Consider the following 57,671-nt stretch of genomic DNA (forward strand, 5'->3'; position numbering starts at 1 on the left):
GCCCGTCGCGGGCCCCCCCCGTCGAAGCGCATGCGACGAAGTCGCGAGTCTCGACGGCTCGGACGCGAGACACCAGGGGGCCGCGAACCCGCAGCGCCGAAGGCGCTGCCATTAGACAGAGCCGGTAGCATAGGGGTTGCCGGTTTCCGGCTTCACGAACCCATTTGCCGAGAGGAACAAGTTGTCACCCGCGTCCGAGGGCGCCGCACAGGAGGGCTCCTCTACCGAGCCGGGTGACAAACCCGGCGCTCTCCGTCCCACAGCCGCCCGATCCGATTCAGCTCATCGTATGTTTCGCAGGTGGTGCTGACGATGTCCGTCGTGCTCACCGTGCTCAGCCTGATCGGGTTCATCGCCCTCACCGCCGGCACCGCATTGTTCGTTGCCGCCGAATTCTCACTCACCGCATTGGAACGCAGCACCGTCGAGTCGCATGCGCGCACGGTCGGGGATGCCCGCTCGCGCATGGTCCGGCAGGCGCACACCACGTTGTCGTTCCAGCTCTCCGGGGCCCAGCTCGGTATCACCATCACCACGCTGATCACGGGTTATATCGCCGAACCCGTGCTGGCCCGACTGTTATCGCCGCTGTTCACCGCGCTCGGTCTGAGCGAAGGTGCGTCGCAGGGCATCTCGCTCACCTTGGCGCTGCTGCTCGCCACCTCGCTGTCGATGATCTACGGCGAGCTGGTCCCGAAGAACATCGCGATATCGAAGCCGCTGCGCACCGCGCGGGTGACCGCCGGCCCGATGATCGCCTTCTCGGTGGTGTTCAAGTGGATGATTCACTTCCTCAACGGCACCGCCAACTGGGTGGTCCGCCGGCTGGGTGTGGAACCGGCCGAGGAGTTGCGTTCGGCGCGCTCCCCGCAGGAACTCGGCTCGCTGGTGCGTACTTCCGCGCTGCGCGGCGCGCTGGATCACCGCACCGCGCAGCTGGTCGACCGCTCACTGCAATTCGGTGAGCGCAGCGCCGAGGAGCTGATGACACCGCGGGTCAAGATCGAATCCCTGGACAAGTCCGACACCATCGCCGATCTGATCGCGGCCGCCAGCCGCACCGGTTACTCGCGCTTCCCGATAATCGACGGCGATCTGGACAACACCCTCGGCGTGGTGCACGTCAAACAGGCGTTCACCCATCCGGCGAATGTCCGCAACACCATCCCGCTGCATCTGCTCGCCCGGCCGGTGCCGATCGTGCCCGCCAGCCTCGACGGCGACGAGGTGCTCGAACGGGTACGCGCCGACGGCATGCAGGTCGCGCTGGTGGTGGACGAATACGGCGGCACCGCGGGCATCGTGACCATGGAGGATCTCATCGAGGAAATCCTCGGCGATGTCCGCGATGAGCACGATGAGGAAGAACGCGATGTCCGCCGGGTCGCCGACGGCTGGGACTGCTCGGGGCTGCTACGCATCGACGAGGTCTCCCGCGCCACCGGCTACGACGCGCCCGAGGGCGAATACGAAACCCTCGGCGGTCTGGTGCTCACCCGACTCGGCCGCATTCCGGTCATGGGCGATGAGGTGGTGCTGCCGAATCCACGGTCCACGCACCGCTATTCGAACGACGATGACGGCGGCTGGATCGCAAAGGTCGAACGGATGGACGGGCGGCGCATCGATCGGATCCGGCTGGTCCCGGTCGCGGCCGCCGCACTGAAGGAGAACAGCCATGGCTGATCTCCTCGGCGTCCTGTTCACGGTGGTACTGCTGGCCTGCAATGCTTTCTTCGTCGCCGCCGAATTCGCGCTCATCTCGGCCCGTCGGGACCGGCTCGAGGCGCTCGCCGCTCAGGGAAAGCGCAAGGCGCACACGGTGATCCGGGCCGGCGAGAACCTGTCCATGATGCTGGCCGCCGCGCAACTCGGCATCACCATCTGCTCGATCCTGCTCGGCCGGGTCGGCGAACCCGCGGTGGCGCATCTATTGGAGGGGCCGTTCGAGCTGGTCGGCCTGCCCGAACAGCTGCTGCATCCGGTGGCCTTCGCCATCGCGCTGGCGATCGTGGTGATCCTGCACATTCTGTTCGGCGAGATGATTCCGAAGAATATCGCGCTGGCCGGACCGGAACGCAGTGCGCTGCTGCTGGTTCCGGTGCATCTGATGTGGTTGCGGTTGGCGCGTCCGCTCATCGCCCTCTACAACCTGGCCGCGAATCTGTCGCTGCGCATGTTGCGGATCGAGCCGAAGGACGAGCTGCAGGCGACGGTCTCCAGTGTGGAGCTCGCCGAGATGATCGGTGAATCGCGTTCGGAGGGACTGCTCGACGAAGAGGAGCACCGCCGCCTCACCCAGGCGCTCGGTACCTCCGATCGGGTGGTCGGCGATGTGATGGTGCAGTTGGCGACGGCCCGCTCGGTTCCGCTGCGCGGCAATGGCACCACGCTCGGTGATATCGAAACCGCGGTCGCCGAAACCGGTTTCTCCCGGTATCCGGTGCGCGCGAGCGACGGTTCGCTGGTCGGGTATCTGCATGTGAAGGATGTGCTCGACAAGGTCGCCGACGAAAGCGCGGGACCGAATACGCCCATCCCGCGCACCGATATTCGCCCACTGCCGACGGTGAGCGCCGGTACTCCCCTGTACGAGGCGCTGGCCCGCTTGCGGCGCACGAACTCACATCTCGGCCGTGTCGTGGATACCCGCGGCAATACGGTGGGCATTGTGGCGCTGGAGGATCTGGTGGAAGAGTTCGTCGGCACCGTGCGCGACGGGACGCACCGGGTGATCGAATGATCGTGCTGGCCGAGTCCGAGTGGCGGGCCAGTGCCGCCGCGCACCGGGCTCGGCTGGACGAGCTCGTCGGACCGTATCTGGAACGGCGCGCGGCGGGCTCGTCACATCCGGTGATCGATTTTCTGTTCACGTATTACGGACATAAGCCTGCCCAATTGCGGCGCTGGCACCCGGGATTCGGTATCGCTTTGACAGGCGCGCGGGAGTACGACGGGGCTCGCGGGTATCACCAGCACGGCGCGGCTGTCTATACTGCCGACCCCGCATTCATCCAGCGGCGTCGCGGCACCATCGAATTCATCGCAAAACTGCTGCACGCCACCGCATCCCGGCCAGCACAGCTGTCCTGCTTCGGCCTGCACGAGTGGGCAATGGTGTACAAAACCGACGAGGTCCGCCACCAACAGGTGCCGCTGCGACTGGGCGGCACCGGCACCGACGCGGTCGTCGAATCTATGTCTTTGCGCTGCACACACTTCGACGCATTCCGCTTCTTCACCCCGGACGCCGTCGGCCGCAACGCGGAGCCATTGACGCGCGCCGACCAGGTCGCCCGCGAACAGCCCGGCTGCCTGCACGCCAATATGGACCTCTACAAATGGGGTTTCAAACTGACCCCGCTCCTCTCCTCCGACCTATTGCTCGACTACTTCGAATTCGCCTGCGCCGCACGCGAACTCGATATGTGCGCCAGCCCGTACGACCTCACCGACTACGGCTACGAGCCGGTCCGCATCGAAACACCGGCGGGGCGTGCCGAATACGTCCGGGCGCAATCGGAATTGGCCGAGCGGTCGTCGGGACTCAGACAGTCCCTGCTCGACGTCTGCACATCGCTACTGAGATACGACACCGAGCCACTCACCGCCAGCTAGCGTGGCGCCGAACCAGGCTGATTACCTGGCATTTTCGCCAAAACCCACCTTTAAGTTAGCGCCTGTTAATACCATTCAGTCAGTTAATGCTCCGTCTGAGTCGGCGCGGCCTGTGCCCATGATGAGGAAGTTGGGATGCAACGATGCACCCGAAGCTGACACTGCGCCGCGCGCGGCCCTTGGCCTTGTTCGCCACCACGATCGTGGCCGCGATGATGTTGCCGAGCAGCGCATCGGCCGATCTGCAAGACGATATCGCCACCGCGGTTCAGGAGTTCCTCGATGTCGGTCGGACGTCGGTGCCCCGGGCGGACTGCGGACCGGGGGCGATGCCGGAAACCGGGCTGCAGGGCGATGTTCCGGCCGCCGACCGCGATAGTCGGCGCAGCACCCAGGGCTACTCCTGCAATATGTCGATGGTCGGCAATTACGCCGGGCGCGGCGCGGGCATCACCTCCACCAGCTTCGACCATTGCGCGTATATGGGTTCGTTCTTCCCCGGCGACTTGATCAGCGAGGGCCGCGGCGTCCAGGTACTCGACGTCTCCGATCCGGCACACCCGCGCCCAACGGTCACCCTGACCGAACCCGCGATGCTCGCCGGCACCTGGGAGAGCCTCAAGGTCAATACCGAACGCAAACTGCTCGTCGGGACAGGTGTGCCGCTCGGCGAAGGCGTCGGCTACCTATCTGTCTACGACATCTCCGATTGTGCGTATCCGAAGCTGCTCAATCCGGGACCAGGCACGAATCTCGCGATGCCGCTGCCGATCACCACGCATGAGGGCGGCTGGTCTCCCGACGGCCGCACCTACTGGGCCTCGGGCGTCGCGCCCGGTTTCGTCAGCGCGGTCGATCTCACCGATCCGACCAATCCGCACGTCATCTGGCAGGGGTTGACCGGGATCGAGGCGCACGGATTCGGCATCAGTCCGGACGGCAACCGCATGTACCTATCCGCGCTGGGCGGATTCACCGTCCTCGATATCAGCTCCGTTCAGCGCCGCGACCCCGACCCGCAGGTCACCCATATCGGCCGCACCTTCTGGACCGACGGCTGGGCCACCCAGCACAGCATCCCAGTGACCTACGACGGCAAGCCCTACCTCTACACCGTCGACGAAGGCGGTTCGGGCGGTGTGAAACTCATCGATATCTCCAACGACACCGCACCGAAGGTCGCCGGGAAGGTAAAGCTGGAGATCAACCTGTTGCAGAACATCGACAGCAATATCGGTAGTTCGATGGGCGGTTCGGTCTTCGCCTACGAATCGCACTACTGTGCCGCCGACCGCCCGGACAATCCGACCGCACTCGCATGCGGCTGGATCTCCTCCGGCATCCGGGTTTTCGACGTCCGTGATCCGCACAATATCCGTGAGATCGCCTACTTCAATCCGCCCGCACGGACCGGCCAGAACCTGAGCCTGTGGAACTCACCGCACGCCCTCGCCTCGATCATCGGCGTGCCGTTGATGAGCACACCACCGGCCGCACGCGCGGTGTTGGAGGGGCAATTCGATCCGTTGGACGCGCTCACCCCGCGCACCGGCAAGCTCGCCTTCGGCGACGTCTCCACCGATTGGTGCTTATCGCCGCCGGAGTGGCGCGGCAACCAGTTGTATGTCGCCTGCTCCGATAACGGATTCATGGTGCTGCAACTGGAGAACGATGTGTACACGGCGCCCGAGAATCAGCAATCGACCGTCGGGTCGTAGCCGTGTCCCGTTGGTTCCGAGTCGGCGCGCTCGCCTCTGTCGCATTCGTCCTGGTGGTGCTCGGGGCGGCGCTGCGTCCACTCTTGCTGCCCGAAGAGCACACGGCCGCACCGGTTCTCAATGCGGTCGAGATCGGCTACGCGCAGGATATGACGGCACATCATCAGCAAGCGCTGATCATGGTGCAGCGCTTGGATCGTGGCGTGGACCCGACCGTGCTGCGGTTGGCGCAACAGCTTTCGGACGCGCAGCGCATCGAGATCGGGACCATGCTGGGGTGGCTGCGGTTGGCCGATGCGTCGCCACTGTCGTCGCATCCAATGGCGTGGATGCACACCGATGCCGCTGCCACGCAACATCATCCGAGTGCGAGCCAGGCGAATAGCGATGCGATGCCGGGCATGGCGACTACCGCCGAACTCGACGCGCTGGCCGCAGCGCGCGGTCACGACGCCGAAATCCTCTTTCTGCAACTGATGTTCCGTCATCACCAGGGCGGACTGGTGATGGCTCGTGCCGCCGACGAACTACTGGCCTCCGGACCTGTCAAGGAAACCGCCCGCTCGATGTTCCAGAGTCAGAGCCAGGAGGCCGGTGTGATCAGCGTGCTGCTCACCCAACTCGGTGGTCAGGCCCCGCATTAGCCGACCCGCGCCCGCTCACCGGATGCGGGTCGAACACACGGTGTCAACTCAGAGCTTTTTGCCAGAGTGCCTCGGTTTTCGGAGGGGTCCGGCCGGTCGTAGACGGTGTGCGCCTGTCGGCAGCTGCGGAGGTAAGGTCGATCCAGATCGACGGCACAGAAAGGCTCGAGCGACACGTGATCCGGACCGAGACAGTCACCGTCCCCGAACACGTTCACGGATATCCCGACGTCGCGTTCGGCGGATACGTCGCGGGTCTGGTGGCCGGGCCGTGCGAGGCCACCGAGATACGTGTCGACTTCCGCGCACGGGTGCCGCTCGAGACCCCGATGTCATTGCGCCCCACTAGATCAGGTGGATATGCGCTCACCGACACAGACGGTGCGTTACTCGCCGAATCGACTCCGGCGGTGCTCACCATCGATCCGCCGAGCGCACCGAGTTGGGCCGAGGCGAAATCCGTCACCGACGCGGCCATGGTGTCGCGCCGTGTCACCGATTGCTATGGCTGCGGCGCCGCATGTGCACCCGGCCGCGGCCTGCGCCTGCTCACATGGGACACAGCGGATCACGACCTCGTCCTCGCCGCGTGGACTCCCGATCCCGAGTTGGCCGACGAATCCGGCCGACTCCCACCGGAAGTCGTCTGGTCCGCCCTCGACTGCCCCGGTGGCTGGACCGCCATGCGCAAACAAGGCATGGGCTTCGGCGGTGTGACCGCGGCCCTCACCGCCACCCAACTTCAGCCCATCTACCCCGACTCCCCCTACATCTCCTACGCCTGGCCCGTCAGTCATCAGGGCCGCAAATACACTGTCGGCATAGCCCTCGCAACGACCTCGGGCGATCTCTGCGCCGTCGCCGAAGCCCTCTGGATTCAGCCCAAACCCTGAACCAACTCCGTCGCGGTGGGCGCTTACTTCATAGTGGCGAGGTTGTGCCAGAGGTTTCGCAGGCTGTCGGTGCCGCCGAATAGCGTGGTGAAGTTGGTGGAATCGATGAGCACGATATCGCCGGCTCGCCTGCCTGCGGGTGGCATCCAGATCAGCGCATTGAATTCCGTGTTGCCGGCGGCGGTGAAGGGATGGGGCCGCTTGGGATCGACACGCTGGCGGCCCAGGACACGAAGTGTATCGGTTTCCGGCGCGGTGAGCTCGTAGTGCGGTAGATGGGGGTGGAAGTTGAATGTCGTGACGTTGTCCAGTAACCGGGGCGCGTCCAGATCGCGGAACCCGGTCAAGGGTGCGATCTCATCGGTGCCGTCGACCACCGCGGGTCGCAGGCCCCATTTGTTGTGCACGGGCACATCGAGGGCCCGCATGAGCGAGCGTGTGTACTGGCCGAATCGTTGCTGCCGCGGCACCAACGGGTCGCCGTGATGCTCGAATTCCATTTGTCGCTGCGCATAGTCGTCGGTGCACCCGACGTCGTGGTGCGGTGCCAGCAGCAGACAGGTGCCTTCGCGTTGTAGCCAGTCGCGGATCGCATCGCACTCCTCCGGTGTGGCTTGCTGCTCGGAGAGCACGTGATCGAGCCCGAACACCAGCAGGGTGTCGGTGTCGGCCAGGATCCGCTCGTCGATCGGCAAGGGGTAGCCCGCCTGGTCGATACGCTGGAACACCGCGACGGGGTGACCGGTGGCCTCGCCGGCCAATTGCTGAAACGCCAGCGTCGAGCGATGAAACAGTTCCAACGTGCCTGCGATGCCCTGTAGGAAGTGCGCGGCGTCGTATTCCGGGGTCTCGTAGCTCGGCCACAGCACGTTGCGGACCTCGGTCATCGTCGAGAAGCGGTTGTACATCGCGGCGGGATCGCGTTGAGCCTCCCATGGATAGCTCCACGTCCAATAGATGGTCATCCGCCGCCGCCCGTCGTGGTTGCGCGGAATGTGGGTCTGGTTGTAGGTGCGTGCCGACGACAAGGTGCTGCTGCTCATGGTGTCACCTCTCGGCTGTCGAGCGTGGCCAGGTATCGCAGAGCGCTGATGCTCGGAAGGAAGAAGTACGCGCCGCCGGTGAGCGTGGTGAATGCAGGCAGGCCCGGGTGCACCTTGCGAATGGGCCGCTTGGGGATCGTGAAGTCGAAGGTGCCGTCCTGGGTACCGCAGATGGGGTCGTGTTCATTGCCGAGTTCGTGGAATGTCTTGTCGTTGATCCAGACGTTTTGAGCGAACTCGAACTGGCGTACCAGGCTGACGCAGATGATGAACGCGGCGATCCCGCGGTCCACCCCGTCGTCGGGGGCATCCTCGGGTAGCGCGGGCCCGTAGGTGGCGCCGCGGCGAATCATCCTGCGGCGGTTCATATTTGCTGCGGTGTCGCGAGGATTGAGGCGCCGTGCATGCGCGCCCAGTGGTACCGCGTAGCCGTGCGGATCCATCTCCTTGTAATTGAAGTCATTGTTGCGCATGGGATCCGCACCCAGCGCCGGATCATCCCGGTCCGGGGTCAGCACCAGGGGCGCACCGCTACGCCAGCGGCCCATGATCTTCGCGGCCAGCAACTCCTGCCCGTCCGGGGTGTCCGCATGCTCCCGCAGATAGTTCCGAAACGCGCCGACATGTTCTTGCAGCCGCCGGTAGGCCATATAGCTGCCGTTGCGGAACAACACCTCCGGCCGCGGCAGCGCTCGCGGTGGCCCTTCCTCGTCCGGATAGCCCAGGATGAATTCCCCGGGTTGCAGCGCTGCCCCCGACCCGGGGGTCGGCGCTTCACCGGATCCGTCGATCACCGGCTGGGACAAACGATCTCGGAACCCGAAATGGTCATGGGCGTAATCGAAGGGCGGCGTCGCGTTCAGATCCAGGAACGACAACACGCGCACACCGGGGCAGCGGGCCACCAGCTTGTCATGTTCGGTAGTGCAGCGCTGGTGCTCGGCGTCGGTGCGAGCGAACAGGATCGCGATCGCGTGCAGGTCCTCACCTGCCAGCCCGCCTACCCAGTTGTCGGGATGAGCAGCGCCCGTGTCGCCCAGGATGTCCGCGCGTGCGGCCATGCCTTCGCGGAACTCGTCCGGGAAGGTAGCGAGCACTTCCTCCGGCACGCCGAGCGCCCGCATCCCGTGCCAGGTGAAGGCCAGCGTGACCCAGCGGTCGGAACTGTCCATCGTGGCGCGCGCATCTGCCGCCGATTGCACGCGGTCTATCAGCGGCGTCAACCAAGCCCGAGCCCCCGCGGGATCGTCGAAGGACAGGAACTCATAGCGGCCGGTCATCGCCGGGGTCCGGGTCAGCAGGATGTGCTGAATATCGTCGAGTTCTAGCATGGGTCAAGGTACTTACTGCATCTGATCGAGCATTTCGGAGAACGCCGCCTTCAGTCGCAGCGCCTTTTTGATCTCGATGCCGGTGACGTAGGGGTACTCACCGTATTCGAGGAAGCTCGGGAATTGATGCTCGCGAACATATTTCACGAACGACGCCGGATTTTCCTTCCAATCCTCGGGGAATCCTTCGAGATTCGTGAAAACCGTTGTTATGCCGGTCTGCGAGAACAGAGTAACGGCATCCTCGGTGTATTTGTCGAAATCGGTATCGAAGATGCCTTGATATTGGAAATACAGACCCGATCCGACATCGAACAACAGCCACCGTAGATAGTGCAGTCGCAGCGGTGCCAGCACCTCTGGATCAGCGGCTACCGCGGCCTCGAGCTCCTTGCCGTGCGCGCGAATAGCTTCTTCCCGACCGGGTTTCACCTTGGCGATGATCGAGAACCCATAACACGAAGGCGTCCGGGGATAGATCGGACCGTATCTTCCCCGTTCCAGCTCGAAATAGCCCTCCGCCGGGATGGCCATCGCCGCCGGTTTACTCCAGTCACGCTCGGTTATCGACATACCTTCACCCACCTTCCGCGACAGTAAAGCTGGACTTTGCTCATGCTATGCCTTCGGCGCATTACCCCGAAACCCCGGATTGCCCGGTAATCGAGACAGCAGTAATCACCCATGTAGTTTCGGTGAAAGCGCCGGGTGACATCGTAGAAAATTGAACTTGATTGGAATTCCCACCGCTGACGCTCGGATTTGACAGAATCACTTCATGTCGACATCGCCGGAACACACCGAGTCGGAGCCGACCCCGCGCCGGTTATCGACACCGCGAGCCGCCGCGCTGGCCGGAGTGGTCTTCGCGGTGTTGTTCGGTACCACGCTGATCTTGATCCGTATCGACATGCCGGACGGCATCGAAGGCTCGACTCATTGGCTGAACAGCCAGCGGAGCGCGATCCGAATAGCGACGGTGCTCATGCCCTTCGCCGGAATCAGCTTCTTATGGTTCATCGGCGTCGTCCGTGACGGATTCGGGCGCTACGAGGACCGGTTCTTCCTATCGATATTCCTCGGCAGCGGACTGCTGTTCCTGGCGATGATGTTCGTCGGCACAGCCGTCGCGGCCGGTCTGGTGTCGAGCGACACCGACGTCACCGACCCGGCCGCCCGCGCCGAAGTGGTCGACTTCGGCAAGATGATCGTGGTTTCGGCGTGCCAGACCTACGCACTGCGGATGGCGGCCGTGTTCATGATCTCGCTCGCGACGATTTGGCTGAAGACCGGGCTGATGCCCCGCTGGCTCGCCGGTCTCAGTTATCTGGCGGCCGTGGCACTCCTGGTGGCCAGCGAAACGAGCAGATGGATGACGCTGGCTTTCCCGGCGTGGGTGCTCGTGGTCAGTGTCCTCATCCTGGTTCGCTCCCCATCCCGAACGTGACAAACACCCACCAGGTCTGCGCGACTGTGCGACAGTACCCCTTGTGGAGGAGCCAGTTCCTCGCCGTTCGGCCGATCTGGAGATGGTCTACCAGACCGTGGCGGATCGACGTCTGCAATACGAGAACCTGCTCTGGCAGGTTCCCACCGTCAGTCTGACTGCCCAGGCATTCTTGTTCAGCATCTCGATGGCAGCCGCCAACGATTCCATCGCTCGAATAGCCTCGTCGCTACTCGCACTGATCGTGTCGATCATTTCGATCATGCTGATGGCGAGCCATCGCCTTGCCGAGCGCAAGGACGCGTTGTGGCTGGAGCAGTTCGAACAGCAGCAGATCGGCGCGGGCAGCTGGGGTGCACACGGCACCGTCTTCGAGACGCGACAGCAGAACGTCGAGCTCGACGTCGGCTGGCTGAACAACCTGATACCGATGCGGCAGATGTTCACAGTATGGGTGGTCGGACTGGGCTGTTTCGGTGTGACCGCCATCTTCATGATCATCCGGACACTGGTTGGTGTCGGGCACTGAGTGGCACCTCGGCCGATATCCGTCAGGTGTTTTCGGTGAACCGGTACCAGGAGCCGTGGAAGGGTTCGTAGCCGATCCCGCCTTGTCCGGCGGAACCGGTGCTCGGGGCGCTGTCCGGGAAATAGGCGAAGCCTTCGGAATTGGTGGCTCCGCCACTGACGTAGAACAGGCAGGCGCCGTCGCGGCGGGTGATATAGGTGACGGTGTAGACGCCCAGACGGGTGCGATGGCCCGGGTTGGCGCAGGCGGCGGCCTGATCCTCGAGGATGGGGCGGGACAGGCGCCAACCGGTGGTTTCGGGGACTTCGTACCACACCAGCGCGGCGAGGGCGACGATCAGCAGCGGCGCGGTCAGGCTCACGAGGACGGCGTGATAGCGGATCAGGCCGAGGATGGCGAAGATGATCGCGACCAGACCGACAACCGAAAGTCCCACCCACAGCAGAACTTTGGCCGGAAAGCTGCCCTGAGCAGCCAATTCCCAGCACAGCGCGGCGCAAAGTAGCGCGATGACGGTGGTGATCGCGCCCATCCAGAGTTCGAACCACAACGGTGTCGGTCGGGTGGCGCTGCTCATGCCAAAGAAGATACGTCGACCTGCCCTGTCCCCGAAGGGAATCGGTTCACCATCTGGTGGAAATATCTCACTGGACGAAGGAAGGCCCCCGGCCTCGGCATCCCATCGAGGGGCCGTGACCGGGGGCCGTCGCACCAGACGTTCAGCTCGGTTATTACAGCGGCGGGAAACCGGCCGAACCGGTTGCCATCCAGTTCCAGAACTGTGCCGCGCGGTTCACAACCAGGGCGAATACATCAAGGACAACGCTTCCCATAAAACTTCCTCACATCCGAGTACCTCGTGCAGCGCCCAGGGTAACGGATCGTTATGCGGGTCGAAACCAGTCATCCACCCCGCCGACGGGCCGTCGCGTGATATCAGGAATCCCCCGCCCGGCAGGCTCCCGGGCGGGGGATTCACGAGTTACTCAGACGCGCAATGCCTTAGACGCAAGCCAGCGCCTTGGCCTCCCGGCGACGACGGTGCAGGATCGGCTCGGTGTAGCCGTTGGGCTGCTTGGCGCCTTCCAACACCAGCTCCCTCGCGGCCTGGAACGCGATGCTGCTCGCGAAGTCCGGCGCCATCGGCCGGTAGTTCGGATCGCCCGCATTCTGCTTGTCGACCACCGGCGCCATCCGCTGCAGACTGGCCACCACCTCATCGGCGGTGACCACCCCGTGGCGCAGCCAGTTCGCCATCAGCTGGCTCGAAATGCGCAGGGTTGCGCGGTCTTCCATGAGACCGACATCCCGGATGTCGGGCACCTTGGAGCAGCCGACACCCTGGTCGATCCAGCGCACCACATAACCGAGGATGCTCTGGGAGTTGTTGTCCAACTCCTGACGCTTCTGCTCATCGGTCCAGTTCGGATCGGCCGCGAGCGGGATCTCCAGGATCTGATCGACGGTGGCGCGACGACCACCGCCGGCGATCTCCTGCTGCCGCTCGAACACGTCGACCTGGTGGTAGTGCGTCGCATGCAGCGTGGCCGCGGTGGGCGAGGGCACCCAGGCGGTGTTGGCGCCCGCACGCGGGTGGCCGATCTTCTGCTCGAGCATGTCGTGCATCAGATCCGGCATGGCCCACATGCCCTTGCCGATCTGCGCCTTACCCGGCAGCCCGGCGGCCAGCCCCGTATCGACGTTCCAGTCCTCGTAGGACAGGATCCACTGCTGGGTCTTCATCTCGGCCTTGCGGACCATCGGTCCGGCCTCCATGGAGGTGTGGATCTCGTCGCCGGTGCGGTCCAGGAAGCCGGTGTTGATGAACACCACGCGCTCCGCGGCGGCCTGGATACAGGCCTTGAGGTTGACCGTGGTGCGGCGCTCCTCGTCCATGATGCCGACCTTGAGGGTGTTGCGGCTCAGGCCGAGCACGTCCTCGATCCGGCCGAACAGCTCGTTGGTGAAGGCGACCTCGTCCGGGCCGTGCATCTTCGGCTTCACGATGTACACCGAACCGGTGCGGCTGTTCTTCAGCTTCTTATCGCCGAGCAGGCTGTGCTTGGCGATGAGCGAGGTGATCAGGCCGTCCATGATGCCCTCGGGCACCTCGTTGCCCTCGGCATCAATGATCGCGTCCGAGGTCATCAGGTGACCGACATTGCGCACGAACAGCAGCGACCGGCCGTGCAGCACCAGCTCGCCACCGCCGAGCGCGGTGTAGACGCGGTCCGGGTTCATGGTGCGGGTGAAGGTCTTATCGCCCTTGGTCACCTTCTCCGCCAGCTCGCCCGTCATCAGGCCGAGCCAGTTGTGGTAGCAGAGCACCTTGTCCTCGGCGTCCACCGCGGCGACCGAATCCTCGAAGTCCATGATCGTGGTGACCGCGGACTCCAGCACTACATCCTTGACACCGGCCGGATCGGTCTTGCCGATCGGCGAGGCAGGGTCGATCTGGACGTCGATGTGCAAACCGTTGTGCTTCAACAGGATCGAGGTCGGCGAGGCCGGATCGCCCAGGTAGCCGACCAGTTCCGCGCCATCGGCGGCCAGCGTGGTGACCTCATCGTTGCTCAGCGTGACCGCCAGCTTGCCGCCGTCGATCGCGTAGTGCGTCGAGGAGCGGTGTGAGCCGTTGGCCAGCGGGGCGGCGGTATCGAGGAACTTGCGCGCGAATTCGATCACGCGGCCACCGCGGACCGGGTTGTAACCGGTGCCCTTCTCGCCGCCGTCGGCCTCGGAGATGGCGTCGGTGCCGTAGAGGGCATCGTAGAGTGAACCCCAGCGCGCATTCGCGGCATTGATCGCGAAGCGGGCGTTCATCACCGGCACCACCAGCTGCGGGCCCGCGGTGGTGGCGATTTCGTCGTCCACATTCTGGGTGGCGATCTCGAAATCGGCCGGTTCCGCGCGCAGGTAGCCGATATCCCCGAGGAAGCTCTTGTAGGCGGCCTTGTCATAGTTCGCGCCGGGGTGCTCGGCGTGCCAGGCATCGAGCTTGCCCTGGATCTCGTCGCGTTCGGCCAGCAGGGCGCGGTTGCGCGGAGCGAGGTCGTTGATGACCTGCTCGGCTCCGGCCCAGAACGCGGCGGAATCTACGCCGGTTCCGGGGAGCGCCTCGTTCTCGATGAACTCGTGGAGAACGCTGGCCACCTGGAGCCCGCCGACCTGAATCCGCTCTGTCATCTACTGCCTCACTTCTGAGAAAGCCGGGTGGGAAAAATCGCAACCAATGTTACCCATCGGTAGTGATGTGACGGTCTGTCGGGGCCTTGATTGTATCGTCCGGCGGAATTAATGTACTGATTGGAACATTACCGGCAGCCGAAGCTATGGAGCGCAATGCCAGGACAGTCATTAGCGGAGAAGGTCGCGCTGGTCACAGGTGGTAGCCGCGGGCTCGGTCGGGAGATGGTGCTGGCCTTCGCCGCGGCCGGCGCGGATGTGGTAATCGCCAGTCGCAAGCTCGACGGGTGCGTCGAACTCGCCGATGAGGTGAAGAACACCCATGGTCGGCGCGCATTGCCGGTGGCGTGCAATGTCAGCGATTGGGCGCAGTGCGATGCGCTGGCCGAGACGGCCTACGCGGAGTTCGGCAAGGTCGACGTGCTGGTCAACAATGCCGGGATGTCGCTGCTGTATCCGAGCCTGGATCAGGTGAGCGAGCAGATGTTCGACAAGGTGATCGCGGTCAATCTCAAGGGGCCGTTTCGATTGTCGACCTTGATCGGTACCCGGATGGCCGCTGCCGGTGGCGGGTCGATCATCAATATCTCCTCGATCGAGGCGACACGACCGGAACCGCTCGCGGTCCCCTATGCGGCCGCCAAGGCCGGATTGGCCAACCTCACCGGCGGACTCGCGCAGAGTTTCGCACCGGCGGTGCGGGTCAACACGATTCAATGCGGTCCGTTCGAGACGGATATTTCGAAGGCATGGCCCGATGAGTTGCGGACGGAGCTGACTCGACATATGGCCCTCGGGCGGGTCGGCCGCCCGGAGGAAATCGTCGGCGCGGCACTGTACTTCGCGACGGACGCCTCGGCCTACTGCACCGGCGCAACCCTGGCACTGGACGGCGGCTGGCGATGAAGGCTCTGACTTACCAAGGACCACAGCAGATCTCCTACACCGAGTTCCCCGATCCGGCACTGCCCGGCCGTGATGGGGCCATTGTTCGGGTGACCGCCTCCGGAATCTGCGGTAGCGATCTGCACATCTACGCCGGGCACGGCTTCACCGACGGCACCGGATACAGCGTCGGGCACGAGGCGGTCGGCGAGATCGTCGAACTGGGTTCGGATATCCGCGGGTTCGCGATCGGTGACCGGGTGCTGGTCTCCGCATCCGTCGGCTGTAACCGCTGCGCGAAGTGCAAGGCAGGCATCGTGGCGGCCTGCGAACGCCATCCAATCCCTGCGGACGCCTGCTACGGACTCGGCGGCTCGCTCGCGGGTGCGCAGGCCGAATATCTCGCCGTCCCCCATGCCGAGGGGAATCTGGTACGGCTGCCCGATACGGTCAGCGATGAGGCGGCGATCGTGCTCACCGATAATGCGCCGACCGCCTGGTACGGCGCGCGCCGCACCCGCATCGCGCCGGGTGAGACCGTAGTGGTGATCGGACTCGGACCGGTCGGGCTGATGGCCGTCCAGTCGGCATTCGCGATGGGCGCGTCGCGGGTGCTCGGGGTGGATCTGGTGGCCGAGCGCCGCAAGCGTGCCGCCGAATTGGGCGCGGAGATAGTCGAATCCGAGCAACCCAAGACCGTCATCCGAGAAATGCTCAGCGGCGGTGCGGATGTCGCGATCGAGGCGGTCGGCGCCGATGCGACCATCAGTCTCGCCATCAGCGCCGTCGGACATCGTGGCCGGGTCGGCGTGGTCGGCGTCAGTCATAACCGCGCCTTCCCATTTCATATGCAGTTGGCGCAGGTCAAGGAGCTCGAATTCCATATCGGACTCTGCTCGATCCAATACGAGCTGCCCGCACTGCTGCGGCTCACCGCGGCGGGGCGAATTCGACCCGAAGCCGTTGTCACACACCGATTCCCGATGTCGGAGGGCGCGAACGCCTACCGCATGTTCGCCGACCGTGCAGACGGGGTGTCCAAGGTCGTCCTGGATCCGCGCAAATGACGGCCGCATCGCGCAGCGATTCGATGAGTGGCGGTGGCCGAGTGACGGGTGGGCCCGAATTGGCCTCGCCTCGTCGTCGCGGTCGTCCACCGGCCGCGGAGACCACCGCCGAGGCGACCAGGGCGCGCATCGTGGCAGCCGCGGTGGAACTGTTCGCGGAGCAGGGCTTTCACGGCACCGGCGTCGCGGAAATCGGTGATCGAGCCGGGGTGCAGCGGGGCGCGCTGTACTACCACATCGGTTCCAAGGAAGAGCTGCTCTGGCAGATCCTGCGCGATTACATCCAGCTCATGCTCACCGACGCACGGCGGATCTCCCGCGGCACCGACGACCCGATCGTCAAGTTGCGCAAGCTGATCCACAGCCACGTGGGGCTGATCATCGAGCACCGCCGCGAGGTCGCCATCCAATTGCGCGATGTCACCGCGCTGACCGGTGAGCGCGGCGAAGAACTGCAGGAAATGCGGGACGAAATACAGTCCTGCTGGCAGCGCGTCATCGACGCCGGTCATGCGGCGGGCCTACTGCGCACCGACGATCACGTGGTCACCAACAGTGTGCTCGGCATGCTGAACATGGTGACCTTCTGGTACCGCCCGCACGGCGGCCGCTCCCCCGACGAAATCGCCGACATTGTGGCGTCCACCATTCTCGACGGCATCACCGACACGAAAGGCTGACCATGGCTTGGGATTTCGAAACCGACCCGGAGTACCAGCAGAAGTTGGACTGGGCGTCGGAGTTCGTCCGCACCGAGGTGGAACCCCTCGACCTGCTCTACCCGAATCCCTACGACCGCACCAATACCGAGGCAATGGCGCTGATGCGGCCGCTGAAGGAGAAGGTTAAGGAACAGGGCCTGTGGGCCTGCCATCTGGGACCGGAGCTGGGCGGACCCGGCTACGGGCAGCTCAGGCTCGGCCTACTCAACGAGGTACTCGGTACTTCGGTGTGGGCGCCGTCGGTATTCGGTTGCCAGGCACCGGATTCCGGCAATGCGGAAATCCTCGCGCACTACGGCACCCCGGAGCAGAAAGCCAAGTACCTGGAGCCGCTGCTGGCTGGTGAGATCGGCTCCTGCTACGTCATGACCGAACCGACCGGCGGCTCGGATCCGACACTGTTCAAGACCCACGCGGTGCGCGACGGCGACTCCTGGGTCATCAATGGCGAGAAGTGGTTCAACTCGAACGCGCAGTTCGCCAGCTTCCATATCGTCATGGTGATCACGAATCCGGATGTCAGTCCGTACCAGGGCATGTCGATGTTCATCGTGCCCGCCGACACACCCGGCCTGGAGATCGTGAAGAACTTCCACGTGCACGGTTTCAGCGAGCACGAGGGACATCTGCGCTTCACCGATGTCCGGGTGCCCGCCGATCACTTGCTCGGCCAGGAGGGGATGGGTTTCATCGTCGCGCAGACCCGCCTCGGCGGCGGGCGGGTGCACCATGCCATGCGCACAGTCGCGTTGGTGCGCAAGGCCTTCGACATGATGGCAGAACGCGCCGTCTCGCGGCCGATGCGCAAGGGGCCGCTCGCGAGTCTGCAGATGACCCAGGAACGCATCGCCGACAGCTGGATCGAGATGGAGCAGTTCCGCCTGCTCGTCCTGCGCACCGCCTGGCGCATCGATAAGGAGCAGGACTATCTGAAGGTGCGCAAGGATATTGCCGCCATCAAGGTGGCGATGCCGAAGGTGATGCACGACATCGCCCAGCGCGCACTGCATCTGCACGGCGCCATCGGCGTCAGCCAGGACCTCCCGTTCGTCGACATGATGAACTACGCGGAGGTCATGGCGATCGCCGACGGCCCCACCGAGGTCCACAAGATCACCCTCGCCAAGGAAGTGCTGAAGGATTACACCCCCGGCGACCCGGTCTACCCCAGCGGCTACCGCCCCGCCCTGCGCGAACAGGCCCGCGAACTGGTGGCCCGCCGCCTCGAACACATCGTCGGCAACCTCTGAAATCTCACAATTCGGCGGCCACGGGGTGGACGCTCAGCGTATGCGGACGCCACTTCCGGAACTCCCCATTCGCCACGCGGTCACCCCGGCGGACGAGCCTGTTGAGCTGGTTATCGGCCGCATCCGCCGAACGCTATCGGTGCACACCCGGATAAACCGGGTCTAACCTGGATGCCCGGAGGTAACCGAGTGATCGCATACGAGGTGCGGCGGGTGCACAGTTGCGAGTTCTGCGGCACCGACGACCAGGCCCTCGGTACCGACAGCTCGTTGGACCGGGCGAAGTCGATCGCCGAACACGACGCGGGCCTCGCTCTCGAATGGGCATGGTTCGCCGACGGCGAGTGGCCGCTGAACTCGGATCCCGGCGACGGCGTCTATCGCTACTACATCTACGCGCGGGAGACTACCGCGTAATGGTCACGAGGCGCGCACGACCGGATCCGTATATCCCGCAACAGGACTCAGTTGCAACACCGACGGCATCCGCCGGGTGAGGGCACTCGGCCCGGTGAATTCCACTCGGCCGCTTCGCATTGCGTGCGAGAGCGGAATGCGTCCCAGCCAAACCTGGTACAGCGATTCGACATCGGAGCTGATGGTGACATCGACCGGGTAGCCCGGATCGGCATCGCAGACCGAAGGCACACCCGATTCGATGACGATCCAATAGCGCCGAAAATCATCGGTGAACCGTACGCACAGCACATGGCGCTTACCCGGAAACGTGGACGTATCCAGCCGGGAGTGCATCCACCACACCAGCAACCCGGCATCCAACTCCTCGGGCTGCGGTTCACCGAAGGTCCAGCGCGCACCCCATTCGCCGAGGCCGAACAGGATCGGCTCCAATTCCTGACCGGCCGCGGTGAGCAGATATTCGCTGCCCACTTTGTCGATCAATCCGGCCCGCTCGAATTGGCGCAGCCGCTTGGCGAGCAGACTCCGCGAAAGCCCGGGCAGACCGCGGGCCAGATCGTTGAAGCGAGTTGTACCGATGAGCAGATCGCGCAGGATGAGCAGCGACCAACGCTCGCCGAGCACATCGAGTGCACGGGAGATCGGACAATATTGGCCATAGCTTGCGGTCGTGCTGGTCATGGTTACCTCGCGAACCGGGTCTATTTTCTGGACCATGGAAGTCCACTTTCTGGACTATTCGGTTATCGCTGCCGTTCCTAACTTCGAAACATGACGACTATTGCCCATGACATCACCACCACCGACTGGATCGCCCTGGCACGCCGGATCGGGGAAACCTTGCGCGCCGATGTGGCCGCCCGCGACCGCGGCGGCCAGATCTCCGTCGCCGCCTTCGACCTGCTGCGGACCACCGGATTGTCCGCCGCACTCGTACCCATCGAGTTCGGTGGCGGTGGTGTGTCGCACCGCGAGATGGGCGAGATCCTGCGCGAACTCGGCCGCCACGATCCGTCCACGGCCGTCGCGTTCGCCATGCACACCCATCTGGTCGCCGCACAGGTCTGGCGGCACAACCACGGCATCGACGCCACGGCGGTCTTCGGCAAGGTGGCCGCGGGCGCGATTCTGGTCAGCACCGGCGCTTCGGACTGGGTCGAATCCAACGGCCGGGCCGAGCGCGTCGACGGTGGCTTCCGGGTGAGTGCGCGCAAGGCGCCCGCCAGCGGCTGTGAGGTCGGCGATGTGGTGGTGACCAGCATCCGCCACGGCGATGCACCGGAGGGACCCCAGGTGCTGCACTTCGCGTCGCCATTGGACGCGCCCGGTATTCGCATCGAAAAGACTTGGGACACTCTCGGTTTACGGGCCAGCGGCTCTCATACGGTGGTCTTCGAAGATGTCTTCGTCCCCGATGCCGCGATCTCGCTGACCCGCCCTGCCGACGCATGGCCCCCGGTGCTGAATGTGGTGATCGGCGCGGCCATGCCACTGGTAATGGCGGCCTATCTCGGCATCGCCGACGCCGCGGTCGAATTGACCGCCGCACTGGTCGCCGACCGCTGCGAACCGCATACCTTCCAGCTCGCGGGGGAAATGATGAACGCATACACCACCGCCGCGGATCTGATCGCCGCCATGTTCACCGATTCGGACAATCTGCACTTCGACAATACCGACAGTTACGGCGCGCGCACCCTCAGCCGCAAGACCGTGGCCGCCGAAGCGCTCGTCGATGCCGTTCGACTGGCCATCGAAACCGTTGGCGGCGTGGGGTTTTCGCGCAGTTGTGAGCTGGAGATGTGGTATCGCGACATCCACGGTTGCCTGTTCCACCCGCTGCCCCGTGCCAAGCAGACACGATTCACCGGCCGAGTTCTGTTGGGCCGCCCGCCCATCGGTTGATCGACCTTCTCGAATGGCAATGCCCGAAGCCGGGACGCAGGCCTGCCGATCGGGGTTCAATGGATGGACACGATGATCCACGGGAGGGAGTCATTGGTGTCGGAGATCATCATCACAACCGTGGACGAGGCGGTGACTGCCCCTCGGACACGATGAAGGAGTCGCGCACCCCCTCGCCCGCGGCTCCTTCATCCCGCTGCACCGGGCAAATCCTCGGCATTGCACATTCTGTTAAGAAATGTTCGGCGTTTGTCACGGGGTGTTCCCGCATCAACCGCTGGTCAGACCGTACGGTTGTCTCCGACGCGACGACAGGAAGTCGCGTACGGCCCCCGGCCGCTTCGGAACTAGCAACACCGAGGTGTGGACCATGTTTATGCGCAAGATGATCGGCGCCGTGGCGGGAACCGTCATGGTAGGTGCCGTCGGCGCCGTCGGCGGCGCCGGCACCACAACCGCGGCCCCCGGTGGCTGCCCCGACCTCTATGTAGTGGCGATACCTGGAACGTGGGAGACCTCCGATGCCAAGCCTGGCGAGGGCATGCTCGCGAGTGTCACCGATAACCTGCCGCGAAATACCCGCACCGACTACGTGACCTACGCGGCGACCGCCTTCCCCTGGGAGACCGATGTTTACGGCCGGTCCAAGCGACAGGCCATCGATAATGCCCGCGGCCTGGTCACAGCCATGGCCCAGCAGTGCGCCGAGACCAAGATCGCGCTGATCGGCTACAGCCAGGGCGCGGATGCGGCGGGCGATCTCGCCGCCGAAATCGGCACCGGACTCAGTCCCGTTCGACCCGAACGCATCGCCGCGGTCGGTCTCATCTCGGATCCGCGTCGCTCGCCGGCCGACGCCCTCGTCGGTCCCCCGGTAAACGGCGCCGGTGCCGGCGGCTCGCGCATCGAAGGCTTCGGCTTCCTCACCCCGAAGACCCGAACCATCTGCGCCGTCGGTGACCTGTACTGCGCCGCTCCGCCCACCGACTTCGCGACCCGCTTCGCCGGATTCCTCGCTCAGGCCTCCGATGCCGACCCAGCTCAGCTGTGGCGCTATCAGCAGGAGGCGTTCGCCATCTTCAACGACCTGATGGCGACAGGAGTGTCCCCGCTCATCCAGAACCAGCTCGCCGATCCGGAAATGAACGAACGTAAGCAGGAATTCGAGCGGTTCTACAACTCGTTCGTCCATCAGAACTATCCGACCTACGTCGTGGATTCCAACGGTGCCACCGCCACCTCGTGGCTGCGGCAGTGGCTGGTCGGCCTGGTCTGAAAAACCCTTCGCCAGCGGTAGGTGCGCTGTGCCACCATGGATTTCGATGATGATCACCCCGATTGCGCGGGTGCTCACGAGCATGCGGAAGGAGGCGGCGGCCGTGACCATTGTCGTATCGAGCCCGCGTCGGTATGGCGTGCGCGTCGAGCAGGAACTGCGCCGCCTCCCGGCCGGTAACTGACCGACCCTCGCTTTCCGAATCCGCTCGCTCTCTCGAAACATGGTGACTCCCATGACGTTCCACCGTGCCACCGATCCGGTGGCGTCGACTGTCGACAACTGGATACACACCCGGGTACTGGTGTTGAACGCCAGCTACGAGGCGCTCACCGAGATCAACGCCGACCGGGCCGTGGTGCTGCTCATGGGCGGTGCTGCGGAGTCGATCGCGGATCGGGAGCCGCACTTCCCGATTCGGTCCAAGCACCTCGAGCTCGCGCTGCCGGAGACGATCCGGCTGCTGCGCTACGTGTACCTCGACCATGTGACGCGAATACACGACGGTAGTCGCGCGACGCTGGCCGGTGTGCTGCGCCGGGACAACCACCGGTGCGGGTACTGCGCGTCCTGGGCGCGCACCGTCGATCACATCCGGCCGCGTAGCCGGGGCGGTGCGAACACCTGGGACAACCTGATCGCCGCGTGCGCACTGTGCAACTCGAACAAGGCCGACCGGACGCCGGAGGAGGCGGGCATGCGGTTGCTGTGGCAGCCGAAAGCGCCCGCCCACCTGGCCCGAAGCCAGCGGCGGATCTGGAAGCAATTGGCCGCCACCTGAGCCGAGAGAGAAAGGAGAAGGCTCGAAATGACCGTCGAATTGGAGACCAGCGCACTTGTCGATCTGACCGACCTGCTCCCGCTCTCGGATTCCCGAGAGTGGCATCGGGCCGCCTGTCGAGGTGATCCGAATCACGAAGCCTGGTTCCCGTATCCGTCGCAGGACTTCGAGTACGCACGGGAAGTTTGCGCGGGCTGCCCGATCCGCGATGCCTGCGGTGAATTCGCCGCGCGCACCGGACAGTCCGGAGTTTGGGGCGGCCACGAGTTCGATCGCGGACGGATGATCCGACCCTGATCGGATGTTCGCGCCACGCCGTGCCGGTGCGCCGCACCGGACACACCGGCACGGCAAATCTCGCGTGAACATACACTGAGGATCGTGGGCACACATCGCAGCGGAACCAGATCCCGGGGCGTCAGCAAAGGTCCGGTTATCGCAGTGGTTGCCGTTTTGCTGCTAGTCGCGGCGGTCTTCGCGTTTTTTCAACTCAGTGATCGCGCCGCGAACCGGGACAAGTCGGCCGCGGCGGAATGTAAGCAGGGGCCGTCGACGCTGTTCGTGACGGTCGATCCGGACATCACCGATCCGGTGCGGGCCGCGGCCGAGCGCTACAACGCGACCAATCCGAAGGTGCGCGACCATTGCGCGAAAGTAGTGGTGACGGCCCAGCCGTCGGCGGCGATCGTCGCCGGGTTCACCGCGGGCACGCCGTGGAACGCTGCGCTGGGTCCGCAGCCGGGGCTGTGGATCGCCGACTCGATGCGGTCCATTGAATCGATGCGGGTGCCCGGCCTGATCGAGGGCACACCCGCACCGGTCGCGATGACTCCGATCGTGGTCGCTGTTCCCGAGGAGCTGCGCAACGCCCTCGAGCAGTCCAAGATCACCTGGGCGGATTTGCCACGGCTGCAACAGGGTTCGCTGAATGAGCTCGGGCTGTCCGGGTGGGGTGGGCTGCGGATGGCGCTGCCTGCTGGGGACTCGACCCTCGCGACGGCGGCAGCGGTCGGCTCCGCGGTGTCGGGGACCGATCCGCTCACCGATCAGGTCGCGAAGTCCGGTCAGGTTGTCGCCGCGATCTCCGGCCTCGCCGCGACGGGGCCGCAGGCGGCGGACACCACCGCGGCTTTGGCCGCGATCGGTGGGACCAATTCGCCCATTCACGCGGTCGCCGCTACTGAGCAGCAACTGAAAGCTGTTGGCGGTACGTCGGCATTTCGGCCTGCCGGGACCGCACCTGTCGCCGATCACCCCGCCGCGTTGATGTCCGGAGCGTGGGTGGACAAGACCCAGAATCTGATCGCGTCACTGTTCGCCGACTACCTGCGCGCACCTCAGCAGTCCTCGGCCTTCACCGCCGCCGGATTCGCCGCCGCACCGGCCACCGCCGCACCCGCAGCACCGCGAGCGGCACTGGACAAGGTCCGTGCCACACTCGCCAATCCTGTTCTCGGCGTGCAGGCTACGGTGCTGCTCGACGTATCGTCCTCGATGGGCAATAGCGACGGATCCGTCGCCCGGCTCGCGAATGCACTCGGCGCGATCCGCTCCACGATGAATGTGATGCCGCCGGACTTCGGACTCGGCATATGGACATTCGGCAAGAACCTCGACGGGACAACGCCGTACAAGATCCAAACTCCCACCGCGCCACTGAACGATCAGCAGCGCACCGCCTTGGATACGGCGCTGGAGGCACTGAAACCCACCGAATCTCGCACCGACCAGGCGTATCCGTCACTAATCGCCGCCTACCGCTCGGCTGTTCGCGGATACACCGCGGGGCTCACCAATTCGGTCCTGCTCATCACCGACGGCCCGGATGACGACTCCACCGTCACCGGAGCCAAACTGCTGACCGAGCTGACCTCCGCCGCCGATCCGGCCCACCCGGTTCGCATCGATGTGATCGTCATCGGCGGCAATGGCACGGAAACCCTCCAAACCGCCGCTCAGCGAACCGGAGGGACCTACACGCGGCTGGCAACGTCGGATGACATCAACTTCGGGACCGCGGTAATGCATGCGTTGACGACGCCGTGAGGACTGGCCGTTTACGATTCGGTCAGGGCACCTGCAATTTCACGCGATCGACAATCGTACGAGAGCGCCGGATTCCATTGCTACCCAGATGAAGCCGTCCGGGCTTGCCGTGCGACTGTGGGATTCGGTTAGACGGCCGGGCACGCCCAGTCCGCCGGGGTCATTCGCCGTGAGATCGCCCGCGGTGACCTCGCGGCACGGTCGAGTCGAGTAGGAAATTCACTTCGCCGTGGCGCCGAATTACCACCGCCTGTCATCACTTACGAACCGGTGACCATGCAAGACACCGTCCGCACGGCCGATGTCGCACTTGGTCGCAGCGCGCGCCAGCGCAGTCCGACGGCCGATCGGGGCGCAGCGGAGCACCTCGCAATGCAATGATGACCCGGTGACTTCCTGGCTTCCGCTTCTCAGCTCGCTCATCGTCGCCGCCGCGGCGCTCATCGGCGTCCTGATCAACAACCGGACGAACCGCAGCGCGATCACCGCGGCCGACGAGCGCAACCGGACCACACTCGATGCCGCTCAGCGCAATATCGAGACAACCCACGCCGCCGCGCAACGCAACATCGACAACGCGAATGCCGCCGCAGAACACCGCGAACAGGACAAATGGCGGCGCGAATCGATCTTGACCGCGATCTCCTCGGTACTGCTCTCCGCCGCCGACGTTCGCCAAACCCTGTGGGACACACTCGATTGGAAAGCCGAATCGGTCGAGGATGTGGACAGTTTCGGCAAGGAAGTACAGCAGAGCATCTCCGCATGCAATGGCTACATCACCCGACTCCGCGTCCTGTCGAACCTCAAGATCCCGCAGCGCTGCGAAGATCTGCTCCGCACCCTCTCCGCAGCTCAGAGCATCACCGTGCAGCGCCTCAAGGTCGAACTCGACGACGAAGCAACCATGGACGACGTGAACGCGATCCGCGCACTGTGGCATAAGGCAATTGCCAATACCGTCCAAGACGAACGCGCTGTCATCGACGCAACGCGCTCAGAACTTGGGATCGAAGCCCTCAGCGAGATCCCGGAACTCGAACCCGAGGCTCCTGCGGACCCGGCGTGATCAATTCGGCCTGAGTCCGAATCCGACACAACCGCCGCCTCGGTCCGGGGCGGTAACCTGCGAATCCGCAGCGCGCAGCGACCGCGGCGGACGCGGTCTGCCTGCGTCCCGGAATCGCCGAGTACACCGCGCTGTCTCGCGCCCCTGGTGATCCCCGCCGCGATCTACTGTTGACCAGAGTCGGCCACTTCGGCCGCCGCACTGGCGTTGCGTAACGTTCGCGGCCACGGCGGCAGCCTTCACGACGTCTTCCTTCGGCGTGTCCGACAGAAATTCATCACCCGGAGCAACCGGTCGCACATGTCCGGTAGTCCGACCAATCACGCTTCGAAAAGCACGCTGGGGTTGGGAATCCATGCGCGACTGCGTGCAGAGCGAGGGCTGCTGGCCGGATCTGGTCAAACCTACGCTAATGCGGCTGCCGCACAGTGAAGATGGCTGTCGAGCCGCACCTGCGACGGGTCGAGGCGCGGCTCGGTAGCCGTCAGTACGCGTCCAACGGCGGGCAGGAGCAGACGAGGTTGCGGTCACCGTAGGCGCCGTCGATGCGCCGCACCGCGGGCCACACCTTGCCCCGCGCCGGATCCAGACCCTGCGGATACACCGCGACCTCCCGGCTGTACGGGCGGTCCCACTCCCCGACCAGGCAGGCCGCGGTATGCGGCGCACCGCGCAACGGGTTGTCCGTCACCGGCCACACACCCGCGGCGACCTGATCGATCTCGCCCCGGATCGCCGTCATCGCGAGGATGAATTCGTCCAGTTCGGCGAGGTTTTCGCTCTCGGTGGGCTCCACCATCAGCGTGCCAGCCACCGGGAAGCTCATGGTCGGCGCATGGAATCCATAGTCCGCCAACCGCTTTGCCACATCATCTACGGTCACACCGGTCCGCTTGGTGATCTCGCGCAGATCCAGAATGCACTCGTGCGCGACCATCGAGTTCTCACCGGTGTACAGCACCGGGAAGTGCTCGTTCAACCGGCGCGCGATGTAGTTGGCCGAGGCGATCGCGGTCAATGTGGCCTTACGTAGACCATCCGCACCCATCATCCGGATATAGGCCCAGGTGATCGGCAGAATCGACGCCGAACCGTACTTCGCCGCCGACACCGCGTGCGAGCCGTGCTCGAGCGGGTCACCGGGCAGATACGGCGCGAGATGGGAGCGCACCGCCACCGGCCCGACGCCCGGACCGCCGCCGCCGTGCGGAATGCAGAAGGTCTTGTGCAGGTTCAAATGGCTGACGTCGCCGCCGAACCGGCCCGGACGAGCAAGGCCCACAAGCGCATTCAGATTCGCGCCGTCGACGTACACCTGACCGCCCGCATCGTGCACCAGCGCGCACAACTCGGCCACCTCGTGCTCGTACACGCCGTGCGTCGACGGATAGGTGATCATGATGCACGCCAACCGGTCGGCGTGGTCGGCGATCTTGGCACGCAGATCATCGAGATCCACATCGCCGTTCTCCCGGCACTTCACGACCTCCACGCGCAGGCCGGCCATGGTGGCCGAGGCGGCATTGGTGCCGTGCGCGCTGGACGGAATGAGGCACGTATCCCGGTGTGTGTCACCACGATCCAGGTGATAGCGCCGAATGGCCAGCAGTCCGGCGTACTCACCCTGACTGCCCGCATTCGGCTGCAGGCTCACCTGGTCGTACCCGGTGATGGCCGAGAGCCAGCCCTCCAGATCGGTGATCACCCGCAGCAGTCCGGGCGCATCCTCGACGGGCGCGTACGGATGGATCCGCGCGAAACCGGGCCAGGTGATGGCCTCCATCTCGGCGGTGGCATTGAGCTTCATGGTGCAGGATCCCAGCGGAATCATGCTGCGGTCCAGTGCGATGTCCTTATCGGAGAGCCTGCGCAGATAGCGCAGCATCGCGGTTTCGGTGTGGTAGCTGGTGAAGGCCCGATGGGTGAGGAATTCCGAGGTACGGGTCTCGATCGAACCGCCGGGCACGTTAGGCGCCCCGCTCGGATCGCTGACGCCCAACGGCAGCCCGGTGCTGAAGGATTCGAGCACCGCGGTGACATGCGCCTCGGTGGTGGCCTCGTCACAGGCGATGCCGACATGATCGGCATCCACCAACCGCAAATTGATCCCGCTCGACTTCGCCTTCGCGACAACGGATTCCGCGCCGCCGGGCACGCGCACCAGCAGGGTGTCGAAGAAATTCTCGTGCACTACAACACCATCGAGTCCGGCCGCGATGGCCGCGGCGCGGGCATGAACGCGGCGGGCGATCGCACGCAGCCCGTCGGCGCCGTGGTAACTCGCGTACATCGCGGCAACAATGGCGAGCAGCACCTGTGCGGTACAGATGTTGGAGGTTGCCTTCTCCCGGCGAATGTGCTGCTCCCGGGTCTGCAGTGCGAGCCGGTATGCCTTGTTGCCGTCCACGTCCACGGACACACCGACCAGCCGGCCGGGCAGCTGCCGCGCGTGCTTGGTGTGCACAGAAAGGTATCCGGCATGCGGACCGCCGAAACCCATCGGCACCCCGAAACGCTGTGTGGTGCCGAAACATACGTCGGCCCCCTGCTCCCCCGGCGGCGTAATCAACGTCAGCGCAAGCAGATCCGCGCCCACCGCAACCAACGCGCCACGCGCATGTGCCGCGTCGATCACCGGCCGCCAGTCCACGATCCGGCCCGACGCACCCGGAACCTGAACCAGCACGCCGAAGAACTCGCCCTCGGGCAACTCGCCACCGGACAGATCCGCCGAGACGATCTCGATGCCCAGCGGCTCGGCCCGGGTGTACAGCACGGTCTTGGTCTGCGGGAACAAATCATCATCGATCAGCAGACGTGCGGACTTGGACTTGCCCGCGCGGCGCAGCAGCGTCATCGCCTCGGCAGCGGCGGTGGCCTCATCCAGCATGGACGCATTGGCCACCTCCATGCCAGTCAGATCCGACACCATGGTCTGGAAGTTGAGCAGCGCTTCGAGCCGCCCCTGGCTGATCTCGGGCTGATATGGCGTGTAGGCGGTGTACCAGGCCGGATTCTCCAGCAGGCTGCGCACCAGCACCGGCGGGGTGAGCGTGTCGTAGTAGCCGAGCCCGATCATCGAGGTGGCCACGGAATTCGACTGCGCGAGCTCGGCGAGTTCGGTGAGCACCTCATGCTCGGTGCCCGCCGGCGGCAGCACGTCCAGGCCGGAGTCGTCCAGAATGCTCGCGGGCAGTGCCGCGGTGGCGAGCTCGTCCAGCGAACCGACGCCGACGACGTCCAGAATCCGGGCGAGTTCGTCCCGGTCGGGTCCGATATGGCGGTCGGCGAATGATCGAGTCACGGCAGCTCCAGGGTCGGGCGGGTCGGCCAACGGTGCCGACAGGTACCAGCCCTCCCCCTCTGTCGTGGAGCCTGAGAGATTCGGACGCCGCGACACCCTGCCTCGAACGGACAGGTTCCGGGCCCCTTTCCCCATGGGCGGGCGATCGCCGCGTTGTGCGCCGAACACCACTTTCCAGAGACGTCGAAGCCCGTACGGTCCTTTTGCCTGAGAGATTGACGGGGAGGTGCTGCTCCTTCGGCGCCCGAACTCTTGTGAAGTCCGGAACTCTCCCGCACGGCGGCGACGCATCGTCAGTTTATGTCGCGCACGCGACGAATGACGCCACTGGACCCCGGAATGGCGTGTAGCGCTCATCACTCCGGCGCATATGACAAGTGCCCGCCGCGGTAGCGACGGGCACCCGATACGATCTCTAGCCGGTCTTCGCGTTCATCCGAGCCTTACGACGGAAGGACAGTTCGTCCTCCGGACGTTCGCTCGCACTGCCGCTCACCGCCCGCTCGGCCGGGAAGTTGGCGATGGCTCCGGTCAGCTCCCGCATGGCGCCGCTGACCGCGATTCCGAAGACGCCCTGCCCACCCTGCAGTAAATCGACTACCTCCTCGGGCGAGGTGCATTCATACACCGAGGTGCCATCGGAGAACAGCGTGATGCCCGCCAGATCCTGTACGCCACGGCTGCGCAGGTGATCGACCGCGATGCGGATGTTCTGCAGCGAGATGCCGGCGTCCAATAGCCGCTTCACGATTTTCAGGACCAGAATGTCCTTGAACGAATACAGCCGCTGGCTGCCCGACCCCGCCGCGCCTCGAATGGAGGGCACGACCAGTCCGGTCCGCGCCCAGTAATCGAGCTGGCGGTAGGTGATCCCGGCCACCTGGCATGCGCTGGGAACGCGGTAGCCGACCAAATCGTCGGGTACCGAGTCATCCGGGAACAGGCCTGGCTGTACCACATCCTGCGATTGCTCTGCCACTGACCACTCCCTTGCTTCGCCGACGCCTTGCCTCATCGATGACCCGGCTCCGTAACGACCAACGACCGGCCATAACGGACGTGGTCCAACTATCGAGATTACTCCCCCTGATTGTCCCGGGAGCGGCATCATCCGACCAAACGCGACGCGCGGTGAGAGTCTCGACCTCTACTTTAGGGCCAGTGGAAATATGGGCGCGCCTAACCGACAATGCCAGTCCGCCAGGTCAACTCAGCTATCGGTGGCCTTGAAATCGTCCGGCGAGACGGACTCGAGGAACTCCTTGAACTTCTCCACCTCGTCCTCGCGCTCATCCGGCATAACCAGCCCCGCCTCCTCGAGCACCGGCTCCTCGGCATAGATGGGGCAACCGACCCGCAAGGCGATCGCTATCGAATCCGACGGCCGCGCCGAGACCCGCAGATCGTTCTCGAAAACCAGATCCGCGTAGAAGGTGCCCTCCTGCAGATCCACGATCCGCACTTCCTTGAGGGTGTGCCCGAGGTCAGCGATCAAGATCTTGATCAGATCGTGAGTCAGCGGACGGATCGGAGTCACCCCCTCTTGTTCGAGCACGATCGCGGTCGCCTCGGCCTGCCCGATCCAGATCGGCAAATACCTGTCTCCGGACGCCTCGCGGAGCAACAGCACGGGCTGGTTCTGTGGCTGCTCGACACGAATGCCGATTACGCGCATCTCACTCATCGCACTGCCTCCCAATGACTCGCCGGCCGCCCGGCATGACCGCTGCAGAGCTCGCCGTACCACGAGTCTAAGCGAAGCTCGAGGCGTGCAGCATTCCCTGTGCACAGCCGAAATCGGCGTGTTGTCCGTCTGGAACGCAAAGCGAACTTCCGATGTACCCGCCGAACTCAGCCGCCGAGTGAGGACCGCACCGACGCTTTCACCAGGCAGGTGTGCAGTGTCAGCGACAATGCGGCCAACTCGCGCACCGTTTCCTCCGCACGGGCCCGCGCACCGGCATCGCGGCTCTTGGCGATCGGGGCGGCGATTTGCGCTACCAGCGCGGCCTCGCGGTCCGCGGCCAGCTTGAAGGCGCGCAAATGCCGTGCCTCCAGGCCGAATTCGGCCATCGCCTTAGCGGTCTTGGCCAGCGTCACCGCATCCTCGTCGAAGAAACCGGCGACGCCCGGCGTGATCAGATTGGCCCGGATCAGATCGGCGAGGAACTTCTCATCGATCTCCGCCCTGGCCAATAGATCCGCCCGAGTGAGCCGAATTTCGTGATCGAATCGCAGCTCGTCGGGCGAGATTTCACCGGGCACGACGCCGAGTCTGCGCGGAGGCGCGGTGCGTGCAGAACTGTGCGCCACGGGTGTGGCGGTGAGCTCGGAGTCGGACATGGCATGCCCGGGCTCCGGCGCACCGTTGCGGCCGGAGTGCGCCCGGGCGCGGGCTTCCCGCACACCGAGCGTCGCCGCACCGCTGTCGATCGCTTCGAGCTGCTCCTTGATCACCTTCAAGGGCAGGTACTGATCGCGTTGTGCGGTCAGCACGAATCTGAGCCGCTCGCAGTCCGCGATCGAGAACCTGCGATAACCCGACGGGGTGCGCTCGGGTCGGATCAGCCCCTCGGCCTCGAGGAAACGGATCTTCGAGATGGTGATATCCGGAAAGTCCGGTCGCAGCAGGTCGAGCACGGAGCCGATCGACATACCTCCGCGAGCCCACTGCGCCGCGCCCGTCATAGCACCGAGTCTTTCATGACACAGCGTTCTTGCCTGTCAACAGCCCCGACACGCGAAATCCGTGCCGCTGATGTCACAGGCTGCCCGCACCCGCCGACGAATCGCTCGACTCGACCCGCGGTCCGGTGAGGAACACGAGGCGGAACTTGCCGATCTGTACCTCGTCACCGTTCTGCAACTCCGAGGAGTCCACCGGCTCCCGGTTGACGTAGGTGCCGTTGAGGCTGCCCACGTCGACCACCTGGAAGGAATCGTCGTCCTGCCGGAATTCGGCATGCCGACGGCTGACGGTGACGTCATCGAGAAAAATGTCACTGTCGGGATGGCGGCCCGCCGACGTGGTCGGCTGATCGAGCAGGAACCGCGAGCCCGCATTCGGGCCTCGCTTCACGACCAAGAGGGCAGCACCAACCGGCAGACCCTCGACCCCTTGGACCGGCTGTTCGCCGGTCGCCTCAGCGGAGCGCGACGCGTCGACCTCGTTCAGGAAATCCGCGCGGAAGACCGACGTCGTCTCGGCCGCGGTCTCCCCGTAACCCGGGTCTTTGTTCTCGCTCACCGTTTCTCTCCTCCTCGAACCTGATTATCCATGCAAGCAGGTGCTGCCTTCACCGCCACGACCTGGGGATCCTGGCGCTAGAACACCGGCTGCCAAGCACCGGCACATCTGTTGGCATTGACCGTACCCTGCCTGGGCGTACCCGTGCAGGTAGAACTGGGAAGGCTGGGTCAGCCCCCGATAACTCCTTGATAACCTGCGGCATCCAGCAGTTCACCGAGCGCGGCGTCCACGTCGGCCTCGTCGCTCAATTCGAGCTCGAAGATCCACCCCTCACCATAGGGATCGTTGTTCAGCGTTTCCGGCGCCGAGTCCAGAACACCGTTCACCGCAACGACTTTCGCGGCCAGCGGGGCGTAGATATCGGACACGCTCTTGGTCGACTCCACCTCGGCAATGCTGTCCGCGGCGGCCACCTCTTTGTCGACTTCAGGCAACTGCACGAACACAACGTCACCGAGTTGAGACTGGGCGTAGTCGGTGATTCCCACCCGAACCCGGGTCGGGCTGATCCGCTGCACCCATTCATGCTCTTCGGTGTAGCGCAGATCCTCGGGGGTCTGGGTCACAGGCCGTCCTTTCGTCGTCGACTCGACGCAACTCTAATCGCTACTCCCCGCGGTGTGGCACAGCCGGTATCGCTCGCGCGACGGCGAAAGCCTTCCAGATGTAGAGCACGCCGGTCCACACATACACCGCCGTGCCCCAGACCAGGAATGCCCCACCGAAGGCACGGCCGAAACCTGCCAGCGCCCAATCCATCTGACCGGCCAGCAACCACGGCAGCGCGGACATCAGCGCGAAGGTAGCCGCCTTACCCAGGTAGATGACCTCGGGCGGATCCAGTTCGCGGCGTTTGTACACCGAAAGCGTCAAGGCCAGGACGGCATCGCGGCTGATCAGGATCACCGCAACCCACCAGGGCAGCAAACCGCGGATCACGAATGCGGCCAGTGTGGTCACCAGGTACAGCCGATCCACGAACGGGTCGAGCAGTGCGCCCAGTCGTGAGGACTGGTCGAGCAGGCGGGCCAACTTGCCGTCCAGGAAGTCGGTGACGCCGCTGAGCACCAGCAGCGCGAATGCCCAGCCGTCGGCGCGCACCACCAGCAGCAACCACAGGAACAGCGGCACACCAGCCAGTCGCAACACGCTCAGGACATTGGGGACGGTGAAGATGCGGTCGGCGAAGACGCCGCCCGCGGCCGGATCGCCCGCATTTCCCGGGTTGTCCGCGCCGGAGCGTTCGCCCGGTTCCGTTTTCCCCGATTCGGTTGTCACAGCCCGTGCATACCGCACCGACCCCGGTTCACGCCATCCGGGCACGCCGTCGCGCATATATTCGGTACTTACCTGCTGTGCGGTACGCCGCACCGACCCGAGTGACAGAATGAGTGCAAAACCATCTCACACAGTTGTCGCACGGTTCAGAGAGGGAAAGCATGCCAGCATTCGACTACGACGTGGTAGTGATCGGCTCCGGATTCGGCGGCAGCGTCAGTGCGCTGCGCCTGACCGAGAAGGGCTACCGGGTCGGAGTGCTCGAGGCCGGACGGCGCTGGCCCACCGAGGATATTCCGAAGACGAATTGGAATGTGCGCAAATCGATCTGGGCGCCGCGACTCGGTTTGACCGGGCCGCAACGGATCAGTGTGCTCGGCAAATGCGCGGTCTTTTCCGGCGCGGGTGTGGGCGGCGGTTCGCTCATTTACGGCAATACCCTCTACGAGCCGCTGCCGAACTTCTACACCGATAAGCAGTGGGCCCATATCACCGATTGGAAGGCCGAACTGGCGCCGTATTACGACCAGGCGCAGCGCATGCTCGGCGTTGCCCCGAATCCGCGGATGACGCCCGCCGACGAGGTGATCAAGGAGATCGCCGACGATCTGGGCGTCGGCGATACCTTCCACCCGACCAATGTGGGCGTCTTCTTCAACGAGGCCGATCCGGGCACCGAGGTCGAGGATCCGTACTTCGGCGGCGCGGGTCCGCACCGGCGCGGCTGTGTGCATTGCGCGCAATGTTTCACCGGCTGCCCGAACAATGCCAAGAACACCACCACGACGAATTACCTCTACCTGGCCGAAAAGGCCGGAGCCGAGGTACATCCGCTGACCACCGCGACCGCTGTTCGGCCGCTGTCCGGCGGCGGATATGCGGTCGAGACCGAGCGTTCGGATCGCTGGATCCGCAAGCAGCGCAAGACCTTTACCACCGGACAGGTGGTATTCGCCGGTGCGGCGCTCGGCACGCAGAAGTTGCTGCACAAAATGCGCGATGAGGCGATACTGCCGAATCTGTCACCGCGCCTCGGTGAACTGACCCGCAGCAATTCCGAGGCGATCCTCAATGTGGTCAGCCGCTCGCGTAGCGATTTCGCCGAGGGCATCGCTATCACCTCCTCGATCCATCCGGAGGCCGATACCCACATCGAGGTCTGCCATTACGGGAAAGGCCAGAACGCGCTGTTCCCGATGTCGGTGCCGATCGTGGACGGCGGCGCGTTCCGATTCCTGCGCTTCCTGCTGGCAATCGTGTTGCACCCGTTGGTATTCCTGCGCAGCCTCAATGCCCACCGCGCCTCGGAGAAGTCGGTGATCCTGCTGGTGATGCAGTCACTGGACAATTCGCTGACCTCCTACCGCAAACGCGGGCAGTTGAAGACCAAACAGGGCACCGGCGAACCGAATCCGACCTGGATTCCGATGGCGCACGATATCGGACGCCGGTTCAGCGCCAAGGTGAACGGCGATACCCACGGCCTGATCATGGATGTGCTGAATATCCCGGCCACCGCGCACTACATCGGCGGTTGCGTGATCGGAGAGGGGCCGCAGGCCGGTGTGGTCGACCCATATCAGCGGGTATTCGGCCACCCTGGACTGCACGTCGCGGACGGTTCGGCGGTCACGGCCAACCTCGGTGTCAATCCGTCGCTGACAATCACCGCCCAGGCCGAGCGCGCAATGGCCTTCTGGCCCAATAAGGACGAGGCCGACCCGCGTCCGGAACTGGGTTCGGCGTACCGGCGGATCTCCCCCGTCGCCCCGAAGCATCCCACGGTGCCCGCCTCCGCCCCCGGCGCGCTGCGACTGCCGATCACGCCGGTCGATCCCGCGGTGCCCGCAACCTGACCGCGAACCCGGACTTCGGCGCTCCCGCACGCGTCTGACTAACCTGGACCGTTGTGCTGGACAGTGGTATCGATCTTCGCTCATATGTTCCTGCGGAGGACGTCCGTGCCCGCGGGCGGACGCTGCGTCAACGGGTTCCGGTCTCGGCCCGGGATCGAGCGGTCACCTCGTCGACGCGACCGGACGTGCTCGACTTCATCGCCGCGAGCAATGCTGGTCGGTTGCCGCATCTGATACCGCTGCGGATCGGTCGGATGCTCGCCTCGCCGTTCACTTTCTATCGCGGCGCTGCCGGGCTGATGGCCGCCGATCTCGCGGGCAGTCCGGACACCGGGGTGCCCGCGCAGATCTGCGGGGACGCGCACGCCGCGAATTTCGGCCTGTACGGCACGCCGCGCGGCGAAATCGTCATGGACATCAATGATTTCGACGAAACGATCGTCGGCCCGTGGGAGTGGGATCTGGAGCGCTTGGCGGCCAGTCTGGTGCTGGCGGGCCGCGAAGGCGGTGCGGCCGAAGACGATTGCCTGCGGGCCGCGCGGGATGCGGCCCGGTCCTATCGCCTCGCCATCGATCATCTGGCCGAGCAACCGTTCATGGAATCGTGGAGCGCGCTGCCGGACGAGTCGATCATCAGTAGGGCAAGGGCAGATGATCTGCTCGACGACTTCAAGAAGGCCGCGAAGAAGGCGCGCAAGAATACCAGCGCCAAGGTGGTCGAGAAGTGGACCGAACATCTGGAGGACCACGAGACCGGGATCAGCAAGCACCGATTCGTCAGTGACCCGCCGATTCTCACGACGGTCGACGCAAAGGTCGCCGAGGAGATCATCGACGGTCTGGAGCGCTACGGCGATACCCTGCGCGAGTCTCGGCGCAACCTGCTGGCCCGATTCGCGGTGTCCGACACCGCCTTCCGCATTGTCGGCACCGGAAGCGTCGGACTGCACAGCTATGTGGCGCTGCTGCACGGTAATGCGGGTGAGGCACTGGTGCTGCAGTTGAAACAGGCCAATCCGTCGGCCCTTGCACCGTTCCTGCCCGCGCCGCCGCCAGCGCACGAGGGCGAGCGAATCGTGCAGGGCGCCAGGCTGGTTCAGTCCGAGACCGATATTCTGCTCGGCTGGACCACACTGCGCTCGGAGACCGGCGAACTGCCGTTCACGGTGCGCCAGTTCCGCAATATGAAGGGCAGCATCGATCCGGCGGCGCTGTCCTCGGACGATCTCGACGACTACGGCAGGCTGGCCGGCGCGCTGCTGGCCCGCGCACATTCGCGTTCGCTCGATCCGCGCCTGCTCGCCGGGTATTTCGACGGTGACGAGTCGTTCGAGGATGCTGTCGCGCGCTTCGCGGTGCGCTATGCCGATCGGACCGAGGCCGACCACGCCGAATTGGCAGATGCGGTGCGGGCTGGAAAGATCGCCGCCGAACAACCGCAGTAACACGCCGCGTCTGGTCGTAGGCGCGGCGAATCGGGCCGTGTTGTCCGTATCCTTGCCACCATCGAGTGATGACGTGAAGGGCGGTCGCGAATGCTCGTGCGAGTACAGAACCCGGCAGGCACCAATGCCGAGCGGGCGCTGATCGACTGGCTGCGCACTTGGAAGGATCCGGCCAGCCCACACGGTGTCGCCACGGTGAATTGCAGTCTGTTCCATAATGATCGGCTGCATCAGTTCGACGCCGTGGTCTGGACCCCGACCAGTTGCGTGGTGATCGAGGCCGAGGCGCTGGTCGCGCGCCAGGACGGCGTACTGGAGGTACCGCTCAGCGGGCCGTGGACGATTTCCGGCGAACCGGTCGCCGTGGAGGGCCGCGATCGGCGCACGCCGCTGGACAAATCGCGCGAACATACACTCGCACTGCAGAATTGGCTGGCCGCGCGCGGTCTCGGCCAGCGCGCGGTGCATGGTGTCGCACTGATCGTGCCGCTGCGCGGGGCCGAACTATCGATCAAACAGGAGTGGAGCGATCCGAGTTTCGATGTGATCCTCGGCAGCGATCCGGAACGGCTGCGGCACTATTTCGAGACGCTGGCCGATTCCGAGAAGAATATCCACCTGTGGACGGCCAACGATGTCGCGGTGGCATTCCGCAGCCTGGGCATCCTGCCCTATCTGCCCGCCCCGCAGGAGCTGATCAACGAGGGCTTCCTCGGCCCGATCGATATCACGCTGTGGCACGGTGGCCCGAACCAGGCGCAGGCGGAGGCATATGCCGAGGAGTTGGCGCAGGCCGAAAGGGATGCCAACGCATCGGGGCTGGTCATCGAATCGCCCTGGTACAGCCCGTGGAAGCTGTATCCGCGGCAGGCGGGCGATATGGATCTCGGGCGGGCGTTCATGCGGATCACCCTGGCAGTGGGCATGCTGATCGCCTTCGCCTGGGTGATCTGGTTTGTGGTCATCGCGATATTGACTTACGGGCCGGGGTGACGACGGGGGTCGACTGCTCCGGACTGTGGGGCCGCGCTCGACCACGAGTGCGAGGTGTAATCGCGACCGACAGTGCAGTTTTTGCATCACCTGCCGGACGTGATCGACCACGGTCCATTCCGAGATCTGCAGCTGGGTCGCGATCATTCGGTTCGTCATGCCGGTCGCGACCAGTACCGCGGTTTCGCGCTGTCGGTTGGTGAGTGCGTCCAGCGGCGATTCGACGGGCTGCTGATCCGATCCGGCATCCGACCGTGCGCCAGCGACCGACGGGGTCTGTTCGCGAGTGCCCTATCGTCGAGCGGTGATCGTCAAATGGGAGGGGTGGCTCGGCCGGGTCCGGGCGAACCTCGTCGTGCTGTGCGTGGTGCTCGTCGGCCTCGGCGTCGCGGTCGCGCTGCCGCTGACCTTTCCCCGCGACGGCGCGGCCACCGATCTGGATCGCGCACTCGCCCGGCCGATCCACTCGGCGATGGACGACCATTCCGGTGGCTATGAAGTGCTGGTGATCCCGAGCAACGGCTACATCCTGATCCCGCTATTGCTCGCGGGCGCCGCCTGGTTCGGCTTTCGGCGGCAGTGGCGGCGGGCCGTGGCGATGGTGGTGATTCCCGAGGTCGTGGTCGGGCTCAACAGCTGGGTGCTCAAACCGCTGTGGGATCGACCGCTGCACGATTATCTCGCGTATCCGAGCGGACATACCGTGCATCTGGTCGCGATCGCCGCCGCGTTCGTCGTGCTGACCGACTCGATGCGGGCGCGTGTCGTCACCAGCTTGATCGCCACCGTCGCACTGGTCTGTGCCGCGGTCGGCATGATCGGCCTCGGCTATCATCTGCCGACCGACATTCTCGGCGGTACGGCGGTAGCGATCGCGCTGGTCGTCGTGTGCTGGAAGCTCACCGGACGATTTCTCACGCAGCGGTTGCGCGTCGACTCCTAGATCGACACCGTCGTATGACTGCCGACCCGATCGAACACGCTCGCATCATCCAGCAGCGCCGCACGCAGCATGTTCTCCGGCACCCCCAGGCCCTCGACCAGTGTCAGCGCATCCGGTCGCAGCCGGTCGACCAGTTCATTGACACCGCGACGCACCGCCTTCGCACGCTCGACCGACATGAACCGGTGCATGATGAACCACGCCTGGTTCTCCTCGAGCATCGAGTAGACGTACAGATCGCAGACGGTCTCGGCGAGCTCGCGAGCCGCCGGATCCGCAATCCCGGCAATGCCTTCGATGAACGCCTCGAGGACCAGCCGGTCGATATGCGCGGCGCCCGCGGCGAGGATATGGTCCTGCGCATTGTTGAACGCCTCGAACGGTGCGGTGTCCTTCGCGCGGGCCTGCAGCCGATGTCCGGCGGTGCGCACCAGATAGTCCTCGCGATCGGCGAACAGCTGCAGCTGCACCGAGCGGCGGGACAGGTCGCCGTCGTCGACCGTGTCATCACTGCGGTCGCGCAGCGTCTGAATAAGTTGGCGCACACCGGAGCGCTTGCGCACCACATCACCGGCCATGGTGGCGGCGAAGCGCACCCAGCCCAGCGCGTCCAGATCGCGGATCTCATCGGAGTAGGCGGTGAGCACTTCCTTGGCCACCAATTGCGTGAGCACGACATTGTCGCCCTCGAAGGTGGTGAACACGTCGGTATCGCCCTTGAGCGTGACGAGGCGGTTCTCGGTGAGATAGCCTGCGCCGCCGCAGGCTTCGCGACATTCCTGGATGGCGCGGGTGGCGAATCGGGTTTGTGCGACCTTGAGTCCCGCGGCCCGTTTCTCCAGGGCGCGCTGCGCACCCGGATCGAGGTCCTGACCGGTCTGCACCAGATGCATGCGACGGACCAGGTCGTTCTGTGCGAACGCGAGTGCGTACGACCGGGCGATCAAGGGCAGCAGCCGTCGCTGATGACTGCGGTAGTCCAGCAGCAGGGTCTCCTGGCCACTGTCCGGATCCGAGAATTGGCGACGCTTCAGCGCATATCGCGTGGCAATGCTCAACGCGACCCGGGCACCGGCCGCGGCGGCACCTCCGACGCTGACCCGCCCGCGCACCAAAGTGCCCAGGGTGGTGAAGAATCGGCGGCTCGGATTCTCGATATCGGAGCGGTAGGTGCCGTCCGGTGCGACATCGGCATACCGGTTGAGCAGGTTCTCCCGGGGAATGCGGACCTGATCGAAGGTGATCCGTCCGTTGTCGACACCGAGCAGACCGCCCTTGAGGCCGTCGTCGTAGGTGGTCACTCCCGGCAGATCGGCGCCGCTTTCATCCCGGATCGGCACCAGGAAGCAGTGCACGCCCTGACTCTTCCCCTCGGTGATCAACTGCGCGAAAACCGCTGCCATCCTGGCATGTTCGGCCGCACCGCCGATGTAGTCCTTGCGCGCCGACGGTGTCGGCGAATGGACGACGAACTCCTGGGTCTGCGGATCGTAGGTGGCGGTCGTCTCGAGATTCGCGACATCGCTGCCGTGTCCGGATTCGGTCATCGCGAAACAACCGAGCAGATCCAGTGATATCAGCCGCTTGACCACATCGCGATGCCGTTCGGTCCCCAGGTTTTCCACGGCGCCGCCGAACAACCCCCACTGCACACCCGATTTCACCCACAGCGACAGGTCGGCGTACGCCAACATCTCCAGTGCGACCACTGCCTCCCCCGGTTCCCCCGTGCCCCCGTTCTCGCGTCGGAAACCACGCTCCGCGTAGCCCATCGATGCGATCGCCCGCATCTGCTCGAGCACCCGTGCCCGTGCCGCGCGGTAGTCCAGAGACGGATCGCCGGTGAACTGATCTCCGGCCAGTTGCACCCTGGCCTCGGCGCGTACCGCGCGCCATGGGCCGTCGAGTGCGTCGCGGAGGTGGTCCGATGTCGAGACGTTCTCGGTGTCAGGCATACCCCGACAGTAGCGTTTCGCGGGCATCCGGCGGGCCGTTCGAACAGAGCGGATGCTCCGGACATCGACCGCTGCCGGAGGTTTGACCAGCGGATTCAGTCCGCAGAAACAGCATGACACGACATCTTCGTAAAGTTCTTGCTTTACCATTGAACGCGTGTTTAATATACTAAACATGTGTTCAACCAGAGAGCCGTATCGCAAGGACCCGCCGAACTAGGAGGCGCCGCGTGACGCCGGCCCCGAATTCGGATCTCAGCACCGCAGCCCGCATTCGCGACATCGCGATCGAGGTGTTCGGTGACAACGGATTCCAGGTCGGAGTGCGCGCGATCGCCGCAGCGGCCGGTGTATCCCCCGGACTGGTCAACCATCACTTCGGCTCCAAGGACGGCCTGCGGGCCGCCTGCGACGAGCGGGTGTTGGAGTTGATCCGGGACCAGAAGTGGAAGACCGCCACCGAGACGAACGTCGCGAAAAGCATGCTCGCGGCCATGTCCGAGATCGAGACATACGGCCCGCTGGTCGCCTACATGGTGCGCAGCCTGCAGGCGGGCGGGCCGTTGGCCGAGTCACTGCTCGAGCACATGATCTCCGATGCCGAGGAGTACATCCAGGCAGGCGTCGAGGCGGGCACCATCAAACCGAGCCGTGACCCGGCCGCGCGGGCCAGATATCTGACGACACTCAATGTCGGCGCGACCGTCCTGTACTTCACCCTGCTGCAAAACCGCGGCGAAAAGCTCGACTACCGCAAGCTCGTTCGCTCCTTGACCGAGGAGTTCGTGCTGCCCGCCGCGGAGCTCTACACCCAGGGATTCCTAACCGACCCAACGATTTTGGACACCCTTACCAAGGAGACCTGATGTCCGACATCATCGAAGTTCGCGATCTGCACAAGAACTTCGGCCACTTCGCCGCCCTGAACGGGCTGGATCTCGCGGTCCGCGAGGGCGAAATCCATGGCTTCCTCGGCCCGAACGGCGCGGGTAAGTCGACCACCATCCGCATCCTGCTCGGCATCCTGCAGGCCAGCTCCGGCGAAGTCCGCCTGCTCGGGCGCGATCCGTGGACCGATGCGGTCGAGCTGCACCGTGAAATCGCTTATGTACCAGGGGACGTCACACTATGGCCGTCGTTATCCGGCGGGGAAACCATCGACCTACTGGCCAGAATGCGCGGGGAAATCAATGCGCAGCGCCGTGCCGAATTGATCGAGCGATTCGATCTGGATCCGCGCAAGAAGGCGCGCACCTATTCCAAGGGCAACCGGCAGAAGGTCGCATTGATCTCCGCGCTCGCCTCCGATGTGCGCCTGCTACTGCTCGACGAACCGACCTCAGGTCTGGATCCGTTGATGGAACAGGTTTTTCGCGAATGCGTCGAGGAGGCCAATCAGCGTGGCACCACGGTTCTGCTGTCGAGTCACATCCTGTCCGAGGTGGAGGTGCTGTGTGACCGGGTGACCATTATCCGAGCCGGACGTACCGTCGAGAGCGGATCGCTGTCGGATATGCGGCACCTTTCGCGTACCTCCATTACCGCCGAATTGCTCGGCGACCCAGGCGATCTCAGCCGAATCACGGGTGTCGAGGACATCGAACGCGATGGTTCGACGCTGCGCTGCCAGGTGGACGGCGAACATCTCGGCGAGTTGATCCGGATCCTCGGCGATGTCGGAGTGCGCAGCCTCACCAGTGCGCCGCCGACGCTGGAGGAACTGTTCATGCGGCACTACCACGTCGACGGCGCGACATCCGAGCAGGCCAGGGCGACCATGGAGAAGGTGGGATCATGACAACCGCAACCGCGGGCGGCAGGCATTACGCCACACCCGCCGTGCGCGGATCGGCCGACTTCGCCGGTACCGGGCAATTACTGCGACTGTTGCTGCGCCGCGACCGAATTGTGTTGCCGCTGTGGGTACTTGCTTTCGGACTGCTGCCCGCCGCCTATGTCGGCAGCGCCAAGGCCGTCTACACCACGCAGGCCGACCTCGATCATGCCGCGAAGTCGGTCATGGAAAGCCCGGCGCTCGTTGCCATGTACGGGCCGGTCTTCAGCACCGATCTCGGCTCGGTCGGACTGTGGAAGGCCGGGCCGTTCTACGCGATGATCGCGATCGCGACAATCCTCACCGTCATCCGGCACACCCGGGTCGAGGAGGAGACCGGTCGCGCGGAATTGGTCGGCGCCACCAGCATCGGCCGCTATGCCGGGTTGACCGCCGCCATGATCATGACGGCGACCGGCTGTCTGATCGTCGCCATCCTGAGTGCCCTCGCGCTCTCCGGCAGTGACCTACCCGCCGCCGGTTCGCTGGCCTACGGTGCAACTCTCGGCTGTTCCGGTCTGGTCTGGGCCGGGGTCGCCGCGATCGCGGCGCAGGTGAGCGTGGGCGCACGGGTCGCGCGCGGGGTGGCGTTCGGGACACTCGGCACGGCCTTCGCGCTGCGCGCGGTCGGCGACGCCGGAAACGGTGTGCTGTCGTGGTTTTCGCCGCTCGGCTGGTGTATCAATCTGCGGCCGTATGCGAATGAGCGCTGGTGGGTGTTGATTCCGCTGCTCACCGTCGCCATTGTTACCACCGTCGCCGCGTATATGCTTCTGCGGCAACGTGATACGGGCTCGGGCCTGCTCGCCGAGCGACCCGGCGCGCCGGTAGCGGCGCCCACGCTCTCCGGTCCATCCGGACTGGCTTGGCGGCTGCAGCGGGGCTCGCTGCTGGCCTGGTCCGTCGGTTTCCTGCTCTACGGATCGCTGATGGGCGGCGCCATCAACAGCGTCGGCGATATGCTCGACAACAGTAAGCAGGTCCGCGACGTGATCAACCGGATGGGCGGCACCGATATGCTGCAGAATTCGTTCATCACGTTCGCCCTCAGCATGCTGGCCATCGCGGCGTCGGCCTACTCGATCTCGGCCGTGCTGCGGCTGCACGAGGAGGAATCCAGCCAGCGCGCCGAGGCCACGCTGGCCGGTTCGGTGAGCCGTGAACGCTACGCGATGAGCCACATCGGCATCGCGCTGCTCGGACCGGTGGTGCTGCTGTTCCTCGCGGGTGCGGCGGTCGGAGTCATCTATGGCATCTCGGATGGCGATCTGGCGGGCAAGGTGGGCGACTGCCTCGGCGCGGCGGCAGTGCAACTGCCTGCGGTGTGGGTGCTTACCGCCATCACTGTGGCGGTCTACGGTCTCGCGCCCCGCTATACGCCGGTTGCCTGGGGCGTGCTGAGCACGATGATCATCATCTTCGTCGTCGGCGCGCTCGACGGGCTCCCCCAGTGGACGCGCGATCTGGTGCCCTTCACCCACCCGCCGAAGCTGCCCGGCTCATCCTTCGAGGCCACGCCGATCCTGTGGCTGCTCGGGATCGTGGTCGTGCTGCTCGGGGTCGGGATCGCGGGCTTCCGCCGCCGCGATCTGCGCTGAGATTCGGACCAGTGCCCCGCAACGAGTTCACCGCTCGTTGCGGGGCGCTGTTGCGCGTTCGGAGTCGTCGAGGAACCGCCACGCGGTGTCTGGCCAGAATCGGAGGCGCAGGCTAGGTTCCGAGGTCGAAGCGGATACCGGAACGTAGCAGCGCGGTGGCGGACAGCCCGAACATGCGGTGGAAAGTTTCGCTGAAGTGCGACGGGGTGGCGAAACCGGCATCTGTGGCGCATCGGGTGAGATCGCGGCCGTCCGCGGCGTCTCGCAGTGCGTGGATGACCCGGGCCCACCGCTGGTAGCCGCGAAATGTGGTGCCGCTGCGCTGGGCGAACAAGCGGAGAAAATGGGGGGTGGACAGGCCCAGGTTCGCGGCGACCGCATCGGCACGGAAGGTGCGATTCGGATCCCGGCGGATCGCGGTGGCGACCCGCTCGATCCGCGGATCGGCAATCGGCGCCCGACCTGCACTGGCCCGAGCGAAGATCTGGTCCGGATCCACGTCATCGCCACGGCACAGCTCGACGAGCTCCTGTTCCCGTCGGTGGCCGAGACCGTAAGGCCCGGTGGTCACCGTCATCTCGTCCGCGATGGCGGTTGCCGGCGCGCCGGCGGGATCGACGAACAGCAGCAGGATCCACTCTCCCGGTGCGAGGACGCGGTGCACCGAGTGGGCGGGGGCGAACGAACTACCGGTGCGTACGTCCCCGTGTGCGGCTGTCTCGAGGATGAACGGCCCATGCAGGCCCACGCTGAGCACCGCTACCGAGACCGAATGCGGGTCTACGCCCAGCTCTGGCCCGATGTACCCGACATGCCCCGGCCGCAGCCACACCATCGGCGATATTGCCGGACCGCATATTTCCGAAAGCGCACCCACCGTCACAGCTGCCAGGGTATCGCTGCGTCGTTCGGAACACAGCGGCCGATGAAGAGCATCACGAACAGCCCGGAGGGCACATCATGCGAGGCAAAGTTCCCCTTGCTGGAGCAGCGGTCGGTGAACAGTTCGTCGAAGACGGGACAGCAATGACCACCATCGACGTTGCCGAGACGAGAGAGCAGTCCCCACCATCACCCGATGCCGATGCCGTGGCGGGCCACAGCGTGGCCGGGTTGCTGCGTCCTTATCTGGGGAGTTTCGGCGCTCTTGTCATCTTTCAGGCGATCGGTGCTGTCGCGGGTCTGGCGCCTTTGCTGGCTGTTGTCGAATTGGGTCGAATTTTTTTGTCGCCCTTACCGATCGATCACGGTCACGTCTGGATCGTCGTGATAGCGGGTGCGGTCGGGTTGTTGATCCGGCTGTTGTTCACGGCCGCATCATCGGGAATCGGGCATATTGTCGATGGCCGGGTGCAGCTGTCGTTCCGCAGGCAATTGGCGGCACGGTTGGGGCACGTACCTATCGGCTGGTTCTCCCGGCGCCGGACCGGCGAATTGGCAAAGGTGGTGGGTGAGGACGTCAGTGCCGTGCACCCGTTCATCGCCCACGCCCCGGGCGAGCTCATCGCCGCCTTCGTGGTGCCACTGGCGTCACTGATCTATTTGTTCACCATCGACTGGCGGCTCACCCTGATCACGCTGATACCGGTGGTGTTGGCGGTGGCGCTGGTCCCGCTGATGATGACCCCGACGCGGCAGCGCGAGCAGGAAGAGTTCGATGCGGCCATGGGACGGATTTCGAATTCCGTCGTCGAATTCGTACAGGGCATCTCGGTGGTCAAGGCGTTCGGCGGATCCGGGCGCGCGCACAGTAAATTCCGCACGGCCGCAGACGATTTCGTCGCCGCCTTCTACCGGTGGGTGCACGGTGTCTCCGCGATCGCCGCGGGCATGCAGCTGGCACTGTCACCACCTTTCGTGCTGCTGGTCGTGCTGATCGGCGGTGCGGTTCTGATCACCAACGGCGGCATGGCCCCAGCCGATCTGCTGCCGTTCCTGCTGCTCGGACTCGGCCTGACCGCTCCGGTGGCGGCCCTCGGCCACGGCTTCGACGATATGCAGGCCGCCCGGCGTGCGCTCGGACGAATCCAGGAAGTGCTTGCGGTGCAGTCACTTCCGGAGCCCGCGCACCCGGTCGCACCACAGGGGCATCGGGTGGAACTGCGCGAGGTTCGATTCGGTTACGACGACGAGCACGAGGTACTGCGCGGGATCGACCTGGTGCTGGCGCCCGGGACGGTCACCGCGATCGTCGGGCCGTCGGGCAGTGGAAAGTCCACCCTGGTTCAGCTTTTGCCGCGGTTCTTCGATCCGACGCACGGGTCGGTCACCCTCGGCGGTGTCGATCTGCGCGAAATCGGCAGTCGGGAGCTCTACCGGATGGTCTCCTTCGTCTTCCAGGATGTTCGACTGCTGCGCGCGTCGGTCGCGGACAATATCGCGCTCGCGGTACCGCATGCCGACCTCGATGACGTGGTGCGCGCAGCCCGGCTGGCGAATATCCACGATCGAATTCTCGAACTGCCGCACGGATACGACACCGTGATCGATGCGCAGGCGGGATTGTCCGGCGGTGAGGCACAGCGGATTTCGATCGCGCGTGCACTGCTCGCCTACACACCCGTGCTGGTGCTCGACGAAGCGACCGCTTTCGCCGACCCGCAGACCGAACAGGCGGTGCGTCAGGCCTTGGCGACGTTGCAGGGCGATCGGACCATTCTGGTCATCGCCCATCGCATGGAGACGATCGCCGACGCCGACACCGTGGTGATGCTGGAGTACGGGTCCATCGTCGAGCACGGCAGGCCCACCGAACTCCTCGCACAGGGTGGAAAGTTCGCGGCGTTCTGGCAATCACAACGATCGGCAATCGACACCGAAACCCCTTGGGGGATGCCAACCGGCGGGGCGGGTAATTACGGCGCCCCACAAGGAGACGAGCGATGATTCGAATGCTACTGCGCGTGCTGGGACCCGAGTACGCCAAGCCGGTGCGTCGCACCTTGGTCCTTATGACGACGACCGCGATAGCCGAGGGTTTGTCCTACGCACTGCTGGTTCCCGTACTGCGGGAACTGTTCGGGAGCACGCCCGCAGCCGCCCTGCCCTGGCTGATCGCATTCGCGGCCGCCGTCGCGGTCTACGCGGCGCTGCGCTATCGCAGCGATCTGTCCGGCTTCCGGGTCGGGACCACCCTGTTGCGCGGTATGTATCACCGGCTCGGCGACCATCTGGCCCGATTGCCGCTGGGCTGGTACGGCCCGGGCCGTGTCGGGGAGGTGTCCGTCCTGGCCAGCCGCGGTGTGCTGCAGGCGATGAGCGTGATCGCGCATCTGCTGGCCCCGTTCATCTCCGCCGCGGTGACTCCTCTGACAATCGTCGCCGTGATGTTCGCCTTCAACTGGCAACTGGGGTCGGCCGCATTGCTGGCCGCCCCGATCATTGCGGCGATCCAGATCTGGACCGGACGCTCAATGGCCGCCGACGATGCGCAGCGCCACGAACGCGACCACGATGCCACCGGACGCGTCATCGAATATCTCCAGGCCCAACCGGTGCTGCGGGCGGGCGGGCGGACCGCCGAACGCTTCCGGTTGCTCGACGACTCACTGCACGAAGTCCAGCGCACATCCCGCCGCACCACGCTGTCGGCGCTACCGGGCATCTTGGGCCTGGCGATCACGGTGCAGGCGACATTCACCGCCCTACTCACCCTGGGTGCCTACCTCGCCCTCGGCGGAGCTGGGCTACCCGGTCGCTCCGCAACCTCCGCTCCCATCGGCGCGGCAGAGCTTTTGGCGATCCTGGTGCTGGCCGCCCGCTGCGCGGAGCCGCTGCTGTCGCTATCGGAAATCGGCGGCAAACTCCGCAGCGCGCGTTCGGTGCTCGCGCGACTCGAGACGGTATTGCGCACCGAACCGCTACCGCAAGCTCCCGACCCGATCCAGCCGGTGGGTGGTGACCTGGAGTTCGAATCCATCACCTTCCGCCGGGGCGATCGCACCGTGTTCGACGATGTGTCGCTGTCGGTACCAGCGGGCCAACGGCTTGCCGTCGTCGGACCGTCGGGAGCGGGAAAAACCACCCTGCTGCAATTGCTCGGGCGGTTCTACGACGTGGACGCGGGCGCAGTCCGGGTCGGTGGCGTGGATGTACGCGCGATCGCCACCGACGTGCTGATGGACCAGATCGCCATCGTCTTCCAAGATGTCTATCTCTTCGACGGCACCATCGAGGAAAACGTGCGCCTCGGCCGTCCCGACGCCGAGGACGCCGAAGTGCGGGCGGCAGCGACCGCAGCGCGGTTGGACGAGGTGATCGAGCGATTGCCCGGCGGCTGGGCAGCGCATGTCGGCGAGGGCGGCGCACTGCTTTCCGGTGGTGAACGCCAGCGGGTTTCGATCGCGCGAGCACTGCTGAAGAATGCGCCCATCGTGCTGCTGGACGAGGTGACCTCGGCACTGGATCCGGTGAACGAGGCAGCCGTCCACGAAGGTATCGAGCGCTTGATGGCGGGGCGGACGGTCGTGCTGGTCGCGCATCGGCTGCGTACCGTCCAACGCGCCGATCGCATCGTCTTCCTGGACGGCGGCAGGATCGTCGAACAGGGCACGCACGACGAACTCCTGCACCGCGCCGGCCGCTACGCCGAGTTCTGGAATCTCTCCCTGACATCTTGACCAGCCGATACAGACATTCGGGTATGCAAGTGTTCGTGTCACCAATGGGAACACCTACCAGCTGTGGGTAACGTCTGCTCCGTTATCAAAGCGAAATAAGCAGACGAGGCATATGTCGAGGATTACCCGAAGCTTTACCCGGCTGACCGCGGGCGCTGCCGCGGGTTTGATCGGACTTGCCGTGGCGGCGTTGCCCGCGCAGGCACAGCAGAGTCCGGACAACCCGCAGTACGCGCCGACAATGCTCATTCTGGACGCGTCCGGTTCCATGCAGCGCCCCGATCCGGCAGGCACCATGATGGATGCCGCCAAGACCGCCGTGCGAAACTTCGTCGGTTCGGCACCCGCGGAATCCAAAGTGGGGCTGACCGTTTACGGCACGAGCACCGGAAATACCGAGGCGGAGAAGGCATCCGGCTGCCGTGACGTCCGGGTCCTGCACAAACCCGAAACCCTGGACCGGACCGCATTGACCAGCGCGGTCGACGGGATCAAAGCTAGCGGCTGGACACCGATGGGCACGGCACTGCGCCAGGCCGCAGAGACCCTGCCGAAATCGGGACCGCGCTCGATCGTCCTCGTCTCCGACGGCGACGACACCTGCTCCCCACCCGATCCCTGTGAAGTCGCTCGCGAATTGAAAAAGCAGGGGCTCGATCTCATCGTGCACACCATCGGATTCGCCGTCGACGCCAAGGCCCGCGCCCAGCTGACCTGCATGGCGCAGGCCACCGGTGGTACCTACAGCGACGCCGCCGACGGTCCCGCACTCGAACGGACACTGCCGCGCATATCATCGGCCGCCCTGCGCAATTACAAGGCCGTCGGCATACCGATCACCGGCGCGCCGACCTACGCCGCCGCGCCGGTCGCCGCCCCGGGCCAGTATCTGGACACCATCGGGCAGCAGGAAAAGCGCTACTGGGCAGTCGATGTCCCGGCGGGAGCGACCACGTACTTCAGTGGCACCCTGTCCTTTCCGCGACTGCGCGATATTTCCCCGACCGACGATCTGAACGTGCTGCAAATGCGGGTCTACGGTGCGGATGGCGAGGACTGCAATGTCTTCGAATTCGAGAGCTCCACCAAATCCAGCGACGGTGTCGCGCTCACCGTGGCGAAGGCCTTCGACGGTGCGACCAAGGAACGCAAGGGCAACAGCGGCTCCGATAAATGCAAGGGCGGCGGCCGCTACTACTTCCAATTGACCTGGGAGAAGGTATCCGCCGGTGTGCCGGAACGACTTCCGATCGAACTCATCGTCGGTATCGAACCCGCGGTGACCGATGCCGGTCCGGTCGCGGTCGCACCGCCGACGACCTTCGTTGAAGCGAGCGGTGCGGGTACGCCGGTATCCGGCGGCTCATCGTTCACCGTGGCAGGTACGCTGCCGGGCAGCGGTCGCTACACCGATGCGCTGCAGCCGGGTGAATTCGTGTTCTATCGCGTCAGATTGGACTGGGGTCAGGGCCTCGCCTATCGAGTTCGGTTCGGGGCCAACGGCGTTCGCGGACTCGACAACCTCTCCAATATCCGAACCACCCTCTACAGCCCGATCCGCGAGGAGATCGATTCGGACTTCTCCTCCTATACCGGCACCGAGGGTGTCCTGCCGACCAATAAGGCGATAGCCACGGTGCCGATTCGGTACAACAACCGCAAGGCCGACCAGCTGGAGTCACGGCGGGAGGCGGTGGCCGGTTGGTACTACATCGCCGTCAAACTCGGCTCGACCTTCGAACAGGGTGAAAACCGCCCGGTATCGGTGCAATTGGATCTCACCGACACCGACACCAAAGAGAACGGCCCGCAGTATGCGAGCACGATCGGCGAGGGCGTTTTCGGTGAGAATTCCACCGGTGTGAAGACACCGACGAGCCGCACGCCCGGCGCGGCCCCCGCGGTCGCGGAATCGCGGGCGTCCGAATCGGATTCGCCGACCGGTTGGATCATGACCGGTGTGATCTGCGTTGTGATCATCGGCGTGGCCGGTGTGCTGATCGGATTGCTCGTCACACGCAGGCGACGCGGTTAGCCGAAAGCCCGCTGGCACCATCGGGTGTCAGCGGGCTGCTTCGAGACCGAGTTTCCCGGCGAGGCGGGTCAAGTATGCGCGTACGTCATCGGCATCGCGATCCGGCAGACCGAAAACCGCTTCGGTGATACCCAATTCGGCCCACCGCGCGAGTTGTGTGGCATCGTGACGTCCGGCCAGCGCAATGACTTCCGGACTGCCCTCGCGCTCGTGTTCGCGCCAAACCCGGTGCAGCAGTGCGATCTTCTCCCCGAGGCCCTCCTCGGTGGGGGTGGTCAGCCAGCCGTCGGCATTCTTGGCCAGCCAGGTGAACGACTGTTCTGTCCCGGCCGCGCCGAGAATCACCGGAATCCGTTTCTGCACCGGCTTGGGCCAGGACCAGCTCGGCCCGAAATTCACGAATTGCCCCGCGAAGCTGGCCTCCTCCTCTGACCACAATGCGCGCATCGCATCCAGATGTTCACGCAATACCGTCCTGCGCTTATTCGCGGGGACCCCATGATGCGCCATCTCATCGGTATTCCAGCCGAAACCGACGCCGAGGCTGACCCGGCCGCCGGACAGATGATCCAGTGAGGCGAGGGTTTTGGCCAGGGTGATCGGATGGTGTTCGGCGGGTAGGGCGACCGCGGTGGACAGCGTGATCCGGCTGGTGACCGCCGCCGCGGTGGCCAGCGCGACCCATGGGTCCAGCGTGCGCAGATACCGGTCGTCGGGCAGGCTCGCATCCCCGGTGCGCGGATGGGCCGCCGCCCGAACCACCGGGATATGGGTGTGTTCGGGCACGTAGAAGGCATCGAATCCGGCTTGTTCGGCGGCCGCGGCCGCATCGGCGGGCGTAATGCCCCGGTCACTGGTGAACAACACAATTCCGTACCGCACCGTGCACGCTCCCATCTGCAAATTAGAACAAGTTCTATCACTTTTGGCGGCTTCGACCAAGTGTCCGGACATCCGTCCAGCCCTCGAGGCGGTCCCTCGGACCACTGCGGATGCGAACCCGGGCCTCGGTTGACTACGGTCGCGCTCATGGGTCCGGACATATTTCCAGGAGGAGACGACACCGCCCCCGGCGATCAGGCGGCCAGGCGGCCGCGATTGCGCTTCCTGCGAGCGCCCCGCGTTCCGGTCGTCAAACAGGCGGTCGATCTGCTGGTCGCCGACCGTCCGGCCACCGCCGATCACATCGTCGCCGCGCCCACGCCGCTGCAGCCGATCGATCTCACCGACGATGCCCGCGTCGCCGAGGTGCTCGATCTGGCCGTGCGGGTGGGCGAGGTGGTGCTCGCCTCGGGTACGGGTGTCAACGACACGATGACCCAGGTGCGTTTCATCGCCGCCACCTATGGACTGGCGCGCTGCGATATCGACGTCACCTATGACGCGATCAGGATCTGGGCCGACCGCGGTCCACTGCTGCCGCCCGCCAGCAGCATGCGGGTGGTCAAATACCGATCCCTCGACTTCACCCGTTTGGCCGCGGTCGACCGGCTCACCCGCCGCATCCGCAATGAGGTCGTCCCACCCGTGGACGCGCGCGCTCGTTTGGATGCGATCACCTCAGCGCCGCATCCGTACCACCGCTGGGTCGCCACCTTCGGCTGGTCGCTGCTGGCCGCATCGATCGCGGCGCTGCTGGGCGGCGGCTGGCTGGTCGCCGCGGTCAGCTTCGGCACCACCCTGGCCATCGACCGCGTCAATCGCGTGCTGAATCGCTACGGTCTGCCGTTCTTCTTCCAGCATGTGGTGGGCGGCGCCGTCGCGGCGACACCGGCGCTGCTGCTGGCCACCCTGGCGGCAACCCTGCATATCGATGTCGACCCGACGCTGGTCATCGCCGCCGGAATCACCGTGCTGCTCAGTGGTTTGCAGCTGGTCGGTGCGGTGCAGGACGCGATAACCGGCGCGCCGATCACCGCGACCGCCCGCATGCTCGAGGTCATGATGATGACCGGCGGCATTATCGCGGGCATCGCGATGGCACTGCGGATCGGCGATATGCTCGGCGCCACGATCCCACCGGTCTATCTGACCTCCAGCCGCGATATCACCGATCTGCCGATCAAGATCGCGGCTGGTGCGGTGGCCGCGCTGGCGTTCGCACTCGCCTGCTACGCCGAACGCCGCGCACTCGCCGCGGCCGCCTTCGGTGGTGCGGCGGGCACGATCTGTTTCCTGCTCGTACAGCATCTGGGCTTCGGTCCGGTGATCTCCTCCGCGGTCGCCGCGACGCTGGTCGGTCTGGCCGGTGGTCTGATGGCACGGCGGGCGCTGACTCCACCGCTGGTCGTCGCGCTCGCGGGCATCACGCCACTGCTCCCGGGTCTGAAGGTGTATCGCGGGCTGTTTGCCCTGCTCAACGACGAGCTGTTGATCGGAGGCAATCAGGTTCTCGCCGCGGTCGGCGTCGGGTGTGCGCTGGCCGCGGGCGTCACCCTCGGCGAGTGGTTCGACCGCACCGTGCGCCGTCCGCGCATCCTGAGCCGATTCGGCTCGATCCGCCGACCGGTCATCGTGCACCGGCGCCGACTTCCGCGCCATCCGCATCGTCGCGAATCCGGCCGTCGATCATGATGCACCGGTAGCCGGCAGGGGCGGCCGGTATGGTTATACGGAATGGTTAGGGTGCCCAAAGCCAACGTCGGCATCGGTGAGGTGGTTCGGATATGTCGGATACGGTCCCGTTCTCCACGGCGATCCGCACCGCCACTGCACAGCAGCACGAAGCGGCGGAGAACTCTTCGTTCATCAGTGACATGCTCGGCGGCGAACTCGGCATCGACTCCTATCACCGCTACACCGCCCAACTCTGGTTCATCTACCGCGCCTTGGAAGACCGCTGGGACGCCCTGGCCGACGATCCGATCGCGGGTCCGTTCATCCGTCCGGAACTGGCCAGGACCGCGGAGTTGGAACGCGACCTCGCCCACCTCATCGGACCCGACTGGCGTGCTGCCCTCGAAGCGCTGCCCGCCACCGCCGCCTACGCCGCGCGCATCGACGAATGCGCCCGCGAGTGGCCCGCCGGATATATCGCGCACCACTACACCCGATATATCGGCGACCTCTCGGGCGGCCAGGTCATCCGTGGCACCGCCGAGAAGTTGTGGAACCTCCCGCATCGCGGCGACGGTGTGCGGTTCTACGTCTTCGACGCCCTCGGCAATCCGGCGGCCTTCAAACGCGAATACCGCGGCCTGCTCGACCAATTGCCGCTCGACGATCTCGAACGCCGCCGCGTACTCGACGAGGGACAGCGGGCCTTCGCACTGAATACCGCCGTATTCGCCGAACTCGCCGCCGAATTCCCGGCACGGCGCCCCGGCTGAGTCTCAGTACGCCTCTCCGCGCGGGCGACCGCCGCACCAATCGTCTTGGCGATCAACGGCAGATACACGATCATCGACCAGTTCTCGACAGAGGACAGCTCAGGACGCACCGCATCCTCGAACGACAGATCCGAGCGTCCGATCACCTGTCACAGACCGGTGATGCCTGGGTTCACCCGCAGCCTGCGCCGCATATTGCTGTCGTAGATGTCGACCTCGCGCAGTACCTCCGGACGCGGGCCGACCATGCCCATCTCACCGCGCAGCACGTTGGGGAACTGGGGTAGCTCGTCGCGGCTGAACTTGCGATTGGTCTTGCCGATCGGGTGATCGGCGGAGCGTCCTTCATCTTGAAGAACACCGGATTGCCGCCGGTCGCCTCGATGAGCGCCGCGACAGTGCCGGCGGGGCGCCGGGTCATCGGGCGCCCCACTGCTGCGTGGGCATCCTGGGGTGAGAATCGCTCACCCTCGGGTTTGCTGGGCGATCCCTGAGGTTCCTACTTTCGGCGGGGCGGAGCGACGACAGTCATATGTAGTCCCGATGACGTCCATCCCCCGGAGGAATACGCACTATGCAGCCGAGTTACGTCCACCACGTCCGGCAGCAAGTATGCGAATACGGGGATACGAGGTCCTACACATACCTGCGTGAGGCCGGTCGCGAGCTCGTCGAGGAGATTGTCAGCTATCGCGAACTCGATCGCGACGCCAGGGCCGTGGCCGGTTGGTTGGCCGATCGTCCGGAGTCGACGCAGCCCGTTGTTCTCCTCTACCAGGACGGTATGGCGTTTCTGCGGGCATTTCTCGGCTGCCTGTATGCCGGTGTCGTGGCCGTTCCCGCGCCGCTGCCGAACTACGAGCGCAGCGCCGACCGACTAGCGGGCATAATCGCGGATTCCGGCGCCCGGTTGGTGCTCACGACCACCCAGTTCCAGCCACTGGTCGCGGCGACCACAACTGCGGTCGTCGTCGCCACCGACGGCCCGCTCGGCGACCCCGACGCCTGGCAGATGCCCGATATCGACTCCCGGACGATCGCATTCCTGCAATACACCTCGGGATCGACTGGCACCCCGAAGGGTGTCGTCGTGACGCACGGCAATCTCATGCACAACGAGGCGGCCATCGCCGCCGGGGGCGGGCTGGACGATACCGCGACCGGTGTCGCCTGGATCCCGCACTTCCACGACATGGGCCTGATCGGCTTTCTGCTCGGGGCGGTGTACTCCGGCGGGAATCTGGTGTTCATGTCGCCGATGACATTCCTCAAGCGTCCAGTGCGCTGGCTGCAGGCCATCAGCAAGTACCGAGCAACCTACACCGGCGCGCCGAACTTCGCATACGACCTGATCGTGCGCCGAGTAACCGACGAGCAGCTGGCCGATCTCGATCTCAGCGGTCTGCGGTCCGCGTTGTGCGGCGCCGAGCCGGTTCGCGAACGGACCGTGGCGGCGGTAAACGAGCGGTTCTCGGTCGCAGGATTGCAGCCCACGGCATTCCTGCCGGCCTACGGCCTGGCGGAGGTGACGCTGCTCGCCAGCTACGGACGGATCGACGCGGCACCGGTCTACCTCGACGCCGGGCGCGATACCCGGCTCGTCAGCTGCGGACGCGCGGCGCGCGGTCTCGACATCCGCATTGTCGACCCGCACACGCGTAAACAGGTGCCGGACAACACTGTCGGCGAGATCTGGATTCGCGGCGACAGTGTTGCCGCTGGCTATTGGAACTGCCCCGAGGAGACCCGCGAGACCTTCGACGCGCACATCGGTACCGAGGGCCCGTTCCTGCGCACCGGGGATCTCGGTCTGCTGCACGACGAGGAGCTGTTCGTCGCGGGCCGCCTCAAGGATCTCCTGATCATCAACGGCCGCAACCTGTATCCCCAGGACGTCGAGGAACTGGTGGGCGCGCTGCATCCGGCACTCGCCGGCAGCGTCGGCGTCGCCGTATCCGTCGACGCGGGTGGCCGGGAACGACTGGTCGTGCTGCATGGCATCAAGAAGGCACTGCTCGGCGAGGCCACACTCACCGAGCTGACCTCGGCGATCAAAATCGCGGTCGCCCGAGGATTCGATGTGCCCGCGCCGAATGTCGTTCTCGTAGAAACCCGTTCGGTGCATCACACCACCAGCGGCAAGGTCCAACGCAGCTCGATGCGGGCGGCGTTCCTGGACGATCGCGTCGAGGGTGTCCTGCACGAAGATCTCGAACCGGCACTGAGCCGATCACTGACCGTCTGACCGACCCGTATCGCCGAGGAGCCGAATATGTTCGACACAGTCGCCGCCTGCCCGACAACGATCCAGGGCTGGCTCGTGCAGCGCGTCGCGGATTACACCGAACGTGCACCGCACCAAGTGGATCCGGCGGTCCCGCTCGCCGAACTCGGTCTCGACTCGGCTTCAGCGGTGACCCTGTGCGGTGAGATCGAGGACCGGTGGTCACTCGATGTCGACCCGACCCTGGTCTTCGACTACCCCACCATCGCCGATATCGCCGCCCACCTCGCCGCCGAATTCGCCCACGCCGCATGACCGATATCGCCATCGTCGGCCTCGACTGCCGATTCCCGCAAGCACCCGATCCGAATGCACTGTGGCAGATGCTGCTCGAAGGACGAGACGCGATTTCGGAGGTGCCCGCGAACCGCTGGCATGCCGACGACTTCCACGATCCGGCCGGTGCGCCCGGCACGATCAATACCCGCAGCGGCGGATTCATCGCCGACGCGGACGCGTTCGACCACGAATTCTTCGGTATCGCACCGCGGGAAGCCGAAGCGATGGATCCCCAACAGCGCCTACTACTGCAGTCCACCTGGCGCGCCTTCGAAGATGCCGCACTCGACCCTCGGGCGCAGTCCGGCACGCGCACCGGGGTTTTCGTCGGCGTGATGGCCAACGAGTGGGCGAATCTGCAGATGAGCGACTATGCCGCCATCACACCGCAGCACGGTTCGGGCAACGGGTATTTCATGACCGCGAACCGGCTTTCATATCAGCTCGATCTGCGCGGTCCGAGTATCGCGGTCGATACCGCTTGTTCGTCATCGCTGGTCGCGATCCATCTCGCCTGTGGCGCACTGGCTTCCGGCGAATGCGATCAGGCGGTCGCCGGTGGTGTGAACCTCGTTCTCACCCCGGCTGTCGGCGTGTTCTACACCCAGGCGGGTCTGTCCGCACCGGATGCCCGGTGTAAACCGTTCAGCGGCAACGCCGATGGGATCGTGCGCGGCGAGGGTGTCGCCGTGCTCGTTCTACGACGGTTGGCCGATGCGGTGGCCGAGGGTCTGCCGGTCTACGCGGTGATCAAGGGCAGCGCGGTCAACTCCGACGGCCGCAGCAACGGCATCACCGCGCCGAACCGGTGGGCACAGCAGCAGGTGATCACCGAGGCG

Annotated in this window: 51 protein-coding genes, 2 pseudogenes and 1 riboswitch (1 of these 54 running past the window's edge); of the genes and pseudogenes, 35 read left to right on the forward strand and 18 right to left on the reverse strand. The window is 65.1% G+C overall.

Annotated features, from left to right (window positions below; genetic code table 11):
* The first annotated feature begins 312 nt into the window (after positions 1–312).
* The 6 genes from AB0J47_RS10355 to AB0J47_RS10380 all read left to right on the forward strand — a co-directional run bounded on the left by AB0J47_RS10355 (position 313) and on the right by AB0J47_RS10380 (position 6,873).
* Positions 313–1,686: a hemolysin family protein gene (locus tag AB0J47_RS10355; RefSeq protein ID WP_364343837.1), complete on the forward strand. Its 1,374-nt coding sequence runs from the start codon at positions 313–315 to the stop codon at positions 1,684–1,686.
* Positions 1,679–2,743, forward strand: coding sequence for a hemolysin family protein (locus AB0J47_RS10360; RefSeq protein WP_364343142.1), 1,065 nt, complete (start codon positions 1,679–1,681; stop codon positions 2,741–2,743). Before AB0J47_RS10355 ends, AB0J47_RS10360 begins: the two co-directional genes overlap by 8 nt.
* Positions 2,740–3,618: a 3-methyladenine DNA glycosylase gene (locus tag AB0J47_RS10365; RefSeq protein WP_364343145.1), complete on the forward strand. Its 879-nt coding sequence runs from the start codon at positions 2,740–2,742 to the stop codon at positions 3,616–3,618. The genes AB0J47_RS10360 and AB0J47_RS10365 overlap by 4 nt, the downstream gene beginning before the upstream one ends.
* 215 nt (positions 3,619–3,833) lie before the next feature.
* A complete protein-coding gene (locus tag AB0J47_RS10370; protein ID WP_364343840.1) occupies positions 3,834–5,336 on the forward strand; it encodes a hypothetical protein in 1,503 nt (500 codons plus the stop codon).
* A 2-nt stretch (positions 5,337–5,338) separates the two neighbouring features.
* A complete protein-coding gene (locus AB0J47_RS10375; RefSeq protein ID WP_364343148.1) occupies positions 5,339–5,980 on the forward strand; it encodes a DUF305 domain-containing protein in 642 nt (213 codons plus the stop codon).
* Between the two features lie 176 nt (positions 5,981–6,156).
* Positions 6,157–6,873 (forward strand): hotdog fold domain-containing protein, encoded by a 717-nt coding sequence (locus AB0J47_RS10380; protein ID WP_364343151.1) that lies wholly within the window; start codon positions 6,157–6,159, stop codon positions 6,871–6,873.
* Positions 6,874–6,896: 23 nt separating this feature from the next.
* On the opposite strand, the gene AB0J47_RS10385 is transcribed toward AB0J47_RS10380, so the two are convergent.
* From AB0J47_RS10385 to AB0J47_RS10395, 3 genes are read right to left on the reverse strand one after another with little or no spacing between them, the layout of a single operon-like run.
* The gene (locus tag AB0J47_RS10385; protein ID WP_364343154.1) at positions 6,897–7,916 is read right to left on the reverse strand and encodes a hypothetical protein; all 1,020 of its coding nucleotides are present in this window, start codon (positions 7,914–7,916) and stop codon (positions 6,897–6,899) included.
* Positions 7,913–9,247 (reverse strand): peroxidase, encoded by a 1,335-nt coding sequence (locus AB0J47_RS10390; RefSeq protein ID WP_364343157.1) that lies wholly within the window; start codon positions 9,245–9,247, stop codon positions 7,913–7,915. The genes AB0J47_RS10385 and AB0J47_RS10390 overlap by 4 nt, the downstream gene beginning before the upstream one ends.
* Positions 9,248–9,259: 12 nt before the next feature.
* Positions 9,260–9,820, reverse strand: coding sequence for a hypothetical protein (locus AB0J47_RS10395; RefSeq protein WP_364343160.1), 561 nt, complete (start codon positions 9,818–9,820; stop codon positions 9,260–9,262).
* A gap of 205 nt (positions 9,821–10,025) precedes the next feature.
* Here AB0J47_RS10395 and AB0J47_RS10400 point away from each other — a divergent pair, with 205 nt between their 5' ends.
* On the forward strand, positions 10,026–10,694 hold the full coding sequence (locus AB0J47_RS10400) for a hypothetical protein (RefSeq protein WP_364343163.1): 669 nt from the start codon (positions 10,026–10,028) through the stop codon (positions 10,692–10,694).
* Between the two features lie 43 nt (positions 10,695–10,737).
* A complete protein-coding gene (locus AB0J47_RS10405; RefSeq protein ID WP_364343166.1) occupies positions 10,738–11,223 on the forward strand; it encodes a hypothetical protein in 486 nt (161 codons plus the stop codon).
* A 22-nt stretch (positions 11,224–11,245) separates the two neighbouring features.
* Here the strand turns inward: AB0J47_RS10405 and AB0J47_RS10410 are convergent, their stop codons facing one another.
* Entirely contained in the window at positions 11,246–11,800 is a 555-nt protein-coding gene (locus AB0J47_RS10410; RefSeq protein WP_364343169.1) for a hypothetical protein, read from the reverse strand.
* A 425-nt stretch (positions 11,801–12,225) separates the two neighbouring features.
* Complete coding sequence (locus AB0J47_RS10415) at positions 12,226–14,409, reverse strand: malate synthase G (protein ID WP_364343172.1); 2,184 nt, start codon at positions 14,407–14,409, stop codon at positions 12,226–12,228.
* Positions 14,410–14,565: 156 nt separating this feature from the next.
* Between AB0J47_RS10415 and AB0J47_RS10420 the strand changes: the two genes are divergently transcribed.
* The 5 genes from AB0J47_RS10420 to AB0J47_RS10440 all read left to right on the forward strand — a co-directional run bounded on the left by AB0J47_RS10420 (position 14,566) and on the right by AB0J47_RS10440 (position 18,750).
* Complete coding sequence (locus AB0J47_RS10420) at positions 14,566–15,315, forward strand: glucose 1-dehydrogenase (protein WP_364343175.1); 750 nt, start codon at positions 14,566–14,568, stop codon at positions 15,313–15,315.
* Entirely contained in the window at positions 15,312–16,361 is a 1,050-nt protein-coding gene (locus tag AB0J47_RS10425; RefSeq protein WP_364343178.1) for an alcohol dehydrogenase catalytic domain-containing protein, read from the forward strand. Before AB0J47_RS10420 ends, AB0J47_RS10425 begins: the two co-directional genes overlap by 4 nt.
* Before the next feature lie 23 nt (positions 16,362–16,384).
* On the forward strand, positions 16,385–17,041 hold the full coding sequence (locus AB0J47_RS10430) for a TetR/AcrR family transcriptional regulator (RefSeq protein ID WP_364343843.1): 657 nt from the start codon (positions 16,385–16,387) through the stop codon (positions 17,039–17,041).
* Between the two features lie 2 nt (positions 17,042–17,043).
* Positions 17,044–18,333, forward strand: a complete 1,290-nt coding sequence (locus AB0J47_RS10435; RefSeq protein ID WP_364343181.1) for an acyl-CoA dehydrogenase family protein — start codon at positions 17,044–17,046, stop codon at positions 18,331–18,333.
* 189 nt (positions 18,334–18,522) lie between these two features.
* Complete coding sequence (locus tag AB0J47_RS10440; RefSeq protein ID WP_364343184.1) at positions 18,523–18,750, forward strand: hypothetical protein; 228 nt, start codon at positions 18,523–18,525, stop codon at positions 18,748–18,750.
* Positions 18,751–18,753: 3 nt separating this feature from the next.
* Here AB0J47_RS10440 and AB0J47_RS10445 read toward each other — a convergent pair whose 3' ends face one another.
* The gene (locus AB0J47_RS10445; RefSeq protein WP_364343187.1) at positions 18,754–19,434 is read right to left on the reverse strand and encodes a winged helix-turn-helix transcriptional regulator; all 681 of its coding nucleotides are present in this window, start codon (positions 19,432–19,434) and stop codon (positions 18,754–18,756) included.
* 90 nt (positions 19,435–19,524) lie between these two features.
* Here AB0J47_RS10445 and AB0J47_RS10450 point away from each other — a divergent pair, with 90 nt between their 5' ends.
* The 7 genes from AB0J47_RS10450 (at position 19,525) to AB0J47_RS10480 (ending at position 25,830) form a co-directional block, all read left to right on the forward strand.
* A complete protein-coding gene (locus tag AB0J47_RS10450) occupies positions 19,525–20,658 on the forward strand; it encodes an acyl-CoA dehydrogenase family protein (protein WP_364343190.1) in 1,134 nt (377 codons plus the stop codon).
* A 412-nt stretch (positions 20,659–21,070) separates the two neighbouring features.
* Complete coding sequence (locus AB0J47_RS10455; protein ID WP_364343846.1) at positions 21,071–21,934, forward strand: cutinase family protein; 864 nt, start codon at positions 21,071–21,073, stop codon at positions 21,932–21,934.
* Between the two features lie 46 nt (positions 21,935–21,980).
* The gene (locus AB0J47_RS10460; protein ID WP_364343193.1) at positions 21,981–22,118 is read left to right on the forward strand and encodes a hypothetical protein; all 138 of its coding nucleotides are present in this window, start codon (positions 21,981–21,983) and stop codon (positions 22,116–22,118) included.
* Positions 22,119–22,169: 51 nt separating this feature from the next.
* The gene (locus AB0J47_RS10465) at positions 22,170–22,715 is read left to right on the forward strand and encodes an HNH endonuclease (protein ID WP_364343196.1); all 546 of its coding nucleotides are present in this window, start codon (positions 22,170–22,172) and stop codon (positions 22,713–22,715) included.
* A 27-nt stretch (positions 22,716–22,742) separates the two neighbouring features.
* Positions 22,743–23,012 (forward strand): WhiB family transcriptional regulator, encoded by a 270-nt coding sequence (locus AB0J47_RS10470; RefSeq protein WP_364343199.1) that lies wholly within the window; start codon positions 22,743–22,745, stop codon positions 23,010–23,012.
* Between the two features lie 84 nt (positions 23,013–23,096).
* On the forward strand, positions 23,097–24,761 hold the full coding sequence (locus AB0J47_RS10475; RefSeq protein WP_364343202.1) for a VWA domain-containing protein: 1,665 nt from the start codon (positions 23,097–23,099) through the stop codon (positions 24,759–24,761).
* A 388-nt stretch (positions 24,762–25,149) separates the two neighbouring features.
* On the forward strand, positions 25,150–25,830 hold the full coding sequence (locus AB0J47_RS10480; protein ID WP_364343205.1) for a hypothetical protein: 681 nt from the start codon (positions 25,150–25,152) through the stop codon (positions 25,828–25,830).
* A gap of 484 nt (positions 25,831–26,314) precedes the next feature.
* On the opposite strand, the gene gcvP is transcribed toward AB0J47_RS10480, so the two are convergent.
* From gcvP to AB0J47_RS10515, 7 genes are all read right to left on the reverse strand, one after another.
* A complete protein-coding gene (gene gcvP / locus AB0J47_RS10485; protein ID WP_364343208.1) occupies positions 26,315–29,134 on the reverse strand; it encodes an aminomethyl-transferring glycine dehydrogenase in 2,820 nt (939 codons plus the stop codon).
* Positions 29,135–29,319: 185 nt separating this feature from the next.
* Positions 29,320–29,419: riboswitch (glycine riboswitch) on the reverse strand.
* Positions 29,420–29,549: 130 nt separating this feature from the next.
* Complete coding sequence (locus AB0J47_RS10490) at positions 29,550–30,149, reverse strand: MerR family transcriptional regulator (RefSeq protein WP_364343211.1); 600 nt, start codon at positions 30,147–30,149, stop codon at positions 29,550–29,552.
* A gap of 195 nt (positions 30,150–30,344) precedes the next feature.
* Entirely contained in the window at positions 30,345–30,818 is a 474-nt protein-coding gene (locus AB0J47_RS10495; protein WP_364343214.1) for a bifunctional nuclease family protein, read from the reverse strand.
* A 167-nt stretch (positions 30,819–30,985) separates the two neighbouring features.
* Positions 30,986–31,822: a MerR family transcriptional regulator gene (locus AB0J47_RS10500; protein ID WP_364343217.1), complete on the reverse strand. Its 837-nt coding sequence runs from the start codon at positions 31,820–31,822 to the stop codon at positions 30,986–30,988.
* 73 nt (positions 31,823–31,895) lie between these two features.
* On the reverse strand, positions 31,896–32,381 hold the full coding sequence (gene garA, locus AB0J47_RS10505; RefSeq protein ID WP_062985688.1) for a glycogen accumulation regulator GarA: 486 nt from the start codon (positions 32,379–32,381) through the stop codon (positions 31,896–31,898).
* 170 nt (positions 32,382–32,551) lie between these two features.
* The gene (gene gcvH, locus AB0J47_RS10510; RefSeq protein ID WP_364343221.1) at positions 32,552–32,950 is read right to left on the reverse strand and encodes a glycine cleavage system protein GcvH; all 399 of its coding nucleotides are present in this window, start codon (positions 32,948–32,950) and stop codon (positions 32,552–32,554) included.
* A 40-nt stretch (positions 32,951–32,990) separates the two neighbouring features.
* Complete coding sequence (locus AB0J47_RS10515; protein ID WP_364343849.1) at positions 32,991–33,560, reverse strand: CDP-alcohol phosphatidyltransferase family protein; 570 nt, start codon at positions 33,558–33,560, stop codon at positions 32,991–32,993.
* 263 nt (positions 33,561–33,823) lie between these two features.
* Here AB0J47_RS10515 and AB0J47_RS10520 point away from each other — a divergent pair, with 263 nt between their 5' ends.
* The 3 genes from AB0J47_RS10520 (at position 33,824) to AB0J47_RS10530 (ending at position 37,956) form a co-directional block, all read left to right on the forward strand.
* A complete protein-coding gene (locus AB0J47_RS10520) occupies positions 33,824–35,518 on the forward strand; it encodes a GMC family oxidoreductase (protein WP_364343224.1) in 1,695 nt (564 codons plus the stop codon).
* Positions 35,519–35,571: 53 nt separating this feature from the next.
* Positions 35,572–36,963, forward strand: a complete 1,392-nt coding sequence (locus AB0J47_RS10525; protein WP_364343227.1) for a DUF2252 domain-containing protein — start codon at positions 35,572–35,574, stop codon at positions 36,961–36,963.
* Positions 36,964–37,053: 90 nt separating this feature from the next.
* Positions 37,054–37,956 carry a nuclease-related domain-containing protein gene (locus AB0J47_RS10530; RefSeq protein WP_364343230.1) on the forward strand — a complete coding sequence of 301 codons (903 nt, stop codon included), beginning with the start codon at positions 37,054–37,056 and terminating at the stop codon, positions 37,954–37,956.
* A 54-nt stretch (positions 37,957–38,010) separates the two neighbouring features.
* Here the strand turns inward: AB0J47_RS10530 and AB0J47_RS10535 are convergent.
* Positions 38,011–38,169: pseudogene (locus AB0J47_RS10535) on the reverse strand (helix-turn-helix transcriptional regulator); the annotation flags it as partial.
* 91 nt (positions 38,170–38,260) lie between these two features.
* Between AB0J47_RS10535 and AB0J47_RS10540 the strand changes: the two are divergent.
* Positions 38,261–38,899 (forward strand): phosphatase PAP2 family protein, encoded by a 639-nt coding sequence (locus AB0J47_RS10540; protein WP_364343233.1) that lies wholly within the window; start codon positions 38,261–38,263, stop codon positions 38,897–38,899.
* Here the strand turns inward: AB0J47_RS10540 and AB0J47_RS10545 are convergent.
* Positions 38,896–40,854, reverse strand: a complete 1,959-nt coding sequence (locus AB0J47_RS10545) for an acyl-CoA dehydrogenase (protein WP_364343236.1) — start codon at positions 40,852–40,854, stop codon at positions 38,896–38,898. The two genes, AB0J47_RS10540 and AB0J47_RS10545, sit on opposite strands and share 4 nt — an antisense overlap.
* A gap of 230 nt (positions 40,855–41,084) precedes the next feature.
* Here AB0J47_RS10545 and AB0J47_RS10550 point away from each other — a divergent pair, with 230 nt between their 5' ends.
* The 3 genes from AB0J47_RS10550 to AB0J47_RS10560 are packed head-to-tail and all read left to right on the forward strand — an operon-like array spanning position 41,085 to position 44,286.
* Complete coding sequence (locus AB0J47_RS10550; RefSeq protein WP_364343239.1) at positions 41,085–41,720, forward strand: TetR family transcriptional regulator; 636 nt, start codon at positions 41,085–41,087, stop codon at positions 41,718–41,720.
* Positions 41,720–42,652: an ABC transporter ATP-binding protein gene (locus AB0J47_RS10555; RefSeq protein WP_364343242.1), complete on the forward strand. Its 933-nt coding sequence runs from the start codon at positions 41,720–41,722 to the stop codon at positions 42,650–42,652. The genes AB0J47_RS10550 and AB0J47_RS10555 overlap by 1 nt, the downstream gene beginning before the upstream one ends.
* Positions 42,649–44,286, forward strand: coding sequence for an ABC transporter permease (locus AB0J47_RS10560; protein ID WP_364343245.1), 1,638 nt, complete (start codon positions 42,649–42,651; stop codon positions 44,284–44,286). The genes AB0J47_RS10555 and AB0J47_RS10560 overlap by 4 nt, the downstream gene beginning before the upstream one ends.
* 112 nt (positions 44,287–44,398) lie before the next feature.
* Here the strand turns inward: AB0J47_RS10560 and AB0J47_RS10565 are convergent, their stop codons facing one another.
* Positions 44,399–45,169: an AraC family transcriptional regulator gene (locus tag AB0J47_RS10565; RefSeq protein ID WP_364343248.1), complete on the reverse strand. Its 771-nt coding sequence runs from the start codon at positions 45,167–45,169 to the stop codon at positions 44,399–44,401.
* A 77-nt stretch (positions 45,170–45,246) separates the two neighbouring features.
* On the opposite strand from AB0J47_RS10565, the gene AB0J47_RS10570 reads away from it, so the two are divergent.
* From AB0J47_RS10570 to AB0J47_RS10580, 3 genes are all read left to right on the forward strand, one after another.
* Positions 45,247–47,172: an ABC transporter ATP-binding protein gene (locus tag AB0J47_RS10570; RefSeq protein ID WP_364343251.1), complete on the forward strand. Its 1,926-nt coding sequence runs from the start codon at positions 45,247–45,249 to the stop codon at positions 47,170–47,172.
* Positions 47,169–48,905, forward strand: coding sequence for an ABC transporter ATP-binding protein (locus AB0J47_RS10575; RefSeq protein ID WP_364343254.1), 1,737 nt, complete (start codon positions 47,169–47,171; stop codon positions 48,903–48,905). The genes AB0J47_RS10570 and AB0J47_RS10575 overlap by 4 nt, the downstream gene beginning before the upstream one ends.
* Positions 48,906–49,017: 112 nt before the next feature.
* Positions 49,018–50,940, forward strand: a complete 1,923-nt coding sequence (locus tag AB0J47_RS10580; RefSeq protein WP_364343257.1) for a VWA domain-containing protein — start codon at positions 49,018–49,020, stop codon at positions 50,938–50,940.
* 27 nt (positions 50,941–50,967) lie between these two features.
* On the opposite strand, the gene AB0J47_RS10585 is transcribed toward AB0J47_RS10580, so the two are convergent.
* Positions 50,968–51,822, reverse strand: a complete 855-nt coding sequence (locus tag AB0J47_RS10585; RefSeq protein ID WP_364343260.1) for a TIGR03619 family F420-dependent LLM class oxidoreductase — start codon at positions 51,820–51,822, stop codon at positions 50,968–50,970.
* 147 nt (positions 51,823–51,969) lie between these two features.
* Here AB0J47_RS10585 and AB0J47_RS10590 point away from each other — a divergent pair, with 147 nt between their 5' ends.
* Both AB0J47_RS10590 and AB0J47_RS10595 read left to right on the forward strand, forming a co-directional pair.
* Positions 51,970–53,514 carry a threonine/serine exporter family protein gene (locus AB0J47_RS10590; RefSeq protein WP_364343262.1) on the forward strand — a complete coding sequence of 515 codons (1,545 nt, stop codon included), beginning with the start codon at positions 51,970–51,972 and terminating at the stop codon, positions 53,512–53,514.
* A 92-nt stretch (positions 53,515–53,606) separates the two neighbouring features.
* Positions 53,607–54,269 carry a biliverdin-producing heme oxygenase gene (locus tag AB0J47_RS10595; RefSeq protein ID WP_364343265.1) on the forward strand — a complete coding sequence of 221 codons (663 nt, stop codon included), beginning with the start codon at positions 53,607–53,609 and terminating at the stop codon, positions 54,267–54,269.
* A 23-nt stretch (positions 54,270–54,292) separates the two neighbouring features.
* On the opposite strand, the pseudogene AB0J47_RS10600 reads toward AB0J47_RS10595, so the two are convergent.
* A pseudogene (locus AB0J47_RS10600) lies at positions 54,293–54,657 on the reverse strand (sugar transferase); the annotation flags it as partial.
* 186 nt (positions 54,658–54,843) lie between these two features.
* Between AB0J47_RS10600 and AB0J47_RS10605 the strand changes: the two are divergent.
* The 3 genes in view from AB0J47_RS10605 to AB0J47_RS10615 are tightly spaced (at most 27 nt apart) and all read left to right on the forward strand, a layout consistent with a single transcriptional unit that may run on beyond the window.
* Complete coding sequence (locus tag AB0J47_RS10605) at positions 54,844–56,514, forward strand: fatty acyl-AMP ligase (protein ID WP_364343268.1); 1,671 nt, start codon at positions 54,844–54,846, stop codon at positions 56,512–56,514.
* A gap of 27 nt (positions 56,515–56,541) precedes the next feature.
* Positions 56,542–56,808: an acyl carrier protein gene (locus AB0J47_RS10610; RefSeq protein ID WP_364343271.1), complete on the forward strand. Its 267-nt coding sequence runs from the start codon at positions 56,542–56,544 to the stop codon at positions 56,806–56,808.
* Positions 56,805–57,671: the beginning of an aminotransferase class I/II-fold pyridoxal phosphate-dependent enzyme gene (locus AB0J47_RS10615; protein ID WP_364343274.1), read on the forward strand. 3,393 nt of this gene lie beyond the right edge of the window; 867 of the gene's 4,260 nt are visible here — the first part of the coding sequence; it begins with the start codon at positions 56,805–56,807; its stop codon lies beyond the right edge, outside the window. Before AB0J47_RS10610 ends, AB0J47_RS10615 begins: the two co-directional genes overlap by 4 nt.

It is taken from the genome of Nocardia sp. NPDC049737, from assembly GCF_040674755.1.
Lineage (GTDB): Bacteria > Actinomycetota > Actinomycetes > Mycobacteriales > Mycobacteriaceae > Nocardia.

Excerpts from the sequence above, each read along its gene's own strand:
- AB0J47_RS10355 (WP_364343837.1), top strand. The coding sequence starts at position 313 with ATGTCCGTCGTGCTCACCGTGCTCAGCCTGATCGGGTTCATCGCCCTC.
- AB0J47_RS10360 (WP_364343142.1), top strand. The coding sequence starts at position 1,679 with ATGGCTGATCTCCTCGGCGTCCTGTTCACGGTGGTACTGCTGGCCTGC.
- AB0J47_RS10365 (WP_364343145.1), top strand. The coding sequence starts at position 2,740 with ATGATCGTGCTGGCCGAGTCCGAGTGGCGGGCCAGTGCCGCCGCGCAC.
- AB0J47_RS10370 (WP_364343840.1), top strand. The coding sequence starts at position 3,834 with ATGTTGCCGAGCAGCGCATCGGCCGATCTGCAAGACGATATCGCCACC.
- AB0J47_RS10385 (WP_364343154.1), bottom strand. The coding sequence starts at position 7,916 with ATGAGCAGCAGCACCTTGTCGTCGGCACGCACCTACAACCAGACCCAC.
- AB0J47_RS10390 (WP_364343157.1), bottom strand. The coding sequence starts at position 9,247 with ATGCTAGAACTCGACGATATTCAGCACATCCTGCTGACCCGGACCCCG.
- AB0J47_RS10395 (WP_364343160.1), bottom strand. The coding sequence starts at position 9,820 with ATGTCGATAACCGAGCGTGACTGGAGTAAACCGGCGGCGATGGCCATC.
- AB0J47_RS10400 (WP_364343163.1), top strand. The coding sequence starts at position 10,026 with ATGTCGACATCGCCGGAACACACCGAGTCGGAGCCGACCCCGCGCCGG.
- AB0J47_RS10410 (WP_364343169.1), bottom strand. The coding sequence starts at position 11,800 with ATGAGCAGCGCCACCCGACCGACACCGTTGTGGTTCGAACTCTGGATG.
- AB0J47_RS10415 (WP_364343172.1), bottom strand. The coding sequence starts at position 14,409 with ATGACAGAGCGGATTCAGGTCGGCGGGCTCCAGGTGGCCAGCGTTCTC.
- AB0J47_RS10420 (WP_364343175.1), top strand. The coding sequence starts at position 14,566 with ATGCCAGGACAGTCATTAGCGGAGAAGGTCGCGCTGGTCACAGGTGGT.
- AB0J47_RS10425 (WP_364343178.1), top strand. The coding sequence starts at position 15,312 with ATGAAGGCTCTGACTTACCAAGGACCACAGCAGATCTCCTACACCGAG.
- AB0J47_RS10430 (WP_364343843.1), top strand. The coding sequence starts at position 16,385 with ATGAGTGGCGGTGGCCGAGTGACGGGTGGGCCCGAATTGGCCTCGCCT.
- AB0J47_RS10435 (WP_364343181.1), top strand. The coding sequence starts at position 17,044 with ATGGCTTGGGATTTCGAAACCGACCCGGAGTACCAGCAGAAGTTGGAC.
- AB0J47_RS10445 (WP_364343187.1), bottom strand. The coding sequence starts at position 19,434 with ATGACCAGCACGACCGCAAGCTATGGCCAATATTGTCCGATCTCCCGT.
- AB0J47_RS10450 (WP_364343190.1), top strand. The coding sequence starts at position 19,525 with ATGACGACTATTGCCCATGACATCACCACCACCGACTGGATCGCCCTG.
- AB0J47_RS10455 (WP_364343846.1), top strand. The coding sequence starts at position 21,071 with ATGGTAGGTGCCGTCGGCGCCGTCGGCGGCGCCGGCACCACAACCGCG.
- AB0J47_RS10460 (WP_364343193.1), top strand. The coding sequence starts at position 21,981 with ATGATGATCACCCCGATTGCGCGGGTGCTCACGAGCATGCGGAAGGAG.
- AB0J47_RS10465 (WP_364343196.1), top strand. The coding sequence starts at position 22,170 with ATGACGTTCCACCGTGCCACCGATCCGGTGGCGTCGACTGTCGACAAC.
- AB0J47_RS10470 (WP_364343199.1), top strand. The coding sequence starts at position 22,743 with ATGACCGTCGAATTGGAGACCAGCGCACTTGTCGATCTGACCGACCTG.
- AB0J47_RS10490 (WP_364343211.1), bottom strand. The coding sequence starts at position 30,149 with ATGAGGCAAGGCGTCGGCGAAGCAAGGGAGTGGTCAGTGGCAGAGCAA.
- AB0J47_RS10495 (WP_364343214.1), bottom strand. The coding sequence starts at position 30,818 with ATGAGTGAGATGCGCGTAATCGGCATTCGTGTCGAGCAGCCACAGAAC.
- AB0J47_RS10500 (WP_364343217.1), bottom strand. The coding sequence starts at position 31,822 with ATGACGGGCGCGGCGCAGTGGGCTCGCGGAGGTATGTCGATCGGCTCC.
- AB0J47_RS10520 (WP_364343224.1), top strand. The coding sequence starts at position 33,824 with ATGCCAGCATTCGACTACGACGTGGTAGTGATCGGCTCCGGATTCGGC.
- AB0J47_RS10530 (WP_364343230.1), top strand. The coding sequence starts at position 37,054 with ATGCTCGTGCGAGTACAGAACCCGGCAGGCACCAATGCCGAGCGGGCG.
- AB0J47_RS10545 (WP_364343236.1), bottom strand. The coding sequence starts at position 40,854 with ATGCCTGACACCGAGAACGTCTCGACATCGGACCACCTCCGCGACGCA.
- AB0J47_RS10555 (WP_364343242.1), top strand. The coding sequence starts at position 41,720 with ATGTCCGACATCATCGAAGTTCGCGATCTGCACAAGAACTTCGGCCAC.
- AB0J47_RS10560 (WP_364343245.1), top strand. The coding sequence starts at position 42,649 with ATGACAACCGCAACCGCGGGCGGCAGGCATTACGCCACACCCGCCGTG.
- AB0J47_RS10570 (WP_364343251.1), top strand. The coding sequence starts at position 45,247 with ATGCGAGGCAAAGTTCCCCTTGCTGGAGCAGCGGTCGGTGAACAGTTC.
- AB0J47_RS10575 (WP_364343254.1), top strand. The coding sequence starts at position 47,169 with ATGATTCGAATGCTACTGCGCGTGCTGGGACCCGAGTACGCCAAGCCG.
- AB0J47_RS10580 (WP_364343257.1), top strand. The coding sequence starts at position 49,018 with ATGTCGAGGATTACCCGAAGCTTTACCCGGCTGACCGCGGGCGCTGCC.
- AB0J47_RS10590 (WP_364343262.1), top strand. The coding sequence starts at position 51,970 with ATGGGTCCGGACATATTTCCAGGAGGAGACGACACCGCCCCCGGCGAT.
- AB0J47_RS10595 (WP_364343265.1), top strand. The coding sequence starts at position 53,607 with ATGTCGGATACGGTCCCGTTCTCCACGGCGATCCGCACCGCCACTGCA.
- AB0J47_RS10605 (WP_364343268.1), top strand. The coding sequence starts at position 54,844 with ATGCAGCCGAGTTACGTCCACCACGTCCGGCAGCAAGTATGCGAATAC.
- AB0J47_RS10610 (WP_364343271.1), top strand. The coding sequence starts at position 56,542 with ATGTTCGACACAGTCGCCGCCTGCCCGACAACGATCCAGGGCTGGCTC.